At 73.7% G+C, this 55,667-nt stretch carries 54 protein-coding genes and 1 pseudogene (1 of these 55 cut by a window edge); 24 read left to right on the top strand and 31 right to left on the bottom strand.

The genetic code is table 11. The annotated features are described in order from the left end of the window. A protein-coding gene (locus tag AB0O53_RS02155; protein ID WP_434094314.1) for a GPR1/FUN34/YaaH family transporter crosses the window boundary here: on the top strand, positions 1–173 show its end. It extends 568 nt beyond the left edge of the window; 173 of the gene's 741 nt are visible here — the last part of the coding sequence; its start codon lies off the left edge, out of view; it ends in the stop codon at positions 171–173. Between the two features lie 49 nt (positions 174–222). Here AB0O53_RS02155 and AB0O53_RS02150 read toward each other — a convergent pair whose 3' ends face one another. The 5 genes from AB0O53_RS02150 to AB0O53_RS02130 form a co-directional block, all read right to left on the bottom strand. Beyond that, the gene (locus AB0O53_RS02150) at positions 223–1,206 is read right to left on the bottom strand and encodes a helix-turn-helix domain-containing protein (RefSeq protein ID WP_350988983.1); all 984 of its coding nucleotides are present in this window, start codon (positions 1,204–1,206) and stop codon (positions 223–225) included. 98 nt (positions 1,207–1,304) lie between these two features. Next, complete coding sequence (locus AB0O53_RS02145; RefSeq protein ID WP_365192759.1) at positions 1,305–4,010, bottom strand: helix-turn-helix transcriptional regulator; 2,706 nt, start codon at positions 4,008–4,010, stop codon at positions 1,305–1,307. A gap of 135 nt (positions 4,011–4,145) precedes the next feature. Then, a complete protein-coding gene (locus AB0O53_RS02140) occupies positions 4,146–4,709 on the bottom strand; it encodes a YrhB domain-containing protein (protein ID WP_365192757.1) in 564 nt (187 codons plus the stop codon). Continuing rightward, on the bottom strand, positions 4,706–5,263 hold the full coding sequence (locus tag AB0O53_RS02135) for a GNAT family N-acetyltransferase (protein ID WP_365192755.1): 558 nt from the start codon (positions 5,261–5,263) through the stop codon (positions 4,706–4,708). Before AB0O53_RS02135 ends, AB0O53_RS02140 begins: the two co-directional genes overlap by 4 nt. A 44-nt stretch (positions 5,264–5,307) precedes the next feature. Then, on the bottom strand, positions 5,308–5,574 hold the full coding sequence (locus tag AB0O53_RS02130; RefSeq protein WP_350988975.1) for a DUF4235 domain-containing protein: 267 nt from the start codon (positions 5,572–5,574) through the stop codon (positions 5,308–5,310). A 165-nt stretch (positions 5,575–5,739) separates the two neighbouring features. Between AB0O53_RS02130 and AB0O53_RS02125 the strand changes: the two genes are divergently transcribed. Then, positions 5,740–6,279, top strand: a complete 540-nt coding sequence (locus AB0O53_RS02125; RefSeq protein WP_350988973.1) for a hemerythrin domain-containing protein — start codon at positions 5,740–5,742, stop codon at positions 6,277–6,279. 40 nt (positions 6,280–6,319) lie between these two features. On the opposite strand, the gene AB0O53_RS02120 is transcribed toward AB0O53_RS02125, so the two are convergent. Both AB0O53_RS02120 and AB0O53_RS02115 read right to left on the bottom strand, forming a co-directional pair. After that, positions 6,320–7,861 (bottom strand): APC family permease, encoded by a 1,542-nt coding sequence (locus AB0O53_RS02120; protein ID WP_350988971.1) that lies wholly within the window; start codon positions 7,859–7,861, stop codon positions 6,320–6,322. A 96-nt stretch (positions 7,862–7,957) separates the two neighbouring features. After that, positions 7,958–8,665, bottom strand: coding sequence for a TetR/AcrR family transcriptional regulator (locus tag AB0O53_RS02115; RefSeq protein WP_350988969.1), 708 nt, complete (start codon positions 8,663–8,665; stop codon positions 7,958–7,960). Between the two features lie 114 nt (positions 8,666–8,779). On the opposite strand from AB0O53_RS02115, the gene AB0O53_RS02110 reads away from it, so the two are divergent. The 4 genes from AB0O53_RS02110 to AB0O53_RS02095 all read left to right on the top strand — a co-directional run bounded on the left by AB0O53_RS02110 (position 8,780) and on the right by AB0O53_RS02095 (position 13,260). Beyond that, entirely contained in the window at positions 8,780–10,027 is a 1,248-nt protein-coding gene (locus tag AB0O53_RS02110) for a saccharopine dehydrogenase family protein (RefSeq protein ID WP_365192752.1), read from the top strand. A gap of 80 nt (positions 10,028–10,107) precedes the next feature. Continuing rightward, on the top strand, positions 10,108–11,037 hold the full coding sequence (gene bla, locus AB0O53_RS02105) for a class A beta-lactamase (protein ID WP_365192750.1): 930 nt from the start codon (positions 10,108–10,110) through the stop codon (positions 11,035–11,037). Between the two features lie 202 nt (positions 11,038–11,239). Beyond that, a complete protein-coding gene (locus AB0O53_RS02100; RefSeq protein WP_350988963.1) occupies positions 11,240–12,157 on the top strand; it encodes an SAM-dependent methyltransferase in 918 nt (305 codons plus the stop codon). Further along, positions 12,154–13,260, top strand: a complete 1,107-nt coding sequence (locus AB0O53_RS02095) for a terpene synthase family protein (protein WP_365192748.1) — start codon at positions 12,154–12,156, stop codon at positions 13,258–13,260. Before AB0O53_RS02100 ends, AB0O53_RS02095 begins: the two co-directional genes overlap by 4 nt. An 81-nt stretch (positions 13,261–13,341) precedes the next feature. Here AB0O53_RS02095 and AB0O53_RS02090 read toward each other — a convergent pair whose 3' ends face one another. The 6 genes from AB0O53_RS02090 to AB0O53_RS02065 all read right to left on the bottom strand — a co-directional run bounded on the left by AB0O53_RS02090 (position 13,342) and on the right by AB0O53_RS02065 (position 18,633). Then, positions 13,342–14,751, bottom strand: coding sequence for a cytochrome P450 (locus tag AB0O53_RS02090; protein ID WP_365192746.1), 1,410 nt, complete (start codon positions 14,749–14,751; stop codon positions 13,342–13,344). After that, the gene (locus AB0O53_RS02085) at positions 14,748–15,368 is read right to left on the bottom strand and encodes a GTP-binding protein (protein WP_350988957.1); all 621 of its coding nucleotides are present in this window, start codon (positions 15,366–15,368) and stop codon (positions 14,748–14,750) included. Before AB0O53_RS02085 ends, AB0O53_RS02090 begins: the two co-directional genes overlap by 4 nt. Then, positions 15,349–15,708, bottom strand: coding sequence for a DUF742 domain-containing protein (locus AB0O53_RS02080; RefSeq protein WP_350988955.1), 360 nt, complete (start codon positions 15,706–15,708; stop codon positions 15,349–15,351). The genes AB0O53_RS02085 and AB0O53_RS02080 overlap by 20 nt, the downstream gene beginning before the upstream one ends. Continuing rightward, positions 15,705–16,109: a roadblock/LC7 domain-containing protein gene (locus AB0O53_RS02075; RefSeq protein ID WP_350988954.1), complete on the bottom strand. Its 405-nt coding sequence runs from the start codon at positions 16,107–16,109 to the stop codon at positions 15,705–15,707. The genes AB0O53_RS02080 and AB0O53_RS02075 overlap by 4 nt, the downstream gene beginning before the upstream one ends. Positions 16,110–16,115: 6 nt before the next feature. After that, entirely contained in the window at positions 16,116–17,672 is a 1,557-nt protein-coding gene (locus AB0O53_RS02070; RefSeq protein ID WP_365192744.1) for a sensor histidine kinase, read from the bottom strand. Between the two features lie 337 nt (positions 17,673–18,009). Next, positions 18,010–18,633 (bottom strand): TetR/AcrR family transcriptional regulator, encoded by a 624-nt coding sequence (locus tag AB0O53_RS02065; protein WP_350988952.1) that lies wholly within the window; start codon positions 18,631–18,633, stop codon positions 18,010–18,012. A gap of 102 nt (positions 18,634–18,735) precedes the next feature. On the opposite strand from AB0O53_RS02065, the gene AB0O53_RS02060 reads away from it, so the two are divergent. After that, complete coding sequence (locus AB0O53_RS02060; protein WP_365192742.1) at positions 18,736–19,524, top strand: SDR family NAD(P)-dependent oxidoreductase; 789 nt, start codon at positions 18,736–18,738, stop codon at positions 19,522–19,524. 118 nt (positions 19,525–19,642) lie between these two features. After that, entirely contained in the window at positions 19,643–19,972 is a 330-nt protein-coding gene (locus AB0O53_RS02055) for a hypothetical protein (RefSeq protein WP_350988949.1), read from the top strand. Positions 19,973–20,008: 36 nt separating this feature from the next. Here AB0O53_RS02055 and AB0O53_RS02050 read toward each other — a convergent pair whose 3' ends face one another. After that, on the bottom strand, positions 20,009–21,196 hold the full coding sequence (locus AB0O53_RS02050; RefSeq protein WP_403141551.1) for a glycoside hydrolase family 64 protein: 1,188 nt from the start codon (positions 21,194–21,196) through the stop codon (positions 20,009–20,011). Between the two features lie 135 nt (positions 21,197–21,331). Next, positions 21,332–22,522 carry a spore photoproduct lyase family protein gene (locus AB0O53_RS02045; RefSeq protein ID WP_350988947.1) on the bottom strand — a complete coding sequence of 397 codons (1,191 nt, stop codon included), beginning with the start codon at positions 22,520–22,522 and terminating at the stop codon, positions 21,332–21,334. A 168-nt stretch (positions 22,523–22,690) separates the two neighbouring features. On the opposite strand from AB0O53_RS02045, the gene AB0O53_RS02040 reads away from it, so the two are divergent. Continuing rightward, the gene (locus AB0O53_RS02040) at positions 22,691–24,433 is read left to right on the top strand and encodes a SpoIIE family protein phosphatase (protein ID WP_365192739.1); all 1,743 of its coding nucleotides are present in this window, start codon (positions 22,691–22,693) and stop codon (positions 24,431–24,433) included. Between the two features lie 20 nt (positions 24,434–24,453). Here the strand turns inward: AB0O53_RS02040 and AB0O53_RS02035 are convergent, their stop codons facing one another. Genes AB0O53_RS02035 through AB0O53_RS02025 form a run of 3 tightly spaced genes read right to left on the bottom strand, consistent with a single transcriptional unit; the run spans position 24,454 to position 27,678 of the window. Then, positions 24,454–25,563, bottom strand: coding sequence for a sensor histidine kinase (locus tag AB0O53_RS02035; RefSeq protein WP_350988943.1), 1,110 nt, complete (start codon positions 25,561–25,563; stop codon positions 24,454–24,456). Next, entirely contained in the window at positions 25,556–26,335 is a 780-nt protein-coding gene (locus AB0O53_RS02030; RefSeq protein WP_350989677.1) for a response regulator transcription factor, read from the bottom strand. Before AB0O53_RS02030 ends, AB0O53_RS02035 begins: the two co-directional genes overlap by 8 nt. Continuing rightward, positions 26,332–27,678, bottom strand: coding sequence for an MFS transporter (locus tag AB0O53_RS02025; RefSeq protein WP_365192738.1), 1,347 nt, complete (start codon positions 27,676–27,678; stop codon positions 26,332–26,334). The genes AB0O53_RS02030 and AB0O53_RS02025 overlap by 4 nt, the downstream gene beginning before the upstream one ends. Positions 27,679–27,810: 132 nt before the next feature. On the opposite strand from AB0O53_RS02025, the gene AB0O53_RS02020 reads away from it, so the two are divergent. After that, positions 27,811–28,410, top strand: a complete 600-nt coding sequence (locus AB0O53_RS02020; protein WP_350988939.1) for a TetR/AcrR family transcriptional regulator — start codon at positions 27,811–27,813, stop codon at positions 28,408–28,410. Positions 28,411–28,413: 3 nt separating this feature from the next. Here AB0O53_RS02020 and AB0O53_RS02015 read toward each other — a convergent pair whose 3' ends face one another. Beyond that, positions 28,414–29,367, bottom strand: coding sequence for an MBL fold metallo-hydrolase (locus AB0O53_RS02015; RefSeq protein ID WP_350988937.1), 954 nt, complete (start codon positions 29,365–29,367; stop codon positions 28,414–28,416). Positions 29,368–29,532: 165 nt separating this feature from the next. On the opposite strand from AB0O53_RS02015, the gene AB0O53_RS02010 reads away from it, so the two are divergent. Together AB0O53_RS02010 and AB0O53_RS02005 are read left to right on the top strand one after the other, a co-directional pair. Further along, the gene (locus tag AB0O53_RS02010) at positions 29,533–29,742 is read left to right on the top strand and encodes a hypothetical protein (RefSeq protein ID WP_350988935.1); all 210 of its coding nucleotides are present in this window, start codon (positions 29,533–29,535) and stop codon (positions 29,740–29,742) included. Further along, positions 29,729–31,120, top strand: coding sequence for an amidase (locus tag AB0O53_RS02005; RefSeq protein WP_350988933.1), 1,392 nt, complete (start codon positions 29,729–29,731; stop codon positions 31,118–31,120). Before AB0O53_RS02010 ends, AB0O53_RS02005 begins: the two co-directional genes overlap by 14 nt. A 13-nt stretch (positions 31,121–31,133) precedes the next feature. Here the strand turns inward: AB0O53_RS02005 and AB0O53_RS02000 are convergent, their stop codons facing one another. Next, positions 31,134–31,484, bottom strand: coding sequence for a hypothetical protein (locus AB0O53_RS02000; RefSeq protein ID WP_350988931.1), 351 nt, complete (start codon positions 31,482–31,484; stop codon positions 31,134–31,136). Between the two features lie 285 nt (positions 31,485–31,769). Here AB0O53_RS02000 and AB0O53_RS01995 point away from each other — a divergent pair, with 285 nt between their 5' ends. Continuing rightward, positions 31,770–32,267 carry a metallophosphoesterase family protein gene (locus tag AB0O53_RS01995; RefSeq protein ID WP_350988929.1) on the top strand — a complete coding sequence of 166 codons (498 nt, stop codon included), beginning with the start codon at positions 31,770–31,772 and terminating at the stop codon, positions 32,265–32,267. 37 nt (positions 32,268–32,304) lie between these two features. Here the strand turns inward: AB0O53_RS01995 and AB0O53_RS01990 are convergent, their stop codons facing one another. Next, positions 32,305–33,213 carry an aldo/keto reductase gene (locus tag AB0O53_RS01990; RefSeq protein WP_350988927.1) on the bottom strand — a complete coding sequence of 303 codons (909 nt, stop codon included), beginning with the start codon at positions 33,211–33,213 and terminating at the stop codon, positions 32,305–32,307. A gap of 71 nt (positions 33,214–33,284) precedes the next feature. On the opposite strand from AB0O53_RS01990, the gene AB0O53_RS01985 reads away from it, so the two are divergent. The 6 genes from AB0O53_RS01985 (at position 33,285) to AB0O53_RS01960 (ending at position 41,113) form a co-directional block, all read left to right on the top strand. After that, positions 33,285–34,292 carry an ArsR family transcriptional regulator gene (locus AB0O53_RS01985; protein WP_350989675.1) on the top strand — a complete coding sequence of 336 codons (1,008 nt, stop codon included), beginning with the start codon at positions 33,285–33,287 and terminating at the stop codon, positions 34,290–34,292. Between the two features lie 437 nt (positions 34,293–34,729). Continuing rightward, on the top strand, positions 34,730–36,247 hold the full coding sequence (locus AB0O53_RS01980; RefSeq protein ID WP_365192736.1) for a xanthine dehydrogenase small subunit: 1,518 nt from the start codon (positions 34,730–34,732) through the stop codon (positions 36,245–36,247). Beyond that, positions 36,244–38,643 carry a xanthine dehydrogenase molybdopterin binding subunit gene (gene xdhB, locus AB0O53_RS01975; RefSeq protein ID WP_350988923.1) on the top strand — a complete coding sequence of 800 codons (2,400 nt, stop codon included), beginning with the start codon at positions 36,244–36,246 and terminating at the stop codon, positions 38,641–38,643. The genes AB0O53_RS01980 and xdhB overlap by 4 nt, the downstream gene beginning before the upstream one ends. Before the next feature lies 1 nt (position 38,644). Beyond that, positions 38,645–39,511, top strand: a complete 867-nt coding sequence (gene xdhC, locus AB0O53_RS01970; protein WP_365193128.1) for a xanthine dehydrogenase accessory protein XdhC — start codon at positions 38,645–38,647, stop codon at positions 39,509–39,511. Between the two features lie 152 nt (positions 39,512–39,663). Continuing rightward, entirely contained in the window at positions 39,664–40,407 is a 744-nt protein-coding gene (locus AB0O53_RS01965; RefSeq protein WP_350988921.1) for a class I SAM-dependent methyltransferase, read from the top strand. 139 nt (positions 40,408–40,546) lie between these two features. Then, positions 40,547–41,113, top strand: a complete 567-nt coding sequence (locus AB0O53_RS01960; RefSeq protein ID WP_365192734.1) for a hypothetical protein — start codon at positions 40,547–40,549, stop codon at positions 41,111–41,113. Positions 41,114–41,189: 76 nt separating this feature from the next. Here AB0O53_RS01960 and AB0O53_RS01955 read toward each other — a convergent pair whose 3' ends face one another. Both AB0O53_RS01955 and AB0O53_RS01950 read right to left on the bottom strand, forming a co-directional pair. Further along, positions 41,190–42,164 carry a phosphotransferase family protein gene (locus tag AB0O53_RS01955; RefSeq protein WP_350988917.1) on the bottom strand — a complete coding sequence of 325 codons (975 nt, stop codon included), beginning with the start codon at positions 42,162–42,164 and terminating at the stop codon, positions 41,190–41,192. Positions 42,165–42,220: 56 nt separating this feature from the next. After that, on the bottom strand, positions 42,221–42,670 hold the full coding sequence (locus tag AB0O53_RS01950; protein ID WP_350988915.1) for a hypothetical protein: 450 nt from the start codon (positions 42,668–42,670) through the stop codon (positions 42,221–42,223). Positions 42,671–42,933: 263 nt separating this feature from the next. Here AB0O53_RS01950 and AB0O53_RS01945 point away from each other — a divergent pair, with 263 nt between their 5' ends. Together AB0O53_RS01945 and lysA are read left to right on the top strand one after the other, a co-directional pair. Beyond that, positions 42,934–43,269: an SAV_915 family protein gene (locus AB0O53_RS01945; protein ID WP_350988913.1), complete on the top strand. Its 336-nt coding sequence runs from the start codon at positions 42,934–42,936 to the stop codon at positions 43,267–43,269. An 11-nt stretch (positions 43,270–43,280) separates the two neighbouring features. Continuing rightward, positions 43,281–44,615 carry a diaminopimelate decarboxylase gene (lysA, locus tag AB0O53_RS01940; protein WP_365192731.1) on the top strand — a complete coding sequence of 445 codons (1,335 nt, stop codon included), beginning with the start codon at positions 43,281–43,283 and terminating at the stop codon, positions 44,613–44,615. A 93-nt stretch (positions 44,616–44,708) separates the two neighbouring features. Here lysA and AB0O53_RS01935 read toward each other — a convergent pair whose 3' ends face one another. From AB0O53_RS01935 to AB0O53_RS01900, 8 genes are all read right to left on the bottom strand, one after another. After that, entirely contained in the window at positions 44,709–44,882 is a 174-nt protein-coding gene (locus tag AB0O53_RS01935) for a hypothetical protein (protein ID WP_350988909.1), read from the bottom strand. A 105-nt stretch (positions 44,883–44,987) separates the two neighbouring features. Continuing rightward, entirely contained in the window at positions 44,988–46,274 is a 1,287-nt protein-coding gene (locus AB0O53_RS01930; RefSeq protein ID WP_365192729.1) for an extracellular solute-binding protein, read from the bottom strand. Positions 46,275–46,569: 295 nt separating this feature from the next. Further along, positions 46,570–47,970, bottom strand: coding sequence for a hypothetical protein (locus tag AB0O53_RS01925; RefSeq protein ID WP_365192727.1), 1,401 nt, complete (start codon positions 47,968–47,970; stop codon positions 46,570–46,572). 28 nt (positions 47,971–47,998) lie between these two features. Beyond that, positions 47,999–48,934 carry a hypothetical protein gene (locus tag AB0O53_RS01920; protein WP_365192725.1) on the bottom strand — a complete coding sequence of 312 codons (936 nt, stop codon included), beginning with the start codon at positions 48,932–48,934 and terminating at the stop codon, positions 47,999–48,001. Then, positions 48,931–49,458 (bottom strand): hypothetical protein, encoded by a 528-nt coding sequence (locus tag AB0O53_RS01915; RefSeq protein WP_350988901.1) that lies wholly within the window; start codon positions 49,456–49,458, stop codon positions 48,931–48,933. The genes AB0O53_RS01920 and AB0O53_RS01915 overlap by 4 nt, the downstream gene beginning before the upstream one ends. A gap of 140 nt (positions 49,459–49,598) precedes the next feature. Continuing rightward, positions 49,599–50,453, bottom strand: a complete 855-nt coding sequence (locus AB0O53_RS01910; RefSeq protein WP_350988899.1) for an NmrA family NAD(P)-binding protein — start codon at positions 50,451–50,453, stop codon at positions 49,599–49,601. Positions 50,454–50,461: 8 nt separating this feature from the next. Then, positions 50,462–50,953 carry a hypothetical protein gene (locus AB0O53_RS01905; RefSeq protein ID WP_350988897.1) on the bottom strand — a complete coding sequence of 164 codons (492 nt, stop codon included), beginning with the start codon at positions 50,951–50,953 and terminating at the stop codon, positions 50,462–50,464. Between the two features lie 119 nt (positions 50,954–51,072). Then, positions 51,073–51,591 (bottom strand): MarR family winged helix-turn-helix transcriptional regulator, encoded by a 519-nt coding sequence (locus tag AB0O53_RS01900; RefSeq protein ID WP_350988895.1) that lies wholly within the window; start codon positions 51,589–51,591, stop codon positions 51,073–51,075. A gap of 154 nt (positions 51,592–51,745) precedes the next feature. Between AB0O53_RS01900 and AB0O53_RS01895 the strand changes: the two genes are divergently transcribed. From AB0O53_RS01895 to AB0O53_RS38380, 3 genes and pseudogenes are all read left to right on the top strand, one after another. After that, positions 51,746–54,196, top strand: a complete 2,451-nt coding sequence (locus AB0O53_RS01895) for an ATP-binding SpoIIE family protein phosphatase (RefSeq protein WP_365192723.1) — start codon at positions 51,746–51,748, stop codon at positions 54,194–54,196. A gap of 41 nt (positions 54,197–54,237) precedes the next feature. After that, complete coding sequence (locus AB0O53_RS01890) at positions 54,238–55,089, top strand: class I SAM-dependent methyltransferase (protein WP_350988891.1); 852 nt, start codon at positions 54,238–54,240, stop codon at positions 55,087–55,089. Positions 55,090–55,541: 452 nt separating this feature from the next. After that, positions 55,542–55,667: pseudogene (locus tag AB0O53_RS38380) on the top strand (RlpA-like double-psi beta-barrel domain-containing protein); the annotation flags it as partial.

Here is a 55,667-nt window from a genome sequence, read left to right as displayed (position 1 = left end):
TGGTGGGGCTCGTGGCCGCCTACGCGGCGTACGCGCTGATGCTGGAGGACATGCGCGGCGAGGAGGTACTCCCGATCGGCCGCAGCGGACCGGCGCACCACGCGGTCGAGGGGGATCTTGCCGTGCAGCTGCGCAACGTGGAACGGCAGGCGGGCGTACGCCGCACGCTGTGAGCCGGAGGCACGGGCGCGGCGCGCGTCCTGCCCCGCTCCGCCCGCGCCGTCAGGCCTCGCCCGGGCCCGGTCCGATCCGGGCCCGGGCGTCCGCCTGCCACTGGCCGGGCGGCATGCCGTAGGCGGCGCGGAAGGCCCGGCTGAAGTGGGAGGGGCTCACGAAACCCCAGCGCTGGGCCACCGCCGACACCGACACCGCGGCGGACCCCGGCGGCCGGGACAGCTCGCGCCGGCAGCGTTCCAGCCGCTCGCGGTGGATCCAGCGGCCCACCGTGGTGCCGTCGGAGCGGAACAGCTTGTGCAGGTACCGCACCGAGACGTGGTGCGCGGTCGCGATCCGCTCCGGCGAGAGACCGGGGTCGCCGAGGTGGCGCAGGACGTACTCCTTGACGCGGGCCAGCATGCCCCGCGCCGCTTCCGGCGCCCGGGGGTCCAGCCGCCCGCGCCGCTCGCGGACCAGCACGGCCAGCAGGTCGGCCGTGGTCAGGGCGAGCTGGTGGCCGGTGTACGGGTCGAAGGCGTCGGCCTGCTCGGCGAGCCGGGCCAGGTATCCGGCGACCAGCCCGGAAGTCCCTGAACTGCCGCTGAACAGGGTTCCGGTGACGGCCCGCAGGTCGTCCTCCGAGACTCCGAGCCCCTGCTTGGGCACCCGGAACGCGGTGAAGCGGAAGTCGTCCGGCTGCTCCCGCAGGAAGGGCCGGCCGGCGTCCGAGCAGGTGAAGGTGCCCGGTCTGACCAGGGCCCGGCGGCCGTCCTGGGCGAGCCTGGCGGTGCCCCGCTGGTGGAGGGTGACGTTCAGGTACTCCGCACCGCCCTCGGATATCCGGCGCTCGCTGCGCGTCACCGTCTGCGGGCCGGCCTCGACCACGGAGATCTGCAGCGGTCCGAGCCTGCGGCTGGTGATCGTCCCCACCGAGCGCTCGCGCTCGTGCAGCACGACGTCGAGGGGGATGAAGGTGCCGGAAACGAGGGTGTGCCAGTGGTCGGCGCGGTCGGCCGGCGACAGCGGCGAGGGGGGCGGTACGACGGACATGAGGGGCTCCGAGTGCGGTGCGGTCGATCCTGTTCCCACTCTCGGACCGGGCGGCGCCGCTGCCATCCGTCACATGACTTGCGTCGTACCCGGTCGTCTCAGTCGCCGGCCTCCCGCTCCACGACGTCGCGCAGCTGCCCGCGCGAGGTCACGCCCAGGGCGGGGAAGGCCTGGTAGAGGTGGGTTCCCACGGTCCGCGGCGAGAGGAAGAGCCGCTCGCCTATCTCGCGGTTGGTCAGCCCCTGCGCCGCCAGCCGGACGATCCGCTGCCGCTGCGGGGTCAGGGACCGCAGGGCGCTGTGCCGGGCGGACTCGACGGCGACGCCCGCCGCCCGCAGCTCGGCCTCGGCGCGTGCGCCCCAGGGCGCGGCGCCCAGCCCCTCGAAGATCTCGCGCGCCTTGGTGAGGGCCGCCCGGGCCTCGGCGATCTGCCGCTGCCGGCGCAGCCATTCGCCGTACTCCAGCCAGACCTGGCCGCGTTCGAAGGGCCAGCGCCGGCCGGCCGGGTCCGCCAGCGCCTCGCGGAAGTGCGCGCCCGCCGCGGCCGGTTCGGCCAGGAGCGCGGCGGCCCGCAGCAGGATCTGCCGCAGCCGCGGGGAGGCGCCGTCGCCGACCTCCGCGGTCACCTGCTCGAGGGAGGTACGGGCCTCGTCCGCGTGTCCGGTGAGCACGGCGGCGGCCGCGTGGTCCGCGACGGCGTAGCAGGACAGGTGGTAGTGGGTGGGTGCGCCCGACGCGTCGAAGAGCGCCCGCAGGTGGTGGTGGGCGCCGGCGTGGTCGCCGAGGGCCGTGGCGGCGAGGGCGGCGGCCCTGCGGGCCCGGACCGTGGTGGCGAGCGCGCAGGCCGGTTCGGTGACGGCCAGCACCTCCGCCGCGTGCCGCTGGGCCGTCGCGGTGTCGCCGGTCAGGGCGCACAGGGTCGCCAGGACGGCGAGGGCCCGTACGGTCCCGAGGTTGTGCTGTCCGGCGAGGAAGCGGTCCGCGAGCCGTTCCACGCCCAGGCGGGCGTCCGCCCACCGGCCGCCGTCGAGGTTGGCGAGGGCCAGGTCGGCGGCGGTCGTCCCGGCGTGGAAGTCCGCCGCGTCCTCCCACTGCGGGTTGACCACGTCGCCCAGCAGGCTCACGGCCGTCTCGGTCTCGTCGAGCAGCATGCACAGCACGCCGAGGGTGTGCTTCTGAGTGGGGATCAGGCCGGGGGCCGCGGTGACCGCGGGCAGGTGCCCGCGCACCGTGTTGCCGTGCAGGTAGGGGTCCGTGGCGCCGATGTCCCACAGGTGGAAGGGGTGGGTGGCCATGCCCTCGTCCCCGGCGCGGGCGGCCAGCATCGGACGGATCCGCTCGCGCTGGGCGGGGATGCCGGAGTGGTAGACGATGCCCGTCGCGATGGTGGAGACGCCCCCGTCGATCTGCGCCGACCCGGGCAGCTCGTCGGGTACGACCAGGCAGAACGCCCGTTCCATGCGCAGCATCAGCATTTCGACCAGCCCGCTGAAGGCGGATATCCAGCGCAATGCCTCGGGGTCCCCGTCGAGCCGCGAGGCTTCGGCGGCGAGGTGCTCGGCCTTGGCGATGTCTCCCGTGACGACGGCGGCGTAGGCCGCGGTGGCCTGCAGGCGGGCCCGTTCGGCCGGGGCCGGGTGCAGTTGCGCGGCCCGCTCCAGGCCGGCCAGTGCCTCGGCGACCGCGCCCCGGCCGAGCGCCCGCAGGGCGGCGGCCTCCAGGGCGGTGGCCACCGGCTCGGCGGGGGTCACGGTGGCGGCCGACAGCTGCCACGCGCGGCGGTCGGGGTCGCCCGTGAGGACGTCCGCGAGGGCCAGGTGGGCGCGGCGCCGCTCGGCGAACGGGGCGGCGCCGTAGATCGCCGAACGGATCAGGGGGTGGCGGAAGTCGATGCGGTCGGCGTGCAGCCGTACGAGCCCGGCCCGCTCGGCGGGCAGCCACACGTCGGTGCGGGAGCCGGGCGGGAGCGCGGCCAGTACGTCGGCCAGGCCCGCGCCCTCGGCGGCCGCGGCCACGAGCAGTGCCTCGCGGGTGGCCTCGGGCAGTTCGTCGACCCGGGCGGCGAAGGTCCGCTCCAGCAGGTCGGTGACGGGCAGTGGCCCCACGGCCGGAAGCCGCCCGTCCCGCGCCGCCGACCGGGCCAGTTCCACCAGGGCGAGGGGGTTGCCGGCGGCGGTGGCGAGCACGGTGCGCCGGGTCGGGCCGACGGGCGGATCGGGCTGGGCGCCGAGCAGTTCCTCCGCCTCGGCGGGCGCGAGCGCGGCCACCACGAGCCGGGGCACCGACGGGTCGAGCCAGTCGGGCCTGTGGGTGCCGCGGGCGGTGACGAGCAGGCCGATCGACTCGCCGGCCAGCCGCCGGGCGAGGAAGCCCAGCACCTGGCAGCTGCCGCGGTCGAGCCAGTGGGCGTCGTCGACGGCGAGCAGCAGCGGTCCGGTCGAGGCGACCTGAGAGGCGAGGGTCAGGACGGCCAGGCTCATCATCATGGGGTCGGGCGGCGTGGGGTCCTCGCCCAGCCCGAAGGCGCCGAGCAGCGCGCCGCGCTGACGGACCGGCAGGCCGTCCGCGCCGTCCAGTACGGGCAGGAGCAGCTGGTGCAGGCCGGCGAAGGCGAGCTCGCTCTCGGCGGCGTTCCCGCGGACCCGCAGCACCCGGGTCCCGGCGCGCTCGGCCTCGCCGACCGCGTGCTCCAGCAGCAGGGTCTTGCCGACGCCGGGCTCCCCGAGCAGCAGCACGCAGGCCGCCGCCGCGCGGGGGGAGAGTGCCTCGGCGATGAACGCCCGTTCTTCCTGACGCCCGATCACCACTGAACTCCCGAAACTCCTCGCGCGGGGGCGGGTTCCGCCCCTTCGGGAGCATAACCGCCGCTCACGCCCCCGCGAATTCGCAGGACTTGGCGCCGCGGCCCCACCCCGCCGCACATCCTGCACCCGCCGGCTTCACCGCTCGCGCACTGCCCCATGGATGGTCCGCACCGCGAACACCTCGTTGAAGGGCTCCACGAGTACTTCGGCGGCGAGCGCCACGAGGTGGGCGGGGACCTCGCCGTGCGGCAGCGCGCGCACGTACGAGAGCGCCTGCGAGGGCGACAGCACCGGCAGCCGCTGCCGCATGATCCGTACCGCCTGCATGCGCCCGTGCACGGCGAGCGCTTCGCACACCTCGTCGTGCAGATCGTCCACGGCCGTCCGGACGGGCAGGCCGAGGACGCGGGAACGGTAGTCGGTCTCCCACTCCCCACCGGCCTCGGAGGCGACCCCGATCTCGTGCAGCCCTCCGTCGATCCGGTCGACGAGGTACGGACCGTGACCGATCAGCATGTCCAAGGGGTTCCGCGTGCGTGCGTACTCCTCGGACTGCACGTAGACCTTCCACACCAGCTCGTGCTCGTGCACACGCACCACCGCCTCGCGGGTCCGCGGCACGCCGAGGGCCGCGGCCTTCCGTTCCTCGCGGGCGAGGTGTTCGCGGACGATGCCGACCGCCGTCTCACGCTCGATCATACGTGCGGCCCCAGGTCCGTGAGCGGGGAACGCAGGCCGAACCACTGCTCGGCGCCGAACTCCTCGAACCGCTCCACCTCGGTGAAGCCGAGCTTCGCCGCGAGGCGCAGGGAGCGGTCGTTGGCGCTCTGGCTGCACAGGACCACGGGCTCGCCGGGACGGGCGTCGGCGAACCAGTCGAGGGCCGCGGCGCAGGCCTCCGCGGCGTAGCCGCGTCCCCAGGCCCGCGGCAGGAACGTGTAGCCGAGCTCGGTCTCGCCGGCCTGCGGACGGATGTGACCCGGGCGGTCCGGGTCGCGCCGGGCGAGCGTGACCATGCCGATCATCGATCCGTCGAGTTCGGTCACGAAGGAGCCGGGGCGCCGGCCGGGTACCTCGGGCACGCGGCGCTCCAGCTCGTCGCGCGGCCGGGCGCCACCGAGGTAGGTGCCCACCTCCGCGGAGGCGAACAGGTCGATAAACGCAGGGCGGTCGCGGGCCTCCGACGCGCGGAGCACGAGCCGTTCGGTCCGCAACGGGGCAGGCGGCCAGGTGACGCCGTCGATTCCGATCATGGCGGGCAACCTACCCTGCGGTCGGGTCGGCCCGGTCCTTCGGGTCAGTCGGGCCAGGTGCCGGTCAGGCGCCTGACGGCCACGGCTCCGCCGCGGTCGATCGCCGCCTTGACCAGCGCGAACACGGCGCCCTGGAGGGTCGCGGCGATGAGGATCTCCCGCCAGGACCGTTCCTCGTCGGTGGCGTTCGGTGCGTCGTCGTCGTGGCCGAGCTGCTTCCAGACCTGTTTGAACGCGAGGCCGGCCAGCGCGCCCCCGAGGGCGCCGAGGGCCATCCCCACGGGCTTGTACGCGACGGTCGAGGCCTTCATGAGTACCTCCTCCACGGGTTGCTCGTCCGGTTCTCCCTGTTCTTCCCGCTCTGCGCCTGCCCGGTCCTGCGCGCGGCTAACGCGTACGGGGCCGGGTACACGCGGGACCGGGCCGGCAGCCCCTGCCGGCCGGCACGCCGATTCCCGACGGAACGGAGTTTCGCCATGGCACTCACAGCCGACGTCATCACCGAACTGACCGCGGACCACCGCGAGATGGACGAGACGTTCGACATCCTCGAACAGGCCGTCCCCGCAGCGGAACGCCGGACGGCGGCGGAGCGGCTGACCATCGAGCTCGTCCGGCACACGGTCGCCGAGGAGGAGCACCTCTTTCCGACCCTTCGGGAGGTGCTGCCGGACGGCGACCTCATCGCGGACCGGGAGATCGCCGACCACGCCCGGATGGAGAAGATCCTCAAGGACCTGGAGGGGCTCGACGCCGACCGGCCCCTGTTCGACCAGCTCGTCGTGGCGCTCAGGGCGGAGGTCACCGCGCACGTCTGGGACGAGGAGGAGAACCTCTTCCCGCGGCTGCGGGAAACCTGCGCGCAGGAGGCCCTGGAGCGGATCGGCGACAGCGTCCGGCGCGCGAAGCTGCGGGCGCCCCGCTCCCCCGCCACCGCGCCGGCGACGGCGACGGCCCCGGGCATCGGCCTGGTGGACCATGCCCGCGACCTCGTCACGGGCCGCGGCACCCGGTAACCGGGCCGACGCCGGCCGGCTGACGAGCCGGCCGGCCGGTTCAGTCGCCGGTGGTGGCAGCGGCCGGGGGGCGGGCCGGGGTCTCGGGCTCGTGCGGTGTGCGGGCCACCGCCCCGGCCGGGGCGGTGGTGGGGCGTTCGGTCCAGAACCTGCCGGACGCCGCACGGCGGGCGAGCATCAGAACCACCCCGACCAGGCTCAGGCCCAGGGCGATGACCAGAGGCGGCCCCATGCCGAACCAGGCGGCTCCGCCGGAGGAGTTGGCCGGGTCCGCCATGTCGGCCACCGCCTCCACCAGCAGCCACACCAGCATGCCCGCGCCGACGAGCGGGCCGGCCCCGATGAGCAGGAACTCGCGCAGGCCGGAGGTGAGCCGGCGCCGGTGGTAGACGGCGCAGGCGATGCCGGTGAGGGCGTAGTAGAAGGCGATCAGCAGGGACAGGGCCGTCAGGGAGTCGGCGAGGGCGTTCTCGCTGATCCGGTGGATGAGCAGGTACCAGACGGTGGCGGTGCCGGCGACCCACCAGGTGCTGACGGCGGGGGTGCGGTAGCGGGGGTGGACCAGGCCGAACCGGCTCGGCAGGGCGTGCCGGCGCGCCATGGAGAGCGCGGTGCGCGAGGCAGGGATGATCGTCGTCTGGGTCGAGGCGAGCGCCGAGGTGGCGACGGCCAGGAGGACGATCCAGTCCCAGCCGCCGAGGGCCTCGCGGGCCAGGGAGGCGAAGACGGCCTCCTCCTCGTCGGCGTGCGCGGCGAGGTAGCCGGTGCCGGCGAAGGCGACGACCGCGAAGGCCACGGAGACGTAGGTGGCCAGGAGGACCACGGTCGACCAGATGCCGGCCCGCCCCGGCGCCGATGAGGGGTCCTTGGTCTCCTCGGTGAGGTTCACGGCCGACTCCCAGCCCCAGTAGACGAAGACGCCGAGGAGCAGCCCGCCCGTCAGCGCCGTCCCGCCCGCCGCGAAGGGGTCGAGCCAGCCGGCGGCCGGCCGTACGGCGTCGAGGGAGGCGGTGCCGGCGTAGACCCGGTACAGGGCCACGCCCGCGAACACGAACAGGCAGACCGTCTGCAGCAGGACCAGGACGTTCTGCAGCCGCGCCGCCGCCTGGGTGTCGCGTACGCACAGCGCCGCCATCACCACGATCACGAGCACGGTCAGCGCCTGCCGGACCAGCGTGTCGCCCGCGAGGCCGTCCAGGCCGACGGCCAGCAGGCCGAAGTTCACGGCCACGTCGGCCAGCGAGCCGACGACCAGGACGCCGGTCATCGTGATCGCCCAGCCGCCGAGCCACCCGGCCGTGGGACCCAGCGCACGCGTCACCCAGGAGAAGGTCGTGCCGCAGTCGGGATCGGCACGGTTGAGGTAGTAGAAAGCGGATGCGATGAGAACCATCGGTACGAAGGACGCGAGCATCACCCCGGGAGCGTGTACGCCGACCAGTGCGACGATCGGCCCGATCACCGCGGCCAGGGAGTACGCCGGCGAGGTGGCGTTGAGCCCGATGGCGAGCGCGTCGACGAACCCGATCGCGTTCGGTCTGAGCGTGGCGGCCTGCGGCGTCCGCGGGGTGTCTTCGACCATGGTCCCTCACTGGTGCGGTGTGAACGGGGCGTGAATGCGATGAGGAAACCCGTGCGCCACCCGGAGGGTCAATGGTGTTGGCATAAGGCCTGCCGCTCAGGCCCCGGCGTCCGCCAGCTGCCGCTCCGCCGTGTCCAGCAGCATCTCCAGCGCGACCGGGTAGGCGCTGTGCGGCATCCTGGCGGCCAGCAGCCCGGCGGTGGCCGCAATGTTCGGGTACGCGTCCGCCGGCAGGCGGGCGTAGGTGGACTCCCAGCGCTCCTCGTCCGACGCGCGTGCCTGGGCCGACAGGGCCAGGGGGCCCGCGTCGAGGGCGGCGAAGGCCAGGCTCTGGTCGATGTAGGCGTGGTAGATCCGCACCGCGTCCTCGTCGCCGAACCCCGCACCGCGCAGGATGCCCAGGATCGCCTCGTCGGCGGCGATCTCCCGCGGCCGGCCGGTCACCCGGCTCGCGGTCAGCAGGGCGGCCTGCGGGTGGGCGAGGTAGGCGCCGTGGATGCGCAGGCCCAGGGCGCGCAGGTCGTCGCGCCAGCGGCCGGTCGGGGACCAGCCGGCGAGCGCCCGGCCGATCAGCTCCTCGCCGATGGCGAGGGTGAGGCCGTCCATGCCCTCGAAGTAGCGGTACAGGGTGCTGGGGTCCGCGCCCAGGGCGGCGCCGAGCCGGCGCGCCGACAGGCCCGCGCTGCCGTGCTCGCGCACCATCCGCAGCGCCGTCTCGACGATCAGCTTCTCGGAGAGCACCGTCCCCCCGCGGGTCGGCCGCCTCCGCCTGCGGGCTTCCTCGGGAACCACGTCCTTCGCCATCGGCGCCCGCCTCCGTAACGTCCCATCCTTATGCCAACACCATTGACCTTAACTCGGGGCGCCCGGTTCCATCAGCCCCCTGAGGCGAACGCCTCACCGAGAGAGGACCAAGACATGCGTGTTCTGCTTGTGGGTGCCGGCGGTGTCGGGAGCGCGATCACCAAGATCGCCACACGCCGCGGTTTCTTCGACCACTTCGTCGTCGCCGACTACGACCTGGGCCGCGCGCAGGCCGCGGTCGCCGCCCTGGGCGGCGCCGAGCAGCGGTTCAGCGCCTGCCGCGTCGACGCCTCCGACGAGGCGGCGGTGACCGGGCTGCTCACCGAGCACGGGTGCGACGTACTGATGAACGCCACCGATCCGCGGTTCGTGATGCCCCTGTTCAACGCGGCGCTCGCGGCGGGCAGCCACTACGTCGACATGGCCATGTCCCTTTCCCGCCCGCACCCGGACCAGCCGTACCGCGAGTGCGGGGTCAAGCTCGGCGACGAGCAGTTCGAACAGGCCGCGGACTGGGAGAAGTCGGGCCGCCTGGCGCTCGTCGGCATGGGCATCGAGCCCGGGCTGTCGGACGTCTTCGCCCGCTACGCGGCCGACGAACTCTTCGACGACATCGAGGAGATCGGCATCCGCGACGGAGCCAACCTGACCGTCGAGGGCTACGACTTCGCCCCGTCCTTCAACATCTGGACGACGATCGAGGAGTGCCTGAACCCTCCCGTGGTGTACGAGAGCGGGCGCGGCTGGTTCACCACCGAGCCGTTCAGCGAGCCGGAGGTCTTCGACTTCCCCGAGGGCATCGGGCCGGTCGAGTGCGTCAACGTCGAGCACGAGGAGGTCCTCCTCGTACCGCGCTGGGTCGGCGCCCGCCGCGTGACGTTCAAGTACGGCCTCGGCGACGACTTCATCGGCAAGCTCAAGGCGCTGCACGCGCTGGGCCTGGACTCCACGGTCCGGGTCCCGGTCCGCGGCGAGGACGGCGCCGAGGTCCGGGTCTCGCCCCGCGACGTGGTCGCGGCCTGCCTGCCCGACCCGGCCACGCTCGGGGACCGGATGACGGGGAAGACCTGCGCGGGCACCTGGGTCAAGGGCACCAAGGAGGGCAGGCCCCGCGAGGTGTACCTCTACCATGTGGTCGACAACCAGTGGTCGATGCGCGAGTACGGCTCCCAGGCCGTCGTCTGGCAGACCGCCGTCAACCCGGTGGTGGCCCTGGAACTCCTCGCGACCGGCGTGTGGTCGGGGTCCGGCGTCCTGGGCCCCGAGGCGCTGCCGGCGCGGCCCTTCCTCGACCTGCTGACGGCGTACGGCTCCCCCTGGGGCGTCCGCGAACAGGGCCCCACTCCCGCCGCCGGCCACTGACCGGGCCGGCCGGTGGAACCGAAATGATCTCCTTTGGCGTCATTGTCACCACATGACCGTCGAGGGAGAGGAGAGACGACGTGGAGCAGACCCGTCGTACCGTACTGGCTCTGGGAGCGGGGGTGGCGCTGGCCGCGGCGCTGCCGGCGGGCGCGGCCCGTGCGGCGGCACCGGCCGCGACGCCCGGGCCCGGCGGGGGCGGCCTCGGAGGCGAGGCCGTCCGGCGGCTGCGCGCACTGGAGCGCGAGTACGGCGCGCGGGTCGGAGCGTACGCCCGGGACACCGGTTCGGGCCGGACGGTGCGGTACCGGGCCGACGAACTGTTCCCCATGTGCTCGGTGTTCAAGACGCCGGCCGCGGCGGCCGTGATGCGGGACCTGGACCGCGACGGTGAGTTCCTCGCGCGGCGCATCCACTACACGCAGGGCGACGTCACCTCCGCGGGCGGCGGCTCGGTGACCGGCCGGCCCGAGAACGTCGCCGGCGGCCTGACGGTGGCCGAGCTGTGCTCGGCGGCCATCGCGCAGAGCGACAACGGCGCCGCGAACCTGCTGCTCCGCGAGTTGGGCGGGCCCACCGCGATCACCCGGTTCTGCCGTTCCCTCGGGGACCGCACGACGCGCCTCGACCGCTGGGAGCCGGAGCTGAACTCGGCCGAGCCGTCGCGGGTGACCGACACGACCAGCCCCCGGGCCGTCGCGGGCACCTACGGGCGGCTCGTGCTCGGCGACGCACTCGCCCCGCGGCACCGGGACCTCCTGACGCGGTGGCTCGTGGCCAACACCACGAGCGGCGACCGGTTCCGTGCCGGGCTGCCGCGCGACTGGGTGATCGGGGACAAGACCGGCGCCGGGTCGTACGGGACCAACAACAACGTGGGCATCGCCTGGCCCCCCGGGCGGCCGCCCGTGGAGCTGGCCGTGCTGACGACCAAGCCGGACGCCGCCGCACCGCGCGAGGACGCCCTGGTCGCGAGGGCCGCCGAGGTCCTGGCGGCAGCGCTCGCCTGACGGGCGAACCCTGCCGGTCCGTCACGCCAACCGGGGCGCACAGCAAGGATCTTGACGGTACCGTGCTGCTCCAGCGGGCTGACGTGGTGCCGGTCAGGTGCCACGATGGTCCGTGCTTCAACAGTGTGTCGTTCGGGACGCACGAGAGCGGCTCCGGCGCGTCCCGGAGGGCAGCCCTACCCCACGAAAGGGCGGACACCCCATGCGCGTTATACCCTTCGTATGGCCCTTAGGCGGCGGCCGCGGCTCGGCCGCGGAAGACCAGGTGCGGCTCTACTACAGCCGCAAGACACAGGAGATCCTGCACAAGTACGGCCCGGGTCCGCGCGTCCACTTCCACGTGGGGCTCTACCCGGACGGCCCACCGGACACCACCGTCCCCCAGCACACGCTGCAGCGGAGCCTGTTCGACTCGCAGGAGCGGATAGTCGACCACGCGGCCCGCACCTGGGGCGCGTACGAGACGCCTCCCCGGCGCCTGCTCGACATCGGCTGCGGACTCGGCGGCACCTCGCTCTACTGGGCGCAGGAGCACGGGGCGTCGGTCACCAGCCTCACCGTCGCACCGGAACACCTGCCGATCGTGCGGCGCTTCGCCCGCCGTGCCGGGGTCGCCGAGCGCGTGACGCCCGTACTGGCCGATGTGCACGACCTCGACGAGACCCGCGCCTACGACGCCGTCTACGCCAACGAGAGCAGCGGCTACACCGACCGGACCCGCCTGTTCGAGGTCGTCGCCAAGGCCCTGGAACCGGGCGGCTGGTTCGGGATCCAGGAGCATTTCGTGGGCGCCTCCGCATGGCGGGAGTTCATGGACGGCTACTACAGAACACGGCTCGGCCGGCGCGGGGAGTACCTGGCCGCGGCCGAGGCGGCCGGCTTCGAGCTGGTGCAGGACGAGGACGTGACGGACTCGGTGGCGGAGTTCTGGGTGCAGTCCATGGCGTGGAACACCGCCGAACTGGACCGGCTCCGGGCGGACTCCCGCGCCGAGCCCGGCGCCTGGACCGGCGACCGGCTCGAACAGTCGACCATCGCGCACAGCAAGTTCTTCCGCCTCTGGCGCGAGCACGCGGTGGAGACGCGGCTGCTGCGCTTCCGGATCGGCGGTGGCCGATGACCGAGCCGCCCCGGCCCTCGCTCCTCGGCGCGGGCCTGCCGCCCTTCTACTGCCCCCTGCCGCGCGACCTCGTCCATCCCGAGGCCAAGGAGGTGGAGTCCCGGGCGGTCCGGTGGCTGGACGCCTTCGGCCTGTACCCCGATCCGGTCGAACGCGCGTGGGGGCTCGCCACCCACAGCGCGGACTTCTCCTGCCGCATCATCCCCGACGGGGACGTGGAGGCCGTCCTGCTGTTCACCCAGTGGAACTACTGGGCCAACGCGGTGGACGACTGGCAGGACTCGGGCTCCGACGAGGTGGGGACGGCCGCGGTCGTCGAACACGGGGTGCGCCTGCTGCGCACCATCGAGGACCCCGGGACGTCCGTGCTGCCCGACGGGCCGATGACCCGCGCGCTGCTGGACCTGGTGGACCGCACCCACGCCCTGCTCACCCCGTACGAGCTGCGCAGATTCGTCGAAGGGACGCGGGACTGGCTGCTCGGGGCGGCCTGGCGCGCCGCCCGGGCGGAGGAGAGATCGATGCCGGGGCTGAACGACTTCGTGGCCATGGGTCCGCTGGCGAACGGCACGCGGTTCTCCTTGACCTGGTCGGACGTCGCCCGCCGGGACCGGCTGTCGGCGGACGTCCTGTGCTCCCCCGCCCTGACGGTCCTGACGGACGCGGCCGGTTTCGTCGTCAGCGCGGACAACGACCTGTTCTCCTACGACAAGGACGACCACCTGGAGCCGCGCGAGGTGAACCTCGTCAACGTGCTCGCCCACCAGGAGGGCTGCTCCCCCGCCGAGGCGGTCCCGCTCGCCGTCGCCCTGCGCGACCGGGTGATGGTCCTGTTCACCGGACTGCGGGCGCGGCTGGAGGAGGACTCGTCCGGCGGGGACGGCGAACTGCGCCGCCACCTGGCGGCGCTGGGCCACTACGTGGCCGGGTCCATCGCCTGGCAGACCCGGGCACCGCGCTACGCCAGTCCGCGCAACCGGTACGAACTGCCGCTCCCGGACGCTGAGTTCACCGTGCGGTACGCCGAGCGACCCAGCGTCGCCGGGACCGAGCCGCCGGACCTGCCGGCGCTGGCGTCCTGGTGGCGGCAGTTGCACGGCTGAGCGGAAAGCACGGGGTCCCCGGCCGGTGCGGCCGGGGACCTCGGACCTCGCTGCGGACGGACCCCGCCGCGGACGGACCGCTCAGCGGCGGCCGAGCAGCCGGCGCCACCAGCTGACACCACGGCGCCTGCGGCCGCCCGCGGCGGGCGGCGGCGCCGCCGGCTGCGGCGGGATCACCGGGTGGACGGGGTGTCCGGCCGGCTGCTCCACCGGGAGCTGCGGGGGCGGGGCCGGGGCGGGCGCGGAGCGCGGGGCGAACCGCACCGGGAGCGAGAGCAGGTGACGGGACATCAGGGTGCCCCGCCACTCCAGCTCGCCCGGGTCGACCGCCAGCTGGAGGTCGGGCAGCCGGTCCAGCAGGACCTCGATGCCGGTGTCCGCGATGGCGCGCCCGATGTCCTGGCCGGGGCACTCGTGCGGGCCGCTGCTGAACGCCAGGTGCGAGCGGTTGCCGTGGACGGACACGGAGGGATCGGGGCGGATCTGCGGGTCGGCGTTGCCTGCGGCCAGTCCGAGCAGGATCATGTCCCCGGCCTTGACCTGCTGGCCGCCGAGCACGGTGTCGCCGGTGGCCCAGCGCCCGATGATCGTGTTGATGGGCGGGTCGTCCCAGAGGACCTGTTCCAGCGCGTCCGGCAGGGTCATGTGGCCACCCGAGAGGCTCGCCCGGAAGCGCGGGTCGGTCAGGACGGTGCGCAGCGTGTTGGCGATCAGGTTGGCGGTGGTCTCGTAGGCCGCGATCAGCACGACGCGCAGGTGCATGAGAACTTCGGTGTCGGTCAGGTCCGCGGGGTGCTCGATCAGCCAGGAGGCGAGGTCGCGTGCGGGCTTGGCCTTGCGTTCGACGACCAGGTTCTCCAGCGTGGTCGTGACGTAGCGGTCGCTCTGCAGGGCCGTCTCCGTCCCCTGGAGCATGTCGCGCGCCGCGTTGACGAGCAGCGGCCCGTGTTCGTCGGGCGCCCCGATGAGCTGCGTCATGACCAGCATGGGGAGCTGGTCGGAGAAGGCGGGCACCAGGTCGGCGTATCCCTCGGCCGCGATCTGGTCGACGAGCTGGTTGGCGAAGCGGGTCACGTAGCGGCGGATGCCGCGCTTGTCGAAGCGCTCCAGGGACTCCACGACGGCCGAGCGCAGCCGTTCGTGCACGGGGCCGTCGGTGAAGTTGCACACCGGCACCCAGGAGACCATGGGGCCGAGCGGGGTGTCGGCCGGTACCCGGCCTTCCCTCATGTCGCGCCAGCCCCGGGGGTCGCGGGCGAACCGCGACGACGTCCGGGCGACGTCCAGGTTCTCGCGGTGCCCGAGGACGAGCCAGGCCGGGAGGTCCCCGCTGACGAGCACGGGGGCCACCGGGCCGTGTTCGGCGCGCAGCTTCTCGTACAGGGCGAGGGGGTCCGCCTGTGCCTCGGCACCGTGCAGGCGGTACAGGCCGCCCGCGGTCGCCGCGGCGTGGGCGGGGCACCCGGGCGGTGGGGTGGGGGTGGTGCTCACATTGCCTCCTGGGTGGCTGCCTGGGAGTGCAGGTAGCGCATGAGGGTCAGCAGGACGTCGCGGGAGGAGTCCCGCCTTCTGGCGTCGCAGACGAGGATCGGGACGGCGGGGGGCAGGTCGAGGGCCTCGCGCAGTTCCTCCAGGGGATGGTCGGGCGCGCCGGGGAAGGAGTTGACGGCCACGACGAAGGGGACGCCGCGCTCCTCCAGCCGCCCGATGACGTCGAAGCTGATCTCCAGCCGTCGGGTGTCGAGGAGGACGACGGCTCCGAGCGCGCCCTCGAAGAGCCCGCGCCACAGGAACCAGAAGCGTTCCTGGCCGGGCGTTCCGAACAGGTACAGCACGAGTTCGTCGTTGATGCTGATGCGGCCGAAGTCCATGGCCACGGTGGTGGTGATCTTCCGGTCGACGCCCCGGGTGTCGTCGACGCCGACGCCGGCCCTGGTCATCGTCTCCTCGGTCGTCAGCGGTTTGATCTCGCTGACGGCACCGACCATCGTCGTCTTGCCCACGCCGAATCCGCCGACGACCACGACCTTCACGGCCGCCGCGGCCGACTGCGGCAGGACGTCCGCCTCGCGCGGCCCGGCGGGCGGGTCAGAGCTTCTGAAGTCCATCGATCACTGCCTCGATCAGAGCAAGGTCGGGTAGCTGCGCGGCGGGGATGGGCGGTCGGACGTGCACGCGTTGCGCGGCCATCAGGTCTCCCACCAGCACGGTGACGACGCTCACGGGCAGGCCGGCGTACGCGGCGATCTCGGCCACCGACAGCGGTGACCGGCACATCCGCAGGATGGAGGCCTGCTCGGGCTGCATCTCGGGCCGGGGAGGCCCTTTGGCCACCACTAAGGTCACGAGGTCGAGATGGACGGAGGTGGAGGGTCCACTGCGTCCGCCGGTGATGACGTAGAGCCGTTCGGGGCTGCCGTCCTCCCAGCTTGAGGGCGGCTCTTTCACGCGGGCTGCCCGTCGTGCCGGGGCGGGCTGCTCAGGTGGTCCCCCATTCGGGACACCAGGTTGCGCATCTGCGCGCCCATCAGGCCCGCGTCGACGCCCTCGTCGGCGAGTACGGCCAGGTAGGAGCCGTCCCCGGCGGCCATGAGGTAGAAGAAGCCGCCGTCCATCTCGATCACGACCAGGCGCATTCTGCCCTCGGAGCTGGGCAGTTCGGCGGCCACCGCCCCGGCGAGGCTCTGCAGGCCCGCGCACGCGGCCGCCAGGCGGTCGGCCGTGTCCGTCTCGGCGCCGTACTGGGCCACGCACAGCCCGTCCGCGGACAGCACGATCACGTGCCGCGTCTGCGGCACGCCGGCTGCCAGGTCCTTGAGCATCCAGTCCATACTGCTTCGCTGAGTCATCACTGTTCATGCCCCTTTGGTCGCTGAACCCGACGCGTCCTGGGCGCCCGGCGGGTCCTGGCCGGGCTCACCCGACAGTCCGCTGTGGAACGCCTCCAGCCACATTCCGGGGCCGTTGTCGTCGGCCGGCTGCGGCCTCGCGGCCGGCCGGACTTCGGAGGTGGCGACGCGGTCCTTCCGGCGCCGTTGCGGCAGGCCGGTCGCGGTACGTTCGGCGGTCGGCCCGGCACTCGCGGGCATCGGCCCGGGCACCGGTCCGGGCATCGGCCCGGGCGCCGCGGACGGCGTGGGCCGGGGCGCGGGGAAGCCGGCCGGGGTCGCGTCGACGGGGTGCTCGCGCGGTGTGGCGGAGACCGCCCTGGGCCCCGAGGAGGAGCCGATGCCGTGGGCGAGCCCGGTCGCCGCGGACGCGGTGGTGATCAGGTGCTGCGGCACGATGACGACGGCGCGGACACCGCCGTACGCGGAGGAGCGCAGGGACACCTGGAACCCGTACGCCTGCGCCAGCCGGCCGACCACGGCCAGGCCCAGCCTGGGCGTCTCGCCCAGGTCGTTGAGGTCGATCCCGGACTGCGCCTGGGCGAGCATCTTCTCGGCGCGTGCGCGGGCCTCCTCGCTCATGCTCAGTCCGCCGTCCTCGATCTCCACGGCGATGCCCGACTGGACCTCGACGGCGGTGAGGTGGACCCGGGTGTGCGGCGGGGAGTAGCGGGTGGCGTTGTCCAGCAGCTCGGCGAGGGTGTGGATCAGCGGCTCAACGACGGGGCCGAGGACGGCGACCTCGGTGACCGAGTGGAGCTCGACCCGCTGGTAGTCGATGATCCGCGACATCGCGCCGCGCATCACGCTGTAGAGGGTGACGGCCCTGCTCCACTGCCGGCCGGGGCGGGCGCCGCCGAGGACGGAAATGGAGTCGGCGAGCCGGCCGATGAGGGCGGTGCCGTGGTCCAGGCGCAGGAGGTCTCCGAACACGTCCGGGTTGCGGCCGTGCCGGTCCTCCATCTCGCGCATCTCGTGCGCCTGCTGGTGGACGATCGCCTGTACGCGGCGGGCGACGTTGACGAAGGCGCGCTGCGCCGAGTCGCGCAGGCTCTCCTCGTTGTCGACGGTGTCGATGGCGTGGGCCAGTACGGCCTGGAGGGCGGCTCTGAAGCGGGGCGTGAGGGCGGCGTCGTTGCCCCAGCGGTTGCCGCGTCCGGCGCGGCCGCCCAGGGAGGTGAGCACCTCCTCGGCCACCTCGCCCCGGCGCAGCCGCTCGATGGCCTCGGGGAGCACCACCGCCGCCAGCCGGGTCGCCTCGGTCTCCTGCCGGGCCAGGGTGTGGCGGAGCGCGGCGATCTCGGAGCCCCGGGCGGTGAGCGCCCGGCCGCGGCGCAGGGCCTCGACGAACACCGCCGCGGTGCACAGGCCGCCCGCGGCGATCAGGATGGTGCCGACCGGCTCGGAGGAGGAAACAAGCGCTCCGACCAGGCAGACGGCAGCCAGGGCCCCGATCGCGGGCAGCGCCCGGCTCGCTCCCGCCTCCGGGTGGGCTGTTTCGGGTGGAACGTCTCTTTGCTCCATCGGCGTCCTCGAATTATCGGAAAAGGGTGACCTTCTGACCGGTGGGCGGGAGCATAACTACGCCCAACTGCCCGCACGCGCGCTTTTGTTGGAGTTCATCGGACCGGAGGAACCGTTATGCGCCATCGATGGCGATGGATTCCGGCCCCGGCGAGGGGAGGCCCGCGGAGAGCGGCGGCGTAAGGGGAGGTCGACGGCCCACCGACGCCTCGGCGACACCGGCGTTCACCCTGGAAACCCCTCCGGCGCCGGCTGTGCCGCGTGGTCGCGAGGTGGCGCCGGCGGCGCGAATGCGCTACGGCCGCTGCGGCGCCGGAGGAGTCACCGTTTCGAGTGGTCAGGCATCCGGCCGTGCGGTGTCACCGTGGGGGGCCGCGAGCCCGGCGAGCAGGACGTCGAGGGCGAGGTCGGTGGCCTCGGACAGCGGGGTGTCCTCCAGGAGGGAGCCGACCGCCAGGGCCGCGAGGCCGTGCACGGTGGAGAAGGCGACCTGGGCGAGGCGGTCCGGCTCGCCGGCCCGCACGGCGCCCTCCGCTTGCGCGAGGGCGACGAGTCCGGCAGCGATGTGCAGGCTCTGGTGCCCGAGTTCGCGCAGTTCGGCGCTGGAGTCGTCGGCGTGCTTGGCCGTGAACATCAGGCTCAGCAGCGGGGCGTTCGCCACGGCGAAGGCGATGTAGGCGCGCCCCAGGCCGGCGAGCCGGGCGGTGACGGGGCCGGGCTCGTCGACGGCCGCGCGCAGGGCCTCGTTGAGGCGGGTGAAGCCGCCCACGGCGAGCGCGTCCAGCAACGCCTGCCGGTCGCGGAAGTGCCGCCCGGGCGCGGCATGACTGACGCCGAGGTCCCGGGCCAGGGCGCGCAGGGAAAGGCTGTCCGCCCCCGTCGTGGCGAGGACGGCCTCCGCGCGCGCCAGCAGGGCTTCTCGGAGGTTGCCGTGGTGGTAGGGCGCATCGGCGTCGGCCATGGCGGCCTCCCCTCGCTCGATGTTGTCATTGACAACAATGTTTGCTCTGTCTACATTCAAAGTATCGTCCATCGGCCGGAACACCGGAACGGAGCGCCGACCATGTCTATGACATACCGCGGAACCACAGCACTGATCACCGGGGCCAGCGCCGGCCTCGGCGTCGAGTTCGCCCGGCAGTGGGCCGAGCGCGGCGCGGACGTCGTCCTGGTCGCCCGACGCGTCGAGCGGCTGGAGGAGGTGGCGGCGGACCTGCGGCGCCGGTACGGGGTGAAGGCCCGCACGGTCGCCGTCGACCTGGCCCGGCCGGGCGCCGCGGCCGCGCTGCACGCGGAGCTCGACGGGCTCGGGGTGCGCGTGCAGACCCTGGTCAACAACGCGGGCTTCGGCAGCCACGGCCCCTTCGCCGACCAGGACCCCACGCGGATCAGCGAGATGATCCAGCTCAACGTGACGGCGCTGACGGAGCTGACCAGGCAGTTCCTGCCGGACCTGACGGCCGACGGCCGGGGCGCGCTCGTCACCGTCGCGAGCGCGGCCGCCTACCAGCCGACGCCGGCGATGGCGGTGTACGGCGCCACCAAGGCCTTCGTCCTGAACTTCACCGAGGCGATCGCCTACGAGACGCGCTCCTCCTCGCTGCGGGTGCTCGCCGTCTCGCCCGGGCCGGTCCGCACCGAGTTCTTCGACGTGGTCGGCAGCCAGGACGCCGCGGTCGGGCGGATGGCCACCCCCGAGCAGGTCGTCACGGCGACCCGGCGGGCGCTGGAGCGCGACAGGACGCCGCCCAGCATCGTCGTCGGGCTCGGCAACCGGCTCTCGGCGACGGCGTCCACGCTGGCTCCGCGCCGCCTGGCCCTGACGGTGGCGGGACGGGCCCTCAAGGCGTGACACGCCCGCCCTGACGTGACCCGCCCGACTCGTACGGGCGGGTCCGCTGCCGCACACTGGATCCGGGCGCCCCCGCCGGCGGGGTGCCCGGATCCCGGCGGGTGCGGGGAGGCGCGGCATGGTCATCAGTCACCACATCGCCGAGGGAACGCTGCACGTGCGGATCCTGCACGAGCTGCACGTCACCGACCGGGCCGCGGCCGCCCTGCAGATCGAGTCCCTCGTCCACGTCCACCGCCCGGCGCAGGTCACCGTCGAGCTGCCGAGCCGCTCCCCCTCACCCATGACCCTCAGCGCACTGGCCCGCGCCCGGCGGATGTGCCAGAGCCTCGGCATCCCCCTGACCGCGACGGGGCCCGGGGAACGGGCGCCCCTGCACCTCTTCGGCCATGAGGACGGCGCGGCCGGGCCCCGGCCGATGGAACACGGAGCGCGCCGCGACCACTGAAGCGGCGCCGTCGCCCCGACCGGGCCCGGACCCGGGTCAGTTGTAGGGCTCCAGCGTCATGAAGGCCTCCTGGGGGTTGCCCTCGTGCACCAGCGACTCGTGGGCGCCCACGTCGTCGAAGGCGAAGCCGTACGCCTTGCCGTCGGCCATCTGCGCGTGGATGACGCGGGAGTAGTGGTTGGTGACGGCGTCGCGGTAGAAGCCGGCGCCGTTCGCGTCGGGCTGGTTGGGGTTGGTCAGCAGCGTCGAACGGTTGAACCCGGCGCACAGGGTCCGGGAGATCGGGCCCCGGACGGTGTCGTTGGGGGCGTCGAGGAGCTTGTAGCAGCCGAAGACGCTGTCGGAGTCGGGCTTCTGGAAGCTGGTGACCACCGCTCCCGAGCCGTTGGTGAAGTTCATGACGTTGCCCGAGACCCGGCCGTAGTACTTGGTGCCCGGTTCGTGCGCGAACGGCGTCACCGTCAGGGTGGAGGAGCTGTACTTGCTCCAGACGCGGTTGATGTAGTCGTTCATCACGCCGGCCGGGATGCCGCCCGCCTCGATGCCGTGGCCGGGGGACAGCGCCCGCAGCGGGGTGCCGTCGGGTCGGGTCTGGATCAGGCCGCCCCAGCCGGCCGAGCGCAGCCCGGCGAAGACCGCGCCGTACCCGCCGGCCTTGAGGCGGCCGGTGTTCCTGACCGTGCCGTCGGCCGCCTTCGAGCCCACCGCGTAGGGGGCCGAGAACATGTCGACCTGGGTGCTGTTGATCCACAGGCCGGCGTCGTTGAGGGTGTACTCGGACCAGTTGAACAGGATCCCGTTGTTGGGGTCGGAGGGGTTCTGCACGGCGGGCTGCACCAGGCCGCCGGTGGTGAGCCTGAAGACGAGCTTGCGTCCGACGGAGAAGTAGACGCGTCCGGAGAACTTGGGCATGCGGATCGTCTTGGTCTGCCCGTTGGCCGGGCCGGCGATCGACGCGTCGGGGGCGGGTGTGGGCGGGTTCCCGCCGGCGGGCCAGGGGTGGAAGGCGCCGTTCGCGTCGGCCCAGCCCTGCCGGCCCGTCGCGAGCTGGGTGCCGAGGTTGTAGATGTACACGGGCTCGCTGCGGCCCGAGTTGTTCTTGATGGTGAGCGGGATGGTCGCCGGTACGGCCTCGGCGGACGGCGGCGGGCCGAAGAACAGCACGCCGGCGCCGACGGACAGGGCCGCGACGCCGAACGCCAGGACTCTGGACAAGCGGAACACTCTCTTCCTCCTTGCGTGGGGGGACCTGCCGAAGGAGCGGTGGGCGAGGCAGGGATGGATTTATTGAAACGTGAGAGCGCTCTCAGAGTCTGATTGTGTTCAACTTCTGTCAATGCTCTTGACACAGCGGCCCGTTCAGAAGGCGTAGCGGATCCGCAGCCACGGCGCGTGGGCGGCGACGAGTTCGCGCATCGCCGCGACGGCGGCGGCCTTCACGTCGCCGCGGTAGCGGACGTTCCAGCTGCCGTTCTGCGAACGCTTCGGCTCCTGCAGGCGCGGCTGCCACAGGACGTCCTCCGCGCGGGGGTGCCAGCCCAGGTTGAGCTCGTGCAGGTCCTTGTTGTGCGTCAGCATGATGACCTCGGCGGCCGCCTGGGCCTTCACCCGGGCGGGCAGCACGTCGTCCATGTGCCGCAGCAGCAGGGACCAGTCCCGTTCCCAGCCGGGGCGCAGGACGACGGGCGAGAGGTTGAAGTGGACCTCGTAGCCCGCGTCCAGGAAGTCGCCCGCGGCGGCGATGCGGCTCTCCACCGGGCTGGTGCGGATGTCGAGCAGCCGGGAGTCGCCCGGCGGCATGAGGGAGAACCGTACGCGGGTGCGGCCGCGGGGATCGAGGAGGAGCAGGTCCGGGTTGACGAACTTGGTGGCGAAGGAGGCCTTGGCGGCGGGCCACCGCGCGAAGGCGTGCACCAGGTCGGCCACGTTGTCGCTGATCAGGGCGTCGACGCTGCAGTCGCTGTTCTCGCCGATGTCGTAGACCCAGGCGTCCGGATCGCACTGGTTGGCCTCGGTCTTGGGGCCGAGGCGCGCGATGTGCCGGGAGAGGTGGGCGACGGTGCGCTCGATGTTGGTGAAGACGGTGACCGGGTTGGCGTAGCCCTTGCGGCGCGGGACGTAGCAGTAGGCGCAGGCCATGGCGCAGCCGTTGGCCGGCCCGGGGGCGATCCAGTCCGCGGAGCGGCCGTTGGGCCGGGTGGTGAGCGTCTTCTTCTCCCCCAGGACCAGGGTCTCCGTCTTGATCCGGACCCAGCGGTCCACGTTCCCCTCGTTCCCGTGGAGGTCGGGGATCCGCCAGTGCGAGTCGACGGGGACGATCTCGGCGTCGGGGTAGCGGGCGAGGACCTGCCTGCCGCGCGGGGAGGCCGCGGCCGCGGGCTCGGCGAAGATCGTGCCGACGGACAGCAGCCGGCGGGCGGCGGGGCCGTCGCGGAACAGCGGGCCGGCGTTCCCCCGCGGGCGGGGCGCCCGGCCGGGGTCGATGTCTTCCAGGGCGAACAGGGCGTCCGCCCCGTCGTCCGGTCCGCCCTCGGGCGGCTGGGCTCGCATGTCGGTCTCCTGCGGGATCACGGACCGTCCACTGTAGGGCAGCCGGCGCGGGCGCGGCGCCGCGCCACGGCGGCGGGCCGGGCGGCCCGGGCGGACCGGCGGCGGGCGCGCGCCTACGATGGGAGGCATCGAACGCGCAGGTGGGGGGCCGGCAGGAGAGGAAGTGGGTTGAATCGTTTCGCCCGGCTCGCCACGCGGCTGCTGGCGGTGCCGCTGGGGCTCGTCTGGCTGGAGCCGGCCGGGGAGGCCGCGGGCGCGGTACCCGAGTGCTGGCCGGCCGGATCGGAACCCGACCCGGCCGTACCGGCGTGCTGCCGGCTGGTGGCACAGGACGCACGGCCCCGCTTCCTGTCGCACGTGGGAGACGACACCGCCGACGGCGCGGCCCCCTTCGCGTTCGGCGGTGTCCCCCTCGTCGGCGGTTCGGGCGAGATCCTGGGCGTCCTCGCCGTCGTGGACCGTGCCCCCCGGGCGTGGAGCGAGGACGACGTACGGGACCTCTCGGACCTCGCCGCCGCCTGCAGCGCGCAGATGCGGATGCGGACGCGCTCCGAGACCGTCCGCCAGGCCCGCGAGGCGGCGGAGGGGGAGGCGACCCGCGTGCACGAGCTGCTCAACCGGTCCGAACTGCTCCTGCGGGCGTCCGAGGACCTCGCCGACACCAGCGGGCTGGACGACGTCCGCCGGCGGGTCGGGGACCTGGTCGGCGGGGAGCTGGAGCCGGCCGGCATCGACCTGGTGCTGGTGCGGCAGGGGGTGCTCCACCACGTGACGGGCCGCCCCGCCGACGGGGACGGTGCCTTCGGCGCTCCTGCCGGGAGGCTCACCGAGCCCTTCGGTCTGGGTTCCGGCTGGCCGGTCGCCAGGGCGGTGCGCGAGCACCGGACGATCGTGGTCCACGGGCCGTCGGCGGCGGGCACGGCCGGTACCGGTGCCGGTGCCGCACCCGGCGGACCGGCCACGTCGGCCACGCCGGCCTTCGACGGTCTGGACCTCGCGACCGCCGTCTGTCTGCCCCTGCGCGGCACCCACGGCACGCTCGGGGCCCTGGTCCTGGGGTGGGACGCCCCGTACGAGGTCGGCGTGGAGGAGCGGGCGGTACTGACCACGCTCGCCGGATACACCGCCCAGGCCGTCGAACGCGCCCTCCACCTCGACGAACGCGTCACCGTCGCCCGCCAGTTGCAGCGGGCCATGCTCACCGAACTGCCGGAGGTACCCGGCCTGGAGCTGTCCGCCCTGTACCGGCCGGCCGCCCGCGACGACATGGTGGGCGGCGACTGGTACGACGCCTATCCGCTGCCGGCGGCACCGGGCGCGGCGGCGACGGGCGCGCTCGCGCTCACCGTCGGCGACATCACCGGACACGACATGCGGGCGGCCGCGCTGATGGGCCAGGTCCGCAGCATGCTGCGGCAGGCCGATCACGACCACCCGGGCGAGGGCCCGGAGCAGGCGCTCTGCGCACTGGAACGGGCCTGCCGCCGCCTGAACCTCCCGGCCAGCGGCACCGCCGTCCACGCCCACCTCACGCCGGCGGCCGACGGCCACTGGCGGCTGAGGTGGAGCAACGCGGGCCACCCGGCGCCGCTCGTGGTCACCGCGGACGGCGCCGTGGAGACCCTCGTGCGGCACGACGTGCTGCTGCACCACGCCCTGAGGCCGGGCCCCCGCACCTGCGACAGCCGTACGCTGCCCCCGGGCAGCACCCTGCTGCTGTACACCGACGGGCTGGTCGAGGAGCGGGGCGGGGACATCGAGGACAACGTCGACCTGCTCGCCCGGCATCTCGCCGCGGCTCCCCCGGGGGTCGCGCTGGCCCCGCTGCTGCGGTCCCTCCTGGACGCCGTCGGCCCGCGGGACGCGCGGGACGACGCCGTCCTGTTCGCCGTACGCGTCGCCGCTTCCTGACCGCCCCGCCGTGCGCCGGGTCAGGCGGGGGCGGGGAGGGTGAGTTCGAAGCGGCAGCCGCCGGGCACGTTGTGGACGTCGGCGTGCCCGGAATGGGCCTCGACGATGCCGCGTACGATCGCCAGCCCCAGCCCCGCGCCCGAGGGAGGCGTACGGGCGCGCGACCCCCGCCATCCGGTGTCGAAGACGCGGGGCAGGTCCTCCTCCGGGATCCCGCCGCACGCGTCGGTGACGGACACCACCACCGCGTCCGCGCGGCGTTCGGCGGCGATGGCGACGGTGCCGTCGGCCGGGGTGTGGCGGATGGCGTTGACGAGCAGGTTCGACAGGACCCGGGTCATCTCCTTGCCGTCGACCTCGACCGGCAGCGGGTCCACTCCCCCTCCGGCCAGCCGCACCCCGTGCTGCCGGGCCAGGGCGTCGGCGCCCGCCAGCGCGTCGCCCACCAGGTCGTGGAGGGAGATCCGGGCCGGGCTGAGCGAGAGCGCGCCGGCATGGATGCGGGAGAGCTCGAACAGGTCGGTGACCATGGAGTTGAGGCGCTCCACCTCCGCACGCATCTGCTGGTGGTAGCGGGCCGGATCGGTCACCACCCCGTCCTCCAGCGCCTCCGACATCGCACGCAGGCCGGCCAGCGGGGTCCGCAGATCGTGCGAGATCCACGCGACCAGCTCACGCCGGGAGGTCTCCAGGGCCCGTTCGCGTTCCCGCGAGGCGGCCAGTCGCTCGCCGGTGAGGGCCAGTTCGCGGCTCAGCGCCACGAATTCGGCGGGGGCGGGTGCGGCGGGTCGCGTGAAGGTCCCGGACTCCCCGAAGTCGCGTGCCGCATCGACGAGTTCCCGGCAGCGTGACACGACCTGGCGTCCCAGCAGCAACGCCGTACCCAGGGAGACGGCAGCGGCCATCGCGACGACGGTGGTCACCACGGTGAGGTCGTGGGAGGACAGGAACATCGCCCGGGCCACCGTGAGCGTACCGGCGAGCATCGCGGCCACCGCGACGGCCGCGACGACAGCGAGGGAGACGGCGACGCTGCGCCGCCGCAGCATCCGCAGCGCGGCGGCGCCGAGCAGTCCCGCAGCCACCGCGCCGAGCAGTGCGTACAGGGCGATCAGCAGGAAGTCAGACACGGCCGCCCTCCGTACGGGTGACGGCGGCCCGGACCTCGGTACCGGCCGGAGCGTCGGGAACGGCGTCGAAGCGGTATCCGGCGCCCCACACCGTCCGGATCAGCTGCGGGTCGGCCGGGTCCTCCTCGATCTTCGCCCGGAGCCTGCGGACGTGGACGGTCACCGTGGACAGGTCGCCGAAGTCCCAGCCCCAGACCTCGCGCATCAGCAGCTCCCGGTCACAGACCTGCCCGACGTGCCTCAGGAAGTACACGAGGAGGTCGAACTCCCGCAGGGTGAGAGCGAGTTCGAGGCCGTTCCGGGTGGCCCGACGGGCGACCGGGTCGACGGCGAGGCCCGCGGCGGCGAGCAGGGGCTCGCCGGCCGGGGCGGCCGCGGACGCCCGGCGCAGCACCGACCGGACGCGCAGGACCAGTTCGCGCGGGCTGAAGGGCTTGGTGACGTAGTCGTCCGCACCGACCTCCAGGCCCAGGATCCGGTCCTCCTCGTCACCCCGCGCGGTGAGCATGACCACCGGCAGGGTGCGCGCCCCGGCTCCGCCCGCACGCAGCCGGCGGCACACCTCCAGGCCGTCCATGCCCGGCAGCATCAGGTCCAGGACGACCAGGTCGGGCCGGCACCGGGCGGCGGCCTCCAGCGCGGACGGCCCGTCGTCCGCACGCTCCACGGTGAAACCCGCGCGCTCCAGATACCCGGCCACCACCTCCGAGACCGTCGGATCGTCGTCCACCACCAGGACGCGGCCGGCGGCGCCCGCGGTGCCCTCGTTCATGCCCGCGCCCGCTCCCGCGTCGCCCGTGGGCCGTTCATTGCTCGATGCCATGGCTCCAGGGTGTCACCGCACCGGGCGGGGGCCGCCACCGCCTGCCCGGACCTGACACGGCGTCCGCTGCTCCCGGCGGCCGGGCCGACGGCTCGGGCGGGGGTGCGGGTGCGGGTGCGGATGACGGCGAGGGTGAGGGTGAGCAACGCGGCCGTGGCGAGGAGGGCGACGAGGGCGGCGTACAGGTGGGCCGCCGTCCGCAGCCCGTAGGACTGCGTCAGGACGCCCGCGCCGACGGCCGGCAGGCTCATCGCGAGGTACGAGAGCACGTAGTACGCGGCCAGGGTCGTACCCCGGTCCGACCGCGGCACCCGGGCGAGCACCATGCGCATCGAGCCCTGCGCCACCGCCCCGAAGGCGACACCGGCCAGCAGCGCCGCGGCGAAGACGGCCGGCAGGCTCACCAGGTGCATGCCAGCCAGGGAGAGGGCCACGGCGGCGGGGACCGCGACGCAGCCGAGAAGGGTGGCGGTGACGGGGTGCAGGGCGCGGGTCGTCCAGACGGTGACGGCCGCCGAGAGACTGAGGGTGAAGAAGACCATGCCGCCGGCCGCCTGCGGGGCGTCCGGGGAGACGAGGCGGACGAAGGCCGGGCCGAGGGAGGAGTAGAAGCCGCCGAGCGCCCAGACGGCGACGACGCCGGCTCCGCCGGTCAGGAAGGCCCGGCGGGCGGGCGGGGAGACGGCGACGCGCGGACGCAGGGACCGCCACGCTCCGGGGTGCGGCCGGGTCGTCTCGGGGGAGAGTGCGACGGCGGCGGCCTGGAGGAGGAGGACGAGGGCCAGGGTGAGGTAGACGGTGACGGTGGGTCCGGGCGCGTAGCGGATGAGCAGGGTGGCCGCCAGGACTCCGGCCGCCATGCCGGCCGCCGGAGCGATGCTGTTGGTGAGGGCGGACCGGCCGGGGCGCCCCGGCGGGTCGAGGTCGACGAGGGCGGCGCCGGCCGCGCTGGTCGCGGCGCCGGTGGCGAGCCCCTGGAGTACGCGGCCCGCGATGAGGGTGCCGGCGCCGTCGGCGCTCGCGAGCACGGCCATGGCGACGGCTTCGAGGACGAGCGAGCCGACGAGGACGGGACGCCGCCCGAGATGGTCGGACAGGGCACCCGTGGTGAGGAGCGCCACCAGGAGGGCCAGGGTGTAGGCGCTGAAGACCACCGTCACGGACAGGGCGGACAGCCCCCACCGGTCCTGGTAGACGGGATAGAGGGGGGTGGGTGCGCTGGAGGCGGCCAACAGCGTGACCAGGACGGATGCGTTGAGGGCGAACGGCGGACGTTTTCCCGTCGGCGGCATCAGCAGCTCCTCACTTAAAGCGGATGATTAGCTTTAAGCAAGCTACCCTTGAACCGCCCACTAAGGCAAACGATTCGCATTAAGGGGCCGCCGGGGCCTCCAGAAGCAAGGACTTTGCTTTAAGCTGCCGGCATGAGTCGCAAACCGATGGTCCGCCCCGGCGGCCGCAGCGCCCGGGTGCAGGAAGCGGTCCACACCGCGGTGCGCGAACTCCAGGCGGAGGTGGGCCGCCCGGAGTTGACCATTCCGCTGATCGCGGCGCGCGCCGGCGTCACCCCGTCCACGGTCTACCGGCGCTGGGGCGACCTGCAGGAGCTGCTGTCGGACGTCGCCGTGGAGAACCTGCGGCCGGACACGCCGCCGCAGGACCACGGCGACCTGGCCGCGGACCTGCGGAACTGGGCCGAGCAGTTCATCGAGGAGATGGCGTCCCCGATCGGGCGCGCCTACATCCGCGACGCGCTGCTCGGGGCCCCTGACGGCGACAACGCGGCGCGGTGCTCGCAGTACGCGGCGGAGCAGATCGACGTCATGCTCGCCCGGGCGGCGGAGCGCGGCGAGGACGCCCCGGGGGTCGAGCTGGTCCTCGACCGGGTCGTGGCGCCCATGATGTACCGCATCCTCTTCCGCTCCGGAGGCCCTGGAGGCGGCGGAAGCCCCGGGGACCTCACCGCCGCGTACGCGCGCGGACTCGTACGGGACCTCCTGGACGCCCCCGGCGCACCGCACTGACCGTCAGGCGGCGGCGTCCGCGGTGTCCGGGACGTCCGCCGCGTCCGTGCCGCCCGCGGTCCGGCCGGGCACGGGTTCGAGCCGGTAGGCGTCGCCGTCGGTGACCACGCGGCCCGCGGTCGGCGGGGGGAAGTGCGTACCGAGCAGGATCGCGCCCGTGTCGGCGATCGAGGCGAGCAGGGAGCGGCGGCTCGCCTCGGCCAGCCCGGGATCGATGTCGACGCAGCTGCCGATCCCGGGGCGCGCCAGCTGCACCGGGTGGTGGATGCAGTCCCCGGTGATCAGAGCCGTGGCGTCGCCGCTGGTCACCCGTACGGCCACGTGACCGGGCGTGTGGCCGGGGGCGGGCACCAGCTCCAGGCCGGCGGCCAGGCTCACGCCGCCGGCCGGCACCTCGACCGCCTCCAGCAGCCCCGCTTCGTCGACCGGGTGCACGGAGTCGCGGAACATGGCGGCCCGCGCCTCGTCCATGTCGTGGGCGGCCCAGAAGTCGTACTCCGCCTTCGAGGTGAGGTAGCGGGCGTTGGGGAAGGTGGGGACCCACACGCCGTCGACCTCGCGGGTGTTCCAGCCCACGTGGTCGGTGTGCAGGTGGGTCAGCAGGACCAGGTCGACGGATTCCGGCGGGAACCCCGCCCGCGCGAGGCGGTCGAGGTAGTCGGTCCGCAGGCCGTGCCACGCCGGGTTCGCGCGGGTCTTGCCGTTGCCGATCCCGGTGTCGACGACGACGCGCAGCCCGTCCACGACCATCGCGAAGCTGTGGCTGTCCAGGCGCAGGACACCGTCCTTGTCCGCGAAGTCGGGTCGCAGCCAGTCCTGTTCGGAGACGACGCCGGGGGTGGCGGCGGGCAGCAGCCACGGGCCGGTCTGCGGCGGCAGGGGGATCTCGTCGATGCGCCGGACGACGACGGATCCGACCGTCCAGGACGGGGCGACGGCGGGCGGTGCTGTGTGCACGGGGAGGCCTTCCTTCGTCTGCGGGGGGCGAGCGCCCACCTAAACGCGATTGATTTGCTTTTAGGTACGCTAGGCCCTGTGATCGACTAACGCAACCTGTTAGCTTTTAGAAGCGGTGGATGTCCACCGCCCCCTCCCCCTCGGCCCGTTGAAGGAAGGACACCCATGTCCGCCGACGCCCTCACCCCAGCGGAGGCGGCCCGCTGGGCCGCCCGCTCCGGCCTCCCCCTGGCCCCCGAACGCCACGCGGCCGTGGCGGCGACCGCCGGCCACATCCACTCCGTCGTGTCCCTCCTGAGGGAACTGGACTTCGGGGACACACCGCCGTCCGCCGCGTACCGCGCGGGAGAGGAGCCGGACCGTGCAGCCGTATGAACTGACCCTGGCCGACGCCGCCGAGGCGGTACGGACCCGCCGGCTGTCGCCCGTGGAACTGGTGGACTCGGTGCTGGAACGCATCGAGCGGGTCCAACCGCACCTGGGCGCCTACGCCTCGGTGGCGGCGGACCGTGCGCGGGACGCGGCGCGGCGCGCCGCCGGCGAGATCGCCGCCGCGGGCCCCAGGGGCCCCCTCCACGGAGTCCCCGCGGGCCTGAAGGACCTGATCGACGTGGCCGGGACGGCCACCTCGGCGGGCTCTCGGGTACGCGAGGGGCACCGGGCGCCGGCCGACAGCACCGTCGCCGAACGGCTCGCCGCGGCCGGCGCGGTGTTCGTCGGCAAGACCCACACCCACGAGTTCGCCTACGGCCTGACCACGCCCGGGACCGCCAACGCCTGGGACCGCGGCCGGGTGGCCGGCGGCTCCAGCGGCGGGTCCGCCGTCGCCGTGGCCGCGCGAGCGGCCACCTTCGCGCTGGGGACCGACACCGGCGGGTCGATCCGGGTGCCCGCCGCGCTGAACGGGGTGGTCGGCCTGAAGCCCACGTACGGGCTGGTCCCGCGGCACGGCGTGACCGCGCTGTCCTGGTCGCTCGACCACGTCGGACCCATCACCCGCACCGTGGAGGACGCCGCGCTGGTCCTGGACGCCCTGGCATGCCACGACCCACGCGACCCCGCGTCCGTCGCGGCGTCGCCCGTCGCCCACCGTCCGGGCCCGGGGACGGACCTGACGGGGCTTCGGGTCGGCGTGCCGGGCAACTACTACTTCGACCACGTGGACCCGGACGTGGAAGCCGCCGTGCGGCGGGCGATCGCCCGGCTGGAGGAGCTCGGCGCGCGGCTCGTCGACGTCGAGATCCCGATGACACGCTACATCCGGGCGACCCACTGGGGGCTGATGGTCCCCGAGGCGTCGGCCTACCACGAGCGGACCCTGCGCGCGGTGCCCGACCTCTACTCGGCGGACGTACGCGTCCTGCTGGAGGCCGGCGCGCTGATGACCGCCGGGGACTATCTGCGCGCGCAGCGCGCCCGCACGCTCCTGCGGCAGGCGTGGCGGGACATGGCGGCCGCGGTCGACGTGATCGCCGCGCCCACCGTTCCCATGACCGCCGTCGCCGCCGGGCAGACCTCCGTGACCTGGGACGACGGGACCGTGGAGAGCGTGTCCGACGCCTACGTACGGCTGTCGGCCCCGGCCAACGTCACGGGCGTCCCCGCGCTCACCGTCCCCGTCGGCCTGGACCCCCGGGGCCTGCCGATCGGCATGCAGCTCATGGGAAGGCCCTTCGACGAGGCGACGGTGCTGCGCGCGGGGCACGCGTACGAGCGGACCACCGCCGCCCACGGCCCGGCGCCGGCCGGGTAGCTCCCGGGTCGTGTCAGGGAGCCTCGACCGTGGCGATGCGGTACACGACGTAGAAGGCGACCGAGGCCAGCAGGGCGAGCCTGACGGCCGAGCACCACAGGGCCAGGAAGCGGGGGCGCTCGGTCGCGGCCCGTGAGAGGAGGACGGTCGTCCCCGCCAGCGACGAAACCAGCAGGAGGGCGCCCAGGAAGAAGGCCAGGGCCGTGGGTGACGTGGGCTCGGTGGCGGGGCCGTAGTCCTCCGTGATGCCGGGCAGCAGCAGGCCGACGGCACACAGCACGAGGGACGCCAGGATCGTGGCCAGGAAATCGAAGGCGAGGGCGACGGCCCAGCCGACGGGCAGTCGACGGGACGGGCGCGTCACCCCGGCCACCGGTCGGCACACAGCGGGGCCTTCGGGACGGCGGCCGGCACGGCCCGTACGGACACGGTCACCCTCATTGCGCTCCTCTTCGGCCGGATCACGGCGATCCCGGTACGAGGGGAGCAACGTACCGCCCTGACCAGGCAGTTCGTTGCCCGAAAGGGACAAGGAGGGACACATCCCTCGGCCTGGTGACGCACGTCACGCCATGGCCGGGACCCTCTGCGCGCCGCGCGGATGGTGTGCCGCCGGACGCGGGTGGGGCGCGGCGTCTACGGTGGGGCCATGCGGCTGCTGCTGACTTCGGACACCCACGTGCCCGCGCGGGCCAAGCGGCTGCCCGAGGAGTTGTTGACGGCCCTCGGCGAGGCCGATGTGGTGATCCACGCCGGGGACTGGACCGACGAGGCCACCCTCGACCTCCTGGAGTCGAGGTCGCGGCGCCTGGTCGCCGTGTACGGGAACAACGACGGCCCCGCCCTGCGGCGCAGGCTGCCCGAGATCGCCCGCGCGGAACTCGGGGGGCTGCGGTTCGCGGTCGTCCACGAGACCGGTCCGGCGGCCGGACGCGAGCGCCGCTGCGCCGCACGCTTCCCCGACACGGACGTCCTCGTCTTCGGCCACAGCCACATCCCCTGGGACTCCACCGCCCCGGGCGGGCTGCGCCTGCTCAACCCCGGCTCCCCCACCGACCGCAGGCGTCAGCCCCACCACACGTACCTGACCCTCACCGCCGAGGAGGGCGCCCTGCGCGACGTGGTCCTGCACCGGCTGACCCGATGACCGTCCACCGGCCCGGCCGCGCACCCCTGCGCGGGGCTCAGGACGTCCCCCGGCCGCGGTGCAGGGTGTCCAGGACCGCGAGGTCGGCCGGTGTGAGACGCAGGGCGCCGGCGGCCACGTTGGCCGCGAGGTGGTCCGGGTCGCCGGTGCCGGGGATCGCCAGTACGTGCCGTCCCCGCTGCAGCGTCCAGGCCAGCCGGACCTGGGCGGCGCTCGCCCCGTGCGCCCGCGCGACCTCCAGCACCACCGGGCTGTCCTCCCCGACGGCGCCGGCCTGCCGTCCGCTGCCGGCGATCGAGTAGAACGGTACGAACGCCACGCCCCGTTCACCGCAGGTGCGCAGGAAATCGTCCTGCTCGGGCTGCACGCCGATGCCGTACATGTTCTGCACGCACACCACCGGTGCGATGGCCAGGGCCTCGTCCAGGTGGTGGGGCCGGACGTTCGACAGCCCGAGGTGGCGGACGAGGCCGGCCTGGCGGAGCTCGGCCAGCGCTCCGAAGCGTTCGGCGATCGAGTCGGTGCCGACGATCCGGAGGTTCACCACGTCGAGGTGGTCACGGCCGAGCTGGCGGAGGTTCTCCTCCACCTGGCCGCGCAGCTGCTCGGGCCGGGCGTGGGGCAGCCATGCGCCCGAGGGGTCGCGGCCCGGCCCGACCTTGGTGGCGATCACCAGGTCCTCGGGGTACGGAGCCAGCGCGCGGTTGATCAGCTCGTTGGCGGAGCGCAGGGGGGAGAAGTAGAACGCCGCGGTGTCGATGTGGTTCACGCCGAGGTCCACCGCGCGGCGCAGCACCTCGACCGCCTGGCCGCGGTCGCGCGGGACGGCTCCGCCGACGAGGGCCTCGCCGTTCTGGGCCAGGCGCATCGCGCCGAAGCCGATCCGGTGGACCGTGCGGTCGCCGAGCTTCCAGGTGCCTGCTGCCGTGATCGTCTGTGAGGTCATGCACCGGATGTTCGGTGGCGGGTAGGCTGCCGGGCCATTGGTTAAGGCATGTGTGAATCCTCGGGGTGGCGGTGCGGGCGGAACTGGCGTTCTCGGTGGGCGATCTGGCACGGACGAGGTTCGCCGTCTCACCGATGTGGGAGGTCGGGCCCAGCATGCGACTCCTCCGGTCGGGGCACGAGCACCCCGTGCACCGGACCTGGGCGGCGCAGGTGCGGCCGCGGCTGGCGGCCGCGGGTCTCGACCGTGGCCGGCTCGCCGAACTGGTGCCGCCCTCGGGGTACGTTCCCGACTTCCTCAATCCCGCGCCCGCAGGTCCCTCCCCCGCCTTCGAGGAGGAGCTCGCCGCGATCCGGTCCGCACCCGCCGACCGGGTCCGCGCGGAACTCGACCGGCTGCGGGACGAACAGGGGGGTCTCGGCCCTGGGCTCGGCGGCCTGTACGACGACGTGCCGCGCCTGCTGGAGCGGGTGGCGGAGGAGATCGAGGCCTACTGGGCGGTGGCCCTGGCACCGTACTGGGGGCGGATCCGGGCGGTGCTCGACGCCGACGTCTTCCACCGGGCCCGGCAGGTGGCCGAGCACGGCGCGGGCCGCCTCCTGGGCGAGCTGCACTCCTCGGTGAGCTGGGACGACCGTGCGCTCCGGCTGGCCGACCGGCGTGCGCCGCTGTCCCGCCGGGCGGCCGGGGCCGGCCTGCTGCTGATCCCCTCGGTCTTCACCGGGCCGGTCCCCTTCACCCGGCTGGCGCCGCCGGATCCGCCGCAACTGGCCTATCCGGCCCGGGGAATCGGCGCGCTGTGGGAGCGTCCGGTCCCCCAGGGCGGGGGCGGCGCGCTGGCCCCCGTACTCGGCCGCTCGCGGTCCCTGCTGCTGGCCGAGCTGGACTCGCCCGCCACCACGACCGAACTCGCGCGCCGTACGGGGCTGTCGGCGGCGGGGGTGTCCCAGTGCCTCACGGCGCTGCGCGGCGCGGGTCTGGTCAGCGCCCACCGGGCCGGACGCTGCGTGCTGTACGCCCGCACGTCCGTGGCCGAAGCCCTCCTGACCGCGGCTTCCGACGGCGCGTCCGCCCCCTGACCGACGGGCGGGGCGGAGCGCCACTGGATTGCCCTACGAATACCGGCCGGTCGACGCGGCCGGCCCTCGTGGAATCCACCGATCCGTGCTTGACCGATGAACCCGCGGCAACGTAACTTCGACCGCACCCCGCTCGTGAGCTGCTGGAAGGAGGCGAAACCGGATGTCGACCGTCTCCGCGCTGATTCGCCTCGCACACCAGATCGCCTGGGCTCCGGGTCGTGTAGCACACGGCTGCTGAGCAGCCCCTTCGTCGGCGCGCCCGATTGCGGCCCCGGCACCTTCTCATCTATGTCACCACTTACGGCACGCCGTCGCGTGCCGATGCGTCGCGCTGCGGTACCGCGGTGTCCCGGGCTGCGACCACCGGAAGAGAAAGCTCCTGACATGGCGACTTGGACAGTCCGACCGACCGTGCGCCGAAACGAGGACGTGCGATGGTAGCGGCGCGGATCACGGTCAATGGGAAAGAAACCCCGATCTCACCGGCACCGGCCCACACCACGGTGCTCGATTTCCTCCGCGAGCGGGGCCTGACCGGTACGAAGGAGGGCTGCGCCGAGGGTGAATGCGGCGCCTGTTCCGTCCTGGTGGCCCGCCCCGGGGTGGACCGGCCCACCGAATGGGTGGCGGTCAACGCCTGCCTGGTCCCGGTCGCGGCGCTCGACGGCCAGGAGGTCGTCACCTCCGAAGGCCTCGCCACGGCCGGTGGGCCCGGAGCGCCAGCCGTGCTGCACCCCGTGCAGGAGGAGATGGCCGTCCGCGGCGGCTCCCAATGCGGCTACTGCACACCGGGGTTCATCTGCAGCATGGCCTCCGAGTACTACCGGCCCGGCCGCTGCGCGCCCGCGAGCCCCGCGGACGGCCCTGCAGACGGCCCCGGCGACAGCTGCGACACCGGCTCCGGCTCCGGCTCCGGCTCCGGCTCCGAACACGGTCCGAACGGTTTCGACCTGCACGCGCTGAGCGGGAACCTGTGCCGCTGCACCGGCTACCGCCCGATCCGCGACGCCGCGTACGCCGTCGGCATGCCCGCCGAGGACGATCCCCTGGCACTGCGCCGCGAGCAGTCCCCGCCCGAACCCGCCGCCACCGCGTACACGCAGGACGACAGCGCCTTCCTGCGCCCGGGCACCCTCGCCGACGCGGTACGGCTGCTGCGCGAGCGGCCCGGGGCGGTGGTCGTCGCCGGAAGCACCGACTGGGGCGTCGAGGTCAACATCCGCTCCCGCCGCGCCGATTGCGTCGTGGCGGTCGACCGGCTGCCCGAACTGCGCGCCCTGCACGTCGGATCCGACCACATCGAGATCGGGGCGGCACAGACCCTCACGGAGATCGAACGCCGTCTCGACGGCGCCGTCCCGCTGCTGGCGGAGCTGTTCCCGCAGTTCGCCTCCCGCCTGATCCGCAACAGCGCCACCCTCGGCGGCAACCTGGGTACCGGATCCCCCATCGGCGACAGCCCGCCCGTACTGCTCGCGCTGGAGGCCTCGTTGGTGCTCGCCGGCGCCGACGGCGAGCGCGAGGTCCCCCTCTGCGACTACTTCACCGGATACCGGCAGAGCGTGCGCCGGCCCGGCGAGCTGATCCGCGCGGTGCGCGTCCCGCTGCCGCTGTCGCCGGTCACGGCCTTCCACAAGATCGCCAAACGGCGCTTCGACGACATCTCCAGCGTGGCGGTCGCCTTCGCGCTCGACATCGAGGACGGAACCGTCCGCAAGGCGCGCATCGGCCTGGGCGGCGTGGCCGCCACCCCGATCCGCGCCCTGGCCGCCGAAGCGGCCCTGGAGGGCGAGCCCTGGACCGGGCGGACCGCCGAGGCCGCGGCCCGGGTGCTGCGGGACGAGGGCACGCCCATGGACGACCACCGAGCCAGCGCCGCGTACCGCTCCGCGATGCTCGGCCAGAGCCTTCTGAAGCTGTACGCGCGAACCACCGAGGCGGTGTCGTCATGAGCCATCTGTCCGAACGTCCCGAGAAGCCCGTCGTCGGCCTCCCGCTGCCGCACGAGAGCGCCGGCCTGCACGTCACCGGCGCCGCCCTCTACACCGATGACCTGATCCACCGCACCAAGGACGTCCTGCACGCCCACCCGGTCCAGGTCATGAAGGCCCACGGCACGATCACCGCACTGCGCACCGCGCCCGCGCTCGCCGTGCCCGGGGTGGTCCGCGTACTGACCGGGGCCGACGTGCCCGGCGTCAACGACGCCGGCATGAAGCACGACGAACCGCTGTTCCCCGACACGGTCATGTTCCACGGCCACGCCGTCGCCTGGGTGCTCGCCGAGACCCTGGAGGCGGCGCGGCTCGGCGCGGCGGCCGTCGAGGTGGAACTCGACGAGAAGCCCTCCGTGATCACGCTGCGGGAGGCGATGGAGGCCGGGAGCTTCCACGGCGCCCGGCCCGTGATGGAGACCGGCGACGTCGGCGCCGGCTTCGGGGACTCCGCGCACGTGTTCAGCGGCGAGTTCCAGTTCTCCGACCAGGAGCACTTCTATCTCGAGACGCACGCGGCCCTGGCCCACGTCGACGAGAACGGGCAGATGTTCGTCCAGAGCAGCACCCAGCACCCCTCGGAGACGCAGGAGATCGTCGCCCACGTGCTCGGCCTGCACAGCCACGAGGTGACCGTGCAGTGCCTGCGCATGGGCGGCGGCTTCGGCGGCAAGGAGATGCAGCCCCACGGGTTCGCGGCCGTCGCCGCGCTCGGCGCCCGGCTGACCGGGCGGCCGGTGCGGGTACGGCTCAACCGGACCCAGGACCTGACCATGTCCGGCAAGCGCCACGGCTTCCACGCCGCGTGGCGGATCGGCTTCGACGCCGAGGGCCGCATCCAGGCACTGGAGGCCACCCTGACCGCCGACGGCGGCTGGAGCCTGGACCTGTCCGAGCCCGTGGTGGCCCGCGCGCTGTGCCACATCGACAACACCTACTGGATCCCCAACGCTCGGGTCACCGGCCGCATCGCCAGGACCAACAAGGTCTCCAACACCGCCTTCCGCGGCTTCGGCGGACCGCAGGGCATGCTGGTGATCGAGGACATCATGGGCCGGTGCGCGCCCCTGCTCGGCCTGGACCCCATGGAGCTGCGCGAACGCAACTTCTACCGGCAGGGCGACTCGACGCCCTACGGGCAGCGGGTGCTGCACCCCGAACGGATCTCCACCGTCTGGCACCAGGTCCGGGACGACGCCCGCATCGCCGACCGCAAGGCCGGAATCGCGGCCTTCAACGCCGCGCACCCGCACACCAAGCGAGGGCTCGCGATCACCGGGATCAAGTTCGGGATCTCCTTCAACCTCACCGCCTTCAACCAGGCCGGCGCGCTCGTGCTGGTCTACAAGGACGGCTCGGTCCTGATCAACCACGGCGGCACCGAGATGGGGCAGGGCCTGCACACCAAGATGCTGCAGGTGGCCGCGACCACGCTGGGGATCCCGCTGCACAAGGTGCGGCTGGCCCCGACCCGCACCGACAAGGTGCCCAACACCTCGGCCACCGCCGCGAGCGCCGGCGCGGACCTCAACGGCGCCGCGGTGAAGAACGCCTGCGAGCAGATCCGCGAGCGGCTGCTCCGGGTCGCCGGTACGCAGCTGGGTGCGAACGCCTCGGACGTGCGCATCGTCGACGGCGTCGCGCGCGCCGTGGGCGGCGACGGGGAGCTGGCCTGGGACGACCTGGTGCGCACCGCCTACTTCCAGCGGGTCCAGCTGTCGGCGGCCGGCTTCTACCGGACCGAGGGCCTGCACTGGGACGCGAAGGTGTTCCGGGGTTCGCCGTTCAAGTACTTCTCCTACGGCGCCGCCGCGGCCGAGGTGGAGGTGGACGGGTTCACCGGCGCGTACCGGATCCGGCGGGTGGACATCGTGCACGACGTCGGCGACAGCCTCTCCCCCCTGATCGACGTCGGCCAGGTCGAGGGCGGCTTCGTACAGGGCGCGGGCTGGCTGACGCTGGAGGACCTGCGGTGGGACGCCGGCGACGGCCCGAACCGCGGCCGGCTGCTGACGCAGGCGGCGAGCACCTACAAGCTGCCGAGCTTCTCCGAGATGCCCGAGGAGTTCAACGTCAGGCTGCTGGAGAACGCCACGGAGGAGGGCGCGGTCTACGGGTCCAAGGCGGTGGGCGAGCCCCCGCTGATGCTCGCCTTCTCGGTACGGGAGGCGCTGCGGGAGGCCGCCGCGGCCTTCGGGCCCGCCGGGGTCAGCGTGGAACTCGCCTCCCCGGCGACGCCCGAGGCCGTGTACTGGGCGGTCGAGTCGGCCCGCGGGGGCGGCACACCGTACGGCGGGGGGACGCCCGCCGGCAGCGGGGTCCCCGCCGAGGCGAGTGCGCCGATCCATGCCTGACATGGGCTGGGTGGCCGCGGTCGCACGGTTGCGGGCACGCCGGGAGCCCGGCATGCTCGTGACCGTCGCGACCGTACGCGGCCACGCGCCCCGCCGGGCCGGTGCCAAGCTCGTCGTGGGACGCACCGAGACCTGGGGGTCGATCGGCGGCGGCAACATCGAGGCCGTCGCCATCGACCGGGCGCGCGAGCTGACGGCCGCGGCCGATCCGGAACAGGAACCGGAACTGATGGAGTTCGCCCTCAACGACAAGGTCACCGGTCCGCACGGGGTGCAGTGCTGCGGGGGCGCCGTCACCGTGCTGCTCGAACCGCTGCCGGTGGTCGAGGCGGTGGCGGTCTTCGGCGTCGGGCACGTCGGACTGGAACTGGCCCGCATCCTGGCCCGTCACCACATCGATCTGCACCTGATCGACACCCGGCCGGACATGCTCACCGGCGAGCGGCTCGGCGTGCTGGCGGACGCGGTGGCGCAGATCCGGGTGCACCACACGCCGCTGCTCCCGGAGGAGGTGCTCGCGGAGCTGCCGCCCGGCGCCCACGTCCTGATCATGACCCATGACCATGCCGAGGACGCGGCGCTGTGCGACGCCGCCCTGCGCACCGCCGGCCTGGGCTCGATCGGCCTGATCGGCTCGTCGGCGAAATGGGCGCGGTTCCGGCAGCGCCTGGCCACCGAGGGCGGCCACACGCCGGTCGCCATCGACCGGATCAAGACCCCGATCGGGATCCCGGGGATCGCCGGCAAGGAACCCGCCGTCATCGCGGTGAGCGTGGCGGCGGACCTGCTCCGTACCTTCGAACAGGACCGCCGCTGGTCCGTCCCGGAGGCGGCTGCCGTCCCGGAGGCGGCGGCCGTCCCTCCGTAGGCGACGCCGGGTCGGTGTCCGGATCTTTGTGGGTTCTGCCAGTACGGGCGCCCGCCCGGCCCCGTGGAGACTTCCAAGTACAGGCCGTGGCAACGCCCTTGGAACGACGGGGGGGCGTGGCCCCGGCATGCCGGAACGGGGAGGACATCACCATGAGCGCGCAGCAGCAGTACGACGAGATCGGCGAGGCCTACGAGGGGTTCAAGGCCCTGCCCCTGGAACAGTACGTGGTGGTACCCAGCTTCCTGGCGCTGGTCGGGGACGTGCGCGGCAAGTCCGTCATCGACCTGGCGTCCGGAACCGGCTTCTACAGCCGTGAATTCAGGCGGCGCGGCGCCGCCGAGGTGCTCGGCATCGACATCTCCGGTGAAATGATCGCCGTGGCGCAGCAGTTGGAGGACGGCGATCCGCTGGGCGTGCGCTACGAGGTCGGTGACGTGGCCGATCTGCGGCCCATCGCACGGCGCTTCGACATCGCGCTGGCCGTCCAGCTCCTCAACTACGCCGAGGACATCGCCACCACGGAGCGGATGTGCCGCGCCCTGCACCGCGGCCTGAAGCCCGGCGGCGAGCTGTTCCTGCTCAACCAGTCGCCCGACTTCCGCTTCGACGGCCCCACCCCGGAGCGGTACGGCTTCCGCAGCGAGCTGACCGGCGTGGAGGTCGAGACCGGGCCGCAGGTCCGCACCACGGCACTGCTCGACCCGCCGGTCTCGTTCATCGCCAACCGGCCGCGCCGCGACGTGTACGAGACGTGCCTGCAGGCCGCCGGCTTCGGCGAGTTGACCTGGGTGCCGCTGACCGTGTCGGAGGCCGGCGAGCGCGCGTTCGACGCGGAGTTCTGGGCGGACTTCCACGCCAACCCCCCACTCGAAATGCTCCGCTGCCGCGCCTGACGCCCCGCCGGTCGGCGCGGGCGGCGCCGGCGGCGGATTCACCCGACCGTCGGCCGCGCCGCATTCTCGTGCCGGGCACCCGCCCACCTCGGCATGACATATCTTGAACATGTTCAAGGCGCCATATCCGGGGGGACCAGTGCAGACACCAGGGATCCGACCGCCGCAGCCGCCGCCGTCACGGGGCCGCCTCGCGCTGGGGAACGCCGTCTGGGCGCTCACCGGCGGCGGATTGACGGTGGCCGCCCTCTGCCTCCTCGCGGGGGTGGGGGAGGTCACCGTCACGGGCGTCGCCGCCCTCACCGCGGGGGAATCGTCCTGCACCGCCACTCCCCTCTCGGCGTCGCTCCGCGAGCGGTACTCGCTGCCGGACCTCCCCGGGGCTGAAGACGTCCGCTTCTGCGAGAAGTCGTACAGGGACGCGACGCATGCCGAACTGACCTTCCGGAGCTCTCCGGCGGACTCCGAGGCGTACCTGAGAGGCCTCGGCTTCACCCAGGCGGGCAGCCCGGTGGAACCGGGCAAAGTGCGTGAGTTGTCACGACCGGACGGCGACGGGTGGCAGCTGACCGAGGGACTGCACTACAGGGTCGACCACGCCTCGCGGGACTGGAACGGCCACTGCTCCCTGGACTACACGGCCTACGTCCAGAGCGCGGAGGGCTGGGACGGCCGGGTGTACCTCGCGGCGCTGTGCTTGACCTGAGCCCGGTTCGCGCCGCTGCCGGGTCCGCCGCGCCACCCGTCCCCGGACGGCCGGTCAGCAGGCTCGATCGCGGGCGTCAGGCGTAGCGCGCGAAGAGGGCAGCGATGTAGCCCTCCAGCCGCTGCGTCAGGAGCTCGGCCGTGAGGTCGACGCGGCCCAGTTCCCGCCAGGGGACGGCGACCTTCTCCGCGTCCGGGGCGAAGGCCAGCGCGTCCAGCAGCCGCCAGTACAGGTGCGCGGCGCCGTCGTCCAGGCTTCCTCCCGCCGCGACGTAGCGGTCGGCGAAGCCCATGCCGGCGGGGACTCCGTGCAGCAGGGCGAGGGCGGTCGAGCAGTGGGCCACGTCCAGATCGGCGGGACCCCAGGAGGTCTCCACCCAGTCGACGACGCCGCTGATCCGGAGGTCTGCGCCGGCGCCCTCGAAGAGGACGTTGCCGGGGTGGAAGTCGCGGTGCAGGAAGCGGCCCTGATGGGCCGGGGGCTCCTGGCGGATGACGTCGACCGCACGCCGCCAGAGCTCGGGCCGCCCGGTGGCCGCGGGCGGGGTCACCCGCTCCGGGGAGGTCCAGGCCTGGTAGGCACGGGGGCGCTCCGCCGCGGTCACGGGCAGCCGGTGGATGCCCACCAACTGTCGCGCGAGCAGGGCGGCGCGCTCCTCGGAGCCCTCGTCGTCCAGGCGAACCGCGCCCGGCAGAAGGGACATCAGCAGGGACGGGTGGTCGCAGGACCGCGCCGTCGCGTCCACCGCCGCGAGCGTGGCGGCGGGTACGTCCGTGGCGGCGAGCAGGCGCAGGACGTTCGCCTCACGGGTCAGCAGGCCCTCCGCGTGGCGCACGTAGAAGGGCTTGACGAAGGACCGCAGGACGAGGGAGCGCCGACCGCCCGGACCGTGGAGGTCCAGGCGGCGCATCTGCGACGTCCAGCCGCCGCGCAGCGCCACGACCCCTTCGATGCGCTCCGCCCCGGCCAGCTCCTTCTCCACCCAGGAGCGCGTGGCGCTCCAGTCCTGACGGTCGTGGTCCACCCCGGTGCCTTCGGTCCCCTCACCCATGGGGGCAGGCTATCCGGCCCGCCCCGCTCCCCCGGCCCGCCAAGAGGGCGTCGGGCTCATTTTCGGCCACGGTCGCCGCCGCCGTGCGCGAGCCGGTCGTGCAGGGCGGGTCCGCCCGCGGCCACCGCGACGAACAGGATCCCGGCGGTGATCAGCGCCGGGTCGGAGAACCACAGGCCGGCGGTCCAGTCGACGAGCAGCGCGACGGCCACGAGGAGCACCTTCGCCGCCACCAGGCCGAGGAACAGGCTCCGGTCGAGCGGCGCCCTGCCGGTGCGGGCCAGCCGGCGGCCGACGAGGCGTCCGGCCACGCTGACGCAGAGCACCACCAGGAGTACGCGCAGTGCGTGCTCCCACGCGGGCGTGTCACCGCCGAAGGCCCACACCGCGCCCACGGCCGCGCCGGCGGCGGCGTAGGCGAGGCGCTTGCGCGCGGACCCGGCCGTCGTGCGCCGTTCGCGGACAGGGCTCTGCCCGGCACAGGCTCGGGCGCTGTAGACGGACATGTCTCGCCTTTCGTTACAGGCTGCTATTAACAGTGAGCAAAGGTCTGAATACCGACAAAACAACTTGCACTCTGAGTGTCATATGTTTTGGTGCCGCCGTCAAGCCGTCAGCGATGCGTATGGACTCGGCCCGTCGCCGTAAGAGCTGCGTTACGGAGCGGACCCGGGCGGGGGGAGGCGGGGATAGCTTCGGTGCCGAGCCCCGGACCGCCTCCCCGCATCCGGGGCCGCACCCGCCACTCGTGGTTCCCCAGGGAGGGCCCATGTGTCTTTTCCAGTACGACGACGACCCCGAGCCCGAAGAACGGGTCCCGGCCGGACCCCTCTACGTGCCCGTCCGGCCGGGTACCGCGGAGGTGGTGCTGCGGATGTTCCGCACCCCTCTGGGCGACCGCACCGCCGTCGGTTTCACCCGGCCCGGTCTGCTGGCGGCGACGCTCGGCCCGGGGCACCCCTGGATCCGCCTGTCCGAGTCCGCGCTGCGCGCGCTGGCCGCACCGCTCGGCGGGTGCCGGATCACGGTCGACCCGACCTTCACCGCTCCCGCCGTCACCCCGGTGCCGGCGCGGACGGCCGACGCCGCGGCCCGCGCGCTCTGAGGGGGGAACCGATGACCATTGCCGTTCTCCCCGAGGTCGCCACCGGCGCGGAGGACCTGTCCGTCTGGCCCGCGTCCACGCGGCGGCTCCCGCACGGCGGCCTGGCCGTCGGAGGGGTGTCGCTGGCGGAGGTGGCCGACCGCTTCGAGACACCGGCCTACGTCCTGGACGAGGGCGAGGTGCGGAGCCGCTGCCGGACCTACCGGGACGCCTTCCCCGAAGCCGGTGTGCTGTACGCCGCGAAGGCGTTCCTGTCGCGGGCCGTGGTCCGCTGGATACGGGAGGAGGGCCTCGGCCTGGACGTGTGCTCGGCCGGGGAGCTGGAGCTCGCCGTCACCGCGGGATTCCCGCCCGAGCGCATCGTGCTGCACGGCAACGCCAAGTCACCGCGCGACCTGGAGGCGGCACTGCGCCTGGGGGTCGGGCGGATCGTCATCGACGGGCCGTCGGAGATCGCCCGGATCGCGGCCGCCGTCGGCCCCGAGGGGCACCAGAAGGTCATGGTGCGGGTGGTGCCGGGCGTGTCGGCCGGGGGCCACGACAAGATCCGTACCGGTACAGACGACCAGAAGTTCGGTCTCTCCCTCACCGACGGGGGCGCACAGCACGCCGTCGCCCGGATACTCGGTCAGCCGCAGCTCGAACTGACCGGCCTGCACTGCCACATCGGCTCCCAGATCACCGAGGTGAAGCCGTACCTGGTGGCCCTGCGCCGCATGGTCGGGCTGATGGCCCGCATCCGCGACACGCACGGCATCGTCCTGCCCGAGCTGGACATGGGCGGCGGCCACGGCATCGCCTACCGGCCCGGCGAACCCGCCCTGGACCCGACCGCGCTGGCCCGGCGACTGCGCGCGGAGCTCGCCACGGGCTGCGCCGCGGCCCGGCTGGCCGTGCCACGGCTCCTCATCGAGCCGGGACGGGCGGTCGTGGGGCCGGCGGGGGTCGCCCTGTACCGCGTGCTCGCCGTCAAGCTCACCGGCGAGAAGGTGTTCGTCGCCGTCGACGGCGGCATGAGCGACAACCCCCGGCCGGCCCTGTACGGGGTGCGCTACGCCCCCCGCCTGATCGGCCGCGCATCGACGGCCGGGCCCCGTACGACCACGGTCGTGGGCCGGCACTGCGAGGCGGGCGACGTCCTCGCGGCCGATGTGGAGCTGCCCGGCGACATCCGCCCCGGCGACCTGCTCGCCGTACCGGTGGCCGGCGCCTACCAGCTGTCCATGGCCTCCGGCTACAACCTCGTCGGCCGCCCCGCGGTCGTGGCCGTCCACGAGGGGGCGGCCCGGATGCTGGTCCGGCGCGAGACCCTGGAGGACTTCCGCAGCCGGGACATCGGCGGCTGACGCCGGGGCACGGCCCGGCGGGCGGCGGGGCGCTGCGGCAGGGTGGCGCCTCCCGGCGGGGTGGTGCTCCGCCCCGAACGGCGCACCGCCCCTTCAGGGCCGGTAGACGATCTCGATGCCCATGGCGGCGATGATGCCCCAGACCCCGAGGCCGAGCAGCCACATGGCCTCCAGGGCCGCGCCGGTGGCGGTGACGGTCAGGCCTGCCGCCCCGAGGGCGCGTACGGTCCGGCGGATGCCGCGGTCGGGAAGCCAGTCACTGGTCACGTGACGAGAATCCCGCCGTACCCGCGCCGTGGCGAGGGTACGGCGGGATTCCTGTCGGCGTCTTGATGCAGGTGCGCCGGCCGGCCGCCGCGGTGACAGCGGGTGTCAGGGCCGGCCGGCGGCCTCCTCGGCCTGGTGCGCCATCTCCTCCAGGACCGCCTTCGGGTCGCCCCCCGGCTCGACGGCGCGGCCTATATTGCGCTTGATGGTGTCGCTGACCGTCACCCACGACGGGTCGTTCACGGGGTAGAGCCGGGCCGTCCGCAGGGCGCTCAGGAAGTCCTCGTCGGTCCGGCTGAGGCCGCCGCCGGCCGGGGTCCGGGCGGCGGACGCGGTGGCCGGCAGCAGGTGGTAGCGGCCCGCGAAGTCCGACAGGTTCTTGTCCTGGTAGACGAACTCCAGGAACCTGCCGATCTCGGCGCGCTTGTCGTTCTGCCTGAAGGCCACCATCCAGTCGGCGACGCCGACCGTGGGCGGGGTCTCCCCGCTGCCCAGGGTGTCCGAGACCGGCATGGCGACGGTGCCGACGCCGATGCCCTTCGCGGCCGCCTCGTGGGCGAGCGACGGGTAGCCGTTGAGCATGCCGACCTCGCCCCGCAGGAAGGCGGCGAACGCGTCGGCGCGGTTGGTCCTGGACGGGGCGGTGGGTCCGACGAGGCCGGGGGCGACGAGGTTGTCCCTGACCCACTGCCAGGTCTTGATGTTCTTCTCGGAGTCCAGGCTGTAGCTGCCCCGCCCGTCGGCGTAGCCGCCGCCGTTGCTGAGCTCCCAGATCAGCGCCTCGGCGTGCGCCTCCTCGGGCCCCAGCGGCAGGGCGTACGGATACTTCACGCCCTTGTCCTTGAGCGCCTTCGCGGCGGTCTTGAGGTCGGACCAGGTCTTGGGGGCCTCCTTGACACCGGCCTTGGCGAACAGCGCCTCGTTGTAGAAGAGGAGGCGGCTGCTGGCCACGAAGGGCAGACCGTAGAGGCGGTTGTCGAAGGTTCCCGCCTCGGCGAGCGGCTGGAGGAAGTTCGCCTCGGCGCCGACGGAGAGGAGTTCCTCCGCCGAGTACAGCTTCCCCTGCGCGGCGAAGTCCGAGTAGGAGCCCATGAGCGCCACGTCGGGCGCCTCGCCCTCCTTGACCATGCGGGAGACCTCGCGGTCGATGTCGGCCCACGGCACCAGCCGGACCTCGACCTTGATGCCGGGGCTGGCGTCGGTGAACGCGCCGGTCACCTTGTCCCAGTACGCCTTGGAGCTGGTGGCCGGGGTGTCGCCGTACTCCGCCGCCACCATGCGGAGCGTGCCGCCGTCACCCGCGCCGCCGTCCGGCGCACCGCATCCGGAGAGTGGCGGCAGGAGGCCGAGTACGGCAGCGGTGGCGGCCGGCCCGAAGATCTTTCGTCGCACGAGCGTGTTCCCCTGGTGTCGCGTGGATGGTGCCGCGCACGGCGCACCCTGCCGGGGGTGCCCAGCGGCCCGGTGGCCGGAATCATCTCCTGGGATTGGAGTGATTGATTCCGCTCGGGAAGCAGGTGTGGCCGATGATCCAGTCGCGGGCGTGCGTACTTGTCGGTTCCGACGAGCCACCGGGCCTTCCGACACGCGTAGAACGGCTCCGGGCCGACCGGGGCTTCTCCGGGGCGGCCCCGCCCCCGGCGCGCACGGCGCTCGTCGGGGGCGGGGCTTCGGTGCCGGGGCGCGCTCAGCGCTCGGCGCCGGCCGGGGTGTTCGCGCCGACCGGGGTCGTCGCGCTGGGCCGGTCGGACTGGCAGCGCTGCTTCTCGGAGGCGGTCAGGGGGCCGGTGCGCTGGTAGATCCGGTCGGAGAGGTCGGTGGAGGGGTGGTCGATGACGGTGTGCAGGCGCCAGTCGTAGTTCGGGTCGGCGGCCTTGGTGGCGGCGTCGAACCATCCTTCGGTGCGCCGGCGTGCGGCCTGCGTCTCGATCCAGGAGACCTCGGCCGGCTGGACGATCTCGGTGACCGAGCGTTCCTGGGAGGTGTTCCAGGCGGGGGCGAGGCCCGTGCCCTGCGTGTACTGCTGGGCCATGTTGCTGGGCGCTCCGCTGCCGCTGACGGGCAGGCCGGCGGCCGCGGGGAGGTCACCGTAGGAGCGGTTGGCGGTGGTGACGGGGCGGGTGCGGTTCAGGGTGTTGCGGGTGCAGTTGAGGTACGTCTCGGCCGCGACGCGGGCGGGGGCGTAGTAGCTGAAGGAGTAGGCGTCCTCGGCCGTGAACGTGCAGCGGTTCGCGGCGCCGTTGCAGTAGGAGACGGCGTCCGCCACGTTGCGGCGGTCGTTGCCGTAGAAGGCCTCGGAGGCCGGCAGGGCACCGGCCGGGACGGTCTTGTCCACCGGCGGCGGTTCCTGGGTGACGCGGACGTTGGTGATGAGCGGGCCGCAGTAGCCGTTGTTGTTCTGCGCGGCGGGGACGGTGGAGGCGAAGGTGAGCAGCGGTTCGTTCGCCCCGGCGGTGAAGTCGAGGGTGAGCCCGGTGCGCCAGGCCGGCTTCCAGTAGTTGCTGGGCAGCTTCTCGGTGGTGGGCAGTGTGGTGCGGTCGGTGAGGGCGCCGCCCTCGCCCTGGACGGTGTAGGTCTGGCCCTGTTCGAGTGCGGCGGCGGTGCAGTAGTTCGAGACGCTGGGGCTCTCGTCGTAGGTGACGGTGACGCGCGCCCCGCTGCGCACGCCGCGCAGCCGCTGCTTGAGGCCGTACGTGGCCTCGCCGGGCAGGCGGAGCATCGCGGCGGTCAGGCCGTCGGGGTGGCCGCCGGTGGCGGCGTTCCAGCGCCAGACACCGCCGGCCGTGCCGGTGCCGGAGGTGGAACCGACCGACCAGGCGTAGGGGTTGGCACCGGTGTTGACGCCGGTGAAGGCGGGTTGGGCGAAGTCGCCGTTGAGGACGGTGACGGGTACGGGGGCGGCGGCCCGGGCCGGCGGTACGGCGACGGATGCCTGGGCGGCGCTCGCGCCGCCGAGCAGCCCGCAGCACAGACCCAGGCCCAGCCCCAGGCCGACGACCGGGGCGGTACGCGTGAGGGCCGGGCGTGTGGGGGTGGTGCGGGCGAGGGGGGTGCGGGCGGGTCCGGCAGGGCTCTGGCGGGTTTCCATGACGATCTCCACGGGGTGCGGCGGGCGGTCAGGGCGTGCCGGGGGCGAGCACGTCGCGGTCCTTGAGCCGGGAGCCCTCGGGCAGGCTCGCCGGTGTCAGGCCGCGCGACGGTGCGGCAGGGCCGGTGGTGTCCTCGGTCCCGGTCTTGCCCTCGGGCCGCAGCCGGTCGCAGGTGTTGCCGGGCACGGTGAAGGTGTCCGCGACGAAGGTGCTGGAGTTCACGGTGGAGGGGCCGTCGACGACGACCTTGCGGATGCCGAGGCCGCTGCCCGTGGTGATCTCTCCCGCGATGCGCTGCATGGCGGAGCTGGCGCCGAAGACGAGCGCGTCGCCGGGGCGCACGGTGGTGTTGTAGGTGGTCTTCTCGATGTGCTCGGTCGTCCAGGAGCGCTGGTAGGCGAGCTTGAAGGCGCCTTCGAAGGCTCCCTTGACGCCGAGGGATCCGGCGATCTTCCCGCTGCCCGAGGCGCCGGCCTCGGCGCCGACGGTGGCGGTCGGGCCCTTGGACTTGTCCGGGGTGGAGAACTCGCCCTTGGCCTTCGCGTCGACACCGGCCGAGACCTCGCCGGAGGTGCTGATCGTGCCCTCGATCGCGATCTTCCCGGTGATCTCACCGCCGAGGTTGTCGGTGCTCGACGTGCGCAGGGTGATCTCGCGGGCGACCGTGATGGCGTCCTTGGTGCAGTTGACGACCGCGTTGCCGAGGGACTTGACGGCGCTGTAGTACTCGCCCGACGCGGCGCGGTTGATCTCGAACCGGCAGCCTCCGGGGTGCGAGGCGCAGTACTCGGTGACCTTCTCCGTCGAGGCGAGCGGGGTCGTGCCCTCGTAGGCGACGGGGGTCGGCACCTCGGGCGGCGTGGCGGCGTGCGCGGAGCCGGTGGCGGTGCAGGTCAGGGCGAGGAGGGCGGCGCCGGCGACCAGGGCGGCGCGTCGGCCGGTGGTGCGGGGAAACGTCTTCATCGGTTCATCTCCCCGCACAGAGTGGTCAGTTCGGTGGACTGGGACAGCCCGGCCGGCAGGTCGGCGGCGAAGGAGGCGCAGGTACCGGACAGGGCGGACGCGGCGTTGCCGGACGGCTCGGGCCGCATGGTGCCCAGCTCGCCTCGGGCCTGCGCCATGTCGGTCTCCTGCGTCGCACCGCCGCCGATGAGGTCCGTCATGCACGACTTGGATTCGGCAGGGCACTTCTGTGCCGCCTGCTTGGCGGCCCCGATGTCCTGTTTGGCGGCGGCGTTTTCCTGCTTCGCAGCGTCGCGGTCCTTGTCCACGGACCCGCGCTCCTCGGGAGAGGCCGAGCAGGGCTTGGCCTCTCCTCCGGGGCAGGGCTCCTCGTCGTCGAGGGGCGCGGCGGGGGCGGCGATCCGGTGGACCTGGGCCGGTGAACCCGGCAGTGAGGGGGTGGCCGCCGCGGGCGGCGGGCCACAGAGGAGGGCGAGTGCCGCGACGGACGCGGCGATGGGGAGACGGGGAAGGATGGTGCGCATGCCTGGTAGCCCCTTCCGGGGTGACACGACGAACTGGGGTTCGCATCCGAACCGGATGCGTACGCAAAGTAACAGTGCGCTACGCACCGTTACCAGTGTCGTGATCATGGTTCACCCGTATTGCCCCGGGGTCAGGCCGCCTACCTGCGGAAACGGTCCCGGTGTTCATGGAGGAAGGCGTCGAGGGTCCGGGGCGGACGGCCGAGGACGCGGGCGATGCCGTCGGTGGGGTATTCGGGCCGGGCCACGGCGAGTTGCTGGATCTCCGTCACGTGGTCGGCGAGCCAGGCGGGCATCCGCGCCTGCCGCACGAGGTGGTCGCGCAGCTCGTCCGGAGCGAGATCCACGTAACGGATCCGATGTCCCGTCAATACGCCGATCCGATGAGCGAGTTCGGGGTGGGAGACGGCCTCCGGCCCGGTGAGGACGTGGACGCCGTCCGCGACGGCGGGCCCGGTGAGCACGGCGGCGGCGACGTCGCCGACGTCCCGGCAGTCGACGTAGTTGCAGGGTGCCTCGCCCATCGCGCCGACGAGCACGCCCCGGGCGACGGCCGGGGCCAGCCGCAGGAGGTTCTGCATGAACGCGTAGGGGCGCAGGACGGTGTGGCTCAGGCCGAGCCCGCGCAGGTGCTCCTCGACGGCATGGTGTCCACGGGAGACGGCGACCGGGGAGTCGGGTTCGGCGGCGGGCGCGGAGACCTTGACGACGTGTCCGATGCCGGCCTGCGCGGCGATGTCGACGGCGCGGGTTTCGAGTTCCACCTGCGCGGGGCCGTTGGCCATGGTGAGGAAGAGCCGGCTCGCGCCCTCGAAGGCGGCGCGCAGCGCGTCCGGGTCCGCGGCGTCGGCGTACCGGACCTCCAGGGCCGGGCGGTGCGCGTCGGTGACGCCGGGTATCGGGCGGTGCGGGGTACGGGTGAGCGCGCGGACGGGTGCGCCGAGCGCGAGGAGGCGGTGGAGCAGGGCGTTGCCGGTCGCTCCGGTCGCTCCCATGACGACGATCATCGGGTGTCCTCTCGTGCGGTGGGTCGGGGGGTTCGGCGGGCGGCGCTGCCGCGCCAGCGGAGGGTGACGACGGCGGTGGCGAGTGCCGCGGAGACGGGCAGGTCGATGCGCAGGCGCTCCATCCGGGCGCCGGCGGGAAGCGCGGTGTGGGCGGGCAGCCACCGGACGGCGAACCACCCCAGCAGCGCCGCCGCTCCGGTGGTGACGACCGCCAGGAGGACGGTCACGACGGCCCCCGGCAGGGCGGTGGTCCACCGCCGGCGCCGGCCGCCGCTGCGCAGCCAGGCCCCGAGCAGGAAAGCCACCACCGCGGAGGTACCGGCGATGGAGGTGACGGCGGCCACGGCCAGGTCCCGCTGCCCGGTGGCGACGGCCGCGGATCCGGCCGTCAGCGCGGGGGCGGCGTAGGCGGTCAGCACCTCGCGCCACAGAACGAACGGCCGGGACCTTGCCCGGCTGCGGCCGGGCCTGTCCTTCGTTGCGGGCATGACAGCCCCTTCCTTGGTGCGTGCGGGGCAAGCCCCGAGGACATAATTAGCTGCCTAACTATCAGGTCGAGAAAAAGGCCCGGCCCCTGCGGGCGGGGGGCCGGGCGCCCGGGTGCGGCTCAGTCGGCGGCCAGGGCTCCGCTGCCGCGGACCACACGGGCCAGCAGGTCGAGGAACACCGCGCGTTCCTCGACGGAGAGCCCGCCCACCATCGACTCCAGCCGCCCGAAGTGCTCGGGCGCCATGTCGCGCAGTCGCTGCGCACCGCGCGCCGTCAGGATGGCGACCGTCCCCCGGCCGTCCTCCGCGGACGGGCGCCGGGCGACCAGGCCTTCGCGCTCCAGGTTGTCCAGCAGGCCGGTGACCGTGGCCCTGGAGACGTCGAGGTCGGCCGCGAGGCGCGAGGGGGACTTCTCCCCGCCGTGGTCCTCGAGGTCGGCGAGCAGGCGGTAACGGCCCGTCGACAGGCCGAACCTGGCGAAGTGCGCCTCGGCCGCCCGGCCGACCCGCGCACCGGCCGAGATCAGCCGGACCGCGACCAGCACCGCCTGTGGATCGGCGTCCAGGCCGTAGTGCTCGACCTGCCGCCTGGCCTGGTCCAGCGTGGGCGCCTCGGCGTCGATCCCGTTCTCCTTCATGCAATTAATATGGCAGCTAACTACCTTCCTGTCCAGCCCGCCCCCGCTTTCCCTCTCCGGCGGGCGGGCGTCCGGACGGCGCAACGCCCCTGGCTCCCGGCGCGGACATCGGCCAGCATGAGAACAGCGGGACCGGCGGACGAGATGGGCACGCATGCGCGCCACCGAGAGCAACCAGGACTATCCCTTCGCTGTCACCAACACGGCCGCGGCACTGCTGGACGGCACCGGGACGGTCGTCGCCTGGACCGTGGCGGCCGAGTCCCTCCTGCAGCGGCGGTCCGCCGACGTGTGCGGCCGGCCGGCCCGGGACCTCCTCGCGGACGCGGGTGACTGGGACGCGGTACTGGCCCAGGGCGGCGGGCCCGGCAATCCGGAGGGCCAGGCGGGCTGGGAGGGCCGTGCCACCCTGCGGCACGGCTCGGGCGGCGAGCTGGAGATCGGCTTCCGTGTCATCCCGCTGGACGACGGCGCGCGGGGAGGCACGGCCCGGTTCCTCGTGCTTGGCGCGGCCCTGGACCTGGTCGCCCGGTGGCGGCAGGACCACGCCTTCACCTACGAGTTGTTCCTGCAGGGCCGGGTGGGCCTCGCCGTCTTCGACCGGGAGCTGCGGCTGCTGCGGACGAACTCGCACCTGCTGCCGTACACCGGGGTGCCCGTCGACCTGCGCGGCCGGCGGCTGGCCGACTTCCTGTGGCCCGAGGACGCGCGCACCATCGAGGACCGGCTGTGGGACGTCGTGCGCAGTGGAACCCCCCTGGTGGGTTTCAACACCACCGTGCGCACCCTCGACGACCCGAGGGGCGGGCGGATCGTCACCGTCCAGGCGTTCCGGCTCCAGGAACCCGACGGGCACCCGATGGGGGTGGCCGCGGTGTTCACCGACGTCACCGACCACGAACGCGCGCGCGGACGCCTGGACCTGCTCTACCGCGCGACCGGGGCGCTGGGCGGTTCGCTGTCCGTCCTGCGCACGGTGGAGGACCTGGTGAAGGTCCTGGCCCCCGGACTGGGCGACTGCGCCGCGGTGGACCTCGCGGAGACCGTGCTCACCGGCGGTGAACCTCCCGCCGACGGACAGCTCACGCTGCCCCTGGTCCGGGTGGCCGTCGCCGGAGCGGAGTCGGAGGCCCTGCGCGGGGGAACGGCCCCGTTCGCGGCGCCGCTCGCCGCGCCCGGAGCGCGGGAGTGCCGGGGAGAGCTCGTCACCGGCCTCGGCGACCCGCCCGCGGGCTCCGCGCACGGCGCACCGCCCCCGGACTGGGCCACGACCGTCCCGGGCGCGCATTCGGCGCTGACGGCTCCGCTGTGCGCGCGGGGCATCAGGTTCGGCAGGCTCACGCTCTGGCGCACCGGCGACGCCGCCCCGCCCGAGGCGGACGACCTGGCCCTCCTGGAGGAGATCGCCGCCCGCGCGGCCGTGGCCGTGGACAACGCACGGCGCTACACCAAGGAGCGCCGCACCGCCGTGGGACTGCAGCGCAGCCTCCTGCCTCCGGCCACCTCGGAGAAGCCCGCGCTGGAGGCCGCCGGCCTCTACCTGCCCGCGGACGCGGACAGCGGCGTGGGCGGCGACTGGTTCGACGTCATCCCCCTGTCGTCGGCCCGGGTCGCCCTGGTGGTCGGGGACGTCGCCGGCCACGGGCTGCACGCCACCGCCATGATGGGACGCCTGCGCAGCGCCGTACGGGCGATGGCCGACCTGGAGCTGGAACCGGAGGAACTGCTCGCGCACGTGGACGACATGGTCCTGCAGTTCGCCTCCGAGGCCGAGAACGGCGACCCGGACGACGGCGACGCGGGCATGCCGCTGCCCTCCGGACCGGCCGGTGCGACCTGCCTGTACGCCGTCTACGACCCGGTCACCCGGACCTGCGTCATGGCCAGCGCCGGCCACCCGCCGCCGGCCGTCGTCGGCCCGGACGGAACCGTGGAGTACGTCGAGCTGAGCCCCGGCCCGCCCCTGGGGGTCGGCGGCTGGCCCTTCGAACCGGTCGAACGCGAGCTGCCGCCCGGGAGCGTCCTCGCCCTGTACACCGACGGCCTGATCGAACGCGGAGAAGGGGACATCGACCACGGCATGCAGGACCTGGCCGACCGGCTGCTGCGCTCGGACGTCCTCGGCCGGCCGCTGCGCGAGGCCCGCCACGACATCGTGGAAGGCCTCCCCCCGGGCAGGCTGAGGGACGACGTCACCCTGCTGCTGGCCCGTACCCGGGTCGTCGAACCCGGCTCCATCACGACATGGACGCTCGACCCCGACCCGGCGGTCGTCGCCGACGCCCGCCATCTCGTCCTGGCGCAGCTGACCGCATGGGACCTCGACGAGCTCTCCTTCAGCACGGAGCTCATCGTCAGCGAGCTCGTCACCAACGCCATCCGCCACGCCGGCGGCCCGGTCCGGCTCCGCCTGATCCGGGCGGACACCCTGACGTGCGAGGTCTCGGACTCCAGCAACACGCAGCCGAGGATGCGGCGTGCGCGGAGCTCCGAAGAGGGCGGACGCGGCCTGTACATCGTCGCCCAGCTCTCGCACCGCTGGGGCAGCCGCTACACCATGGGAGGCAAGACCGTCTGGTCCGAACAGAGCCTGCCCCTCGCCTGACCGCGCGGACCGGCGGTCCGCAACCACCGGAGGTGGTGGCCGTGAACAGCACTCCCCGGGTCGATCCCTCGAACGCGGACCAGGCGCGCGCCTGGGACGGCAGGGAGGGCGCGTACTGGGCCGAGCACGCCGACCGGTTCGACCGCGCGGTCCGCCCCTATCTCGCCCCCTTCCTCGCCGCGGCCGACGTGTCCGCCGCCGACCGGGTGCTGGACATCGGCTGCGGCACCGGCGAGACCACCCGCGCCGTCGCGCGGCGGGCGAGCGGCGGCCGCGCGCTGGGCGTGGACCTGTCGGCGCGGATGCTGCGGGTGGCACGGGAGCGGGCGGTGGCCGAAGGGACGGACAACGCCGAGTTCGTACAGGCCGACGCCCAGGTCCACCCCTTCCCCACGGCCTCCTTCGACGTGGCCGTCAGCCGCACCGGGACGATGTTCTTCGCCGACCCCGTCGCCGCGTTCCGCAACATCGGCGGTGCGCTGCGGCCCGGCGGACGCCTCGTCCAGCTGGTCTGGCAGGAGGCGGCGGGCAACGCGTGGTTCCTCGCCTTCACCCGGGCCCTGGCCGCCGGACGGCCGATGACCGGGCCGCCGCCCGGCGCTCCGGGGCCGTTCTCCCTGGCCGATCCGGACCGGGTGCGGGCCGTCCTCACCGCCGCCGGCTTCACCGGCGTCCGACTGGAGCCGCACCGCGAGACCATGTGGTTCGGTGAGGACGCGGCCGACGCGGAGCGGTTCACGCTGGGGCTGCACGGCTGGATGCTCGACGGCCTCGACGAGGGGGGCCGGCGCCGTGCCGTCGACGACCTGAGGGCCACCCTCGCCGCGCACGAGGGCGACGACGGGGTCCGCTACGCCTCGGCGACCTGGATCGTCCGGGCGACGCGGCCCTGAGGCCCCGGCGCCCCGCGTTCCCCGCTTCCCCGCGGAGGGTTAAGGCGGGATCAACTCAGGCTTAAGGATGTGTGCGGCCCCGGCCGCCGCGCGGCGGCCCGGGCGGGCGATGGGCGCCGCGCACGCGTCGACGCCCGCGAGCGACAAGGCTCCCACCTGCGCCTTCGTACGCCTTCCGGGCGCGCCGGGCCGCCGCTGCCCGCCGTGCGCAGCACCCGCGCACTCCGTCACCGCCGGATTTGTAACACGGCGACAAGAACCGAACCCGGCCCGGACGCCGGGCGTATGCAGGACACGGGGAGGCAGTGACCATCGGATCGGATCGAGGAGTGTCGATGTCCCGGAAACGGACTATGAGTCTTACGAAGAAGCTCGTGCTCTCTGTCACCACGGGAGCCCTGGTGACGGGAGGCGTGATCGTCACGGTGGCGACCGGCAACGCCTCCGTCCCCGACGTCGTGTGCCCGGGTTCGACGGTGACGCTGTCGGGTGAGGCCGGTCCCCCGGCGGCCACCAGCGGCACCTTCCCCGTCGGGACCAAGCTCAAGGTCACCAACCTCGACAACGGCCAGGCCACC

Source organism: Streptomyces erythrochromogenes (assembly GCF_040684695.1).
GTDB lineage: Bacteria > Actinomycetota > Actinomycetes > Streptomycetales > Streptomycetaceae > Streptomyces > Streptomyces erythrochromogenes_C.
The sequence above is the reverse complement of the archived record's forward strand: the minus strand, read 5'-3'. Positions and strand labels throughout refer to the sequence as shown.

Coding starts and splice junctions, on each gene's coding strand:
- AB0O53_RS02150 (WP_350988983.1), bottom strand. CDS start 1,206: ATGTCCGTCGTACCGCCCCCCTCGCCGCTGTCGCCGGCCGACCGCGCC.
- AB0O53_RS02140 (WP_365192757.1), bottom strand. CDS start 4,709: ATGATCGAGCGTGAGACGGCGGTCGGCATCGTCCGCGAACACCTCGCC.
- AB0O53_RS02135 (WP_365192755.1), bottom strand. CDS start 5,263: ATGATCGGAATCGACGGCGTCACCTGGCCGCCTGCCCCGTTGCGGACC.
- AB0O53_RS02130 (WP_350988975.1), bottom strand. CDS start 5,574: ATGAAGGCCTCGACCGTCGCGTACAAGCCCGTGGGGATGGCCCTCGGC.
- AB0O53_RS02125 (WP_350988973.1), top strand. CDS start 5,740: ATGGCACTCACAGCCGACGTCATCACCGAACTGACCGCGGACCACCGC.
- AB0O53_RS02120 (WP_350988971.1), bottom strand. CDS start 7,861: ATGGTCGAAGACACCCCGCGGACGCCGCAGGCCGCCACGCTCAGACCG.
- AB0O53_RS02115 (WP_350988969.1), bottom strand. CDS start 8,665: ATGGCGAAGGACGTGGTTCCCGAGGAAGCCCGCAGGCGGAGGCGGCCG.
- AB0O53_RS02110 (WP_365192752.1), top strand. CDS start 8,780: ATGCGTGTTCTGCTTGTGGGTGCCGGCGGTGTCGGGAGCGCGATCACC.
- AB0O53_RS02100 (WP_350988963.1), top strand. CDS start 11,240: ATGCGCGTTATACCCTTCGTATGGCCCTTAGGCGGCGGCCGCGGCTCG.
- AB0O53_RS02095 (WP_365192748.1), top strand. CDS start 12,154: ATGACCGAGCCGCCCCGGCCCTCGCTCCTCGGCGCGGGCCTGCCGCCC.
- AB0O53_RS02085 (WP_350988957.1), bottom strand. CDS start 15,368: ATGGACTTCAGAAGCTCTGACCCGCCCGCCGGGCCGCGCGAGGCGGAC.
- AB0O53_RS02075 (WP_350988954.1), bottom strand. CDS start 16,109: ATGACTCAGCGAAGCAGTATGGACTGGATGCTCAAGGACCTGGCAGCC.
- AB0O53_RS02070 (WP_365192744.1), bottom strand. CDS start 17,672: ATGGAGCAAAGAGACGTTCCACCCGAAACAGCCCACCCGGAGGCGGGA.
- AB0O53_RS02065 (WP_350988952.1), bottom strand. CDS start 18,633: ATGGCCGACGCCGATGCGCCCTACCACCACGGCAACCTCCGAGAAGCC.
- AB0O53_RS02060 (WP_365192742.1), top strand. CDS start 18,736: ATGTCTATGACATACCGCGGAACCACAGCACTGATCACCGGGGCCAGC.
- AB0O53_RS02055 (WP_350988949.1), top strand. CDS start 19,643: ATGGTCATCAGTCACCACATCGCCGAGGGAACGCTGCACGTGCGGATC.
- AB0O53_RS02045 (WP_350988947.1), bottom strand. CDS start 22,522: ATGCGAGCCCAGCCGCCCGAGGGCGGACCGGACGACGGGGCGGACGCC.
- AB0O53_RS02030 (WP_350989677.1), bottom strand. CDS start 26,335: ATGAACGAGGGCACCGCGGGCGCCGCCGGCCGCGTCCTGGTGGTGGAC.
- AB0O53_RS02025 (WP_365192738.1), bottom strand. CDS start 27,678: ATGCCGCCGACGGGAAAACGTCCGCCGTTCGCCCTCAACGCATCCGTC.
- AB0O53_RS02020 (WP_350988939.1), top strand. CDS start 27,811: ATGAGTCGCAAACCGATGGTCCGCCCCGGCGGCCGCAGCGCCCGGGTG.
- AB0O53_RS02010 (WP_350988935.1), top strand. CDS start 29,533: ATGTCCGCCGACGCCCTCACCCCAGCGGAGGCGGCCCGCTGGGCCGCC.
- AB0O53_RS01995 (WP_350988929.1), top strand. CDS start 31,770: ATGCGGCTGCTGCTGACTTCGGACACCCACGTGCCCGCGCGGGCCAAG.
- AB0O53_RS01990 (WP_350988927.1), bottom strand. CDS start 33,213: ATGACCTCACAGACGATCACGGCAGCAGGCACCTGGAAGCTCGGCGAC.
- AB0O53_RS01980 (WP_365192736.1), top strand. CDS start 34,730: ATGGTAGCGGCGCGGATCACGGTCAATGGGAAAGAAACCCCGATCTCA.
- xdhB (WP_350988923.1), top strand. CDS start 36,244: ATGAGCCATCTGTCCGAACGTCCCGAGAAGCCCGTCGTCGGCCTCCCG.
- xdhC (WP_365193128.1), top strand. CDS start 38,645: ATGGGCTGGGTGGCCGCGGTCGCACGGTTGCGGGCACGCCGGGAGCCC.
- AB0O53_RS01965 (WP_350988921.1), top strand. CDS start 39,664: ATGAGCGCGCAGCAGCAGTACGACGAGATCGGCGAGGCCTACGAGGGG.
- AB0O53_RS01955 (WP_350988917.1), bottom strand. CDS start 42,164: ATGGGTGAGGGGACCGAAGGCACCGGGGTGGACCACGACCGTCAGGAC.
- AB0O53_RS01950 (WP_350988915.1), bottom strand. CDS start 42,670: ATGTCCGTCTACAGCGCCCGAGCCTGTGCCGGGCAGAGCCCTGTCCGC.
- AB0O53_RS01945 (WP_350988913.1), top strand. CDS start 42,934: ATGTGTCTTTTCCAGTACGACGACGACCCCGAGCCCGAAGAACGGGTC.
- lysA (WP_365192731.1), top strand. CDS start 43,281: ATGACCATTGCCGTTCTCCCCGAGGTCGCCACCGGCGCGGAGGACCTG.
- AB0O53_RS01925 (WP_365192727.1), bottom strand. CDS start 47,970: ATGGAAACCCGCCAGAGCCCTGCCGGACCCGCCCGCACCCCCCTCGCC.
- AB0O53_RS01920 (WP_365192725.1), bottom strand. CDS start 48,934: ATGAAGACGTTTCCCCGCACCACCGGCCGACGCGCCGCCCTGGTCGCC.
- AB0O53_RS01915 (WP_350988901.1), bottom strand. CDS start 49,458: ATGCGCACCATCCTTCCCCGTCTCCCCATCGCCGCGTCCGTCGCGGCA.
- AB0O53_RS01910 (WP_350988899.1), bottom strand. CDS start 50,453: ATGGGAGCGACCGGAGCGACCGGCAACGCCCTGCTCCACCGCCTCCTC.
- AB0O53_RS01905 (WP_350988897.1), bottom strand. CDS start 50,953: ATGCCCGCAACGAAGGACAGGCCCGGCCGCAGCCGGGCAAGGTCCCGG.
- AB0O53_RS01900 (WP_350988895.1), bottom strand. CDS start 51,591: ATGAAGGAGAACGGGATCGACGCCGAGGCGCCCACGCTGGACCAGGCC.
- AB0O53_RS01895 (WP_365192723.1), top strand. CDS start 51,746: ATGCGCGCCACCGAGAGCAACCAGGACTATCCCTTCGCTGTCACCAAC.